Raw genomic sequence first — 55,601 nt, forward strand, 5'->3', positions numbered from 1 at the left:
CGCGAACGCCGGAGGTGGTGCCGTTCCAGGTGAAGACGACGTCACGGTCGAAATCGACTTCGGCAAGGTTCGGCAGCAGACCGTAGTCAGCCTCGAACTTGCGCACGTCCTTCAGCTTCAGCTGCTTGACGACGTCGGTGACCCAGCCGGCGCCGAAGCTTTCCCAGGCGAGCATATCAACGCCGCGTTCACCGAGCAGCGACCAGAGCGCCATTTCAACGGCACCGGTGTCGGACGCGGGAACGATACCGATACGATAATCGGCGGGAACATTGAGAACTTCGCGGGTGAGATCAATGGCCTGCTTCAGCTTGGCTTTGCCAACCTTGGCGCGATGCGAGCGACCGAGCGGCGCATCGGAAAGAGCATCTAGCGACCAACCGGGACGCTTCGAGCAGGGACCAGAGGAAAAATGCGTATTGCCCGGACGGACGTCCGGCTTCACGATATCTGTCATTTGACTATCCTTCCAGATAGGCGCTCCACGTTAGGGTGGAGTGTCCTGACGCCGTTGCTATTCCTGTCGCCGGTTTCAGTCAAGCGGAATATGTGGCTACGCAGAAGAATCTTGGCCCATATGCGTCATGCGCAATACCGCTAAAACGAAAACCGCCCGCACCCGAGGAGGATGCGGACGGCTTGAAGCTATCAGTCAGGCGTGACGTTTATTTATAAACGGCAGGCTGCAGCGGAATATCGGCGGGCGGCATGTATTGCGCGGTGTCGCAACCGTTGAAGACATAACGGCCACCCACGCGCACTTCATGCGAATAGAGGCCCTTGTCTCGGCCCGGACCACCATTGTTCTCGTAACCGAACATGTCGCCCTTGTTGATGTGGCGGAAACGGTAGCCGACATCAGCCTTCAAATTACAGGTAATATCGATGGAGGCACCGGCCATCAGGGCGTAGGCGAAGCGCCACTTGCCCTTGCCGCCGTGTTCCGTGGTCGGGTCGCAGCCGAGGCCATTGGTGCTGCACGAGGTATTGCGCAGTTTGTCCCACTTGACATAGGAGCCGCCGATACCACCACCGACATAAGGCGTGACACGGCCATAGGTGCCAAGATCGACATAGGCATTCGCCATCAGCGTATAGGCTCTCAGCGAACTCAGATCAGTCGAAACGCAAGGACCGGGAACGGAGCCGCAGCCACCGATCGTGGAGCCGCGGAAATCGGACTTGCCCATATAGTCGAAGGTCACGTCGCTACGGAAATAGTTGTTGAACTGATAACCGACACCTGCACCAATGATATAGCTATCCTTGATCGTCGCCGTATCAAAATCCTGCAGATAACCACCCGGTCCGCCCTGATAATAATGGGCGCCGCGCAGCTTGTTGAAGGAATAACCGACGTCGCCGCGCAGATACCAGCCGCTCGACTGGGTGATCTGAACTTCGGGTGCCTCGACATAGGCCGGTGCGGGTTCGGCTTGGTAAAGATCGGCGCCGACGGCGCTTGTGCCGGTCAGCAGAACGGCCAGAAATCCAGCCAGGGCGTTTTTCATGACTTCCACTCCAGAAGAGGCACGTGCGTTGCGGCAGCTGCCAGTGAACGGTTCAGTCACGGAGATTGGCGTAAAATGGTTAAGTCCCGATTAACCACGATCATTCACTATATTTATTAGCAAACACTCAAAGAAAAAGCCGGCGCGAAGGCCGGCTTTTTGTTACTACTGGAAACTGAATTATGCGGCAGAACGAGCGTTCGAGATAACGCCAACGAGATCGTTGACGATCTGCTCCACCTGCGCGCTATCGTCGCCTTCAGCCATGACGCGGATCAACGGCTCCGTGCCCGAAGGGCGAATGACGAGGCGGCCATTATTGGCCAATGCGCTTTCCGCATCCGCAATCGCCTGCTGCACGACGGGATTTTCCAGCGGCTTGCCACCCGAAATACGCACATTCTTCAAAAGTTGCGGTACAGGCTCGAACTTGCGGCAAACTTCGCTGACGGTGCGCCCCGAGCGCTTGACGCGGGCAAGAACCTGCAAGGCGGCCACGAGGCCATCACCCGTCGTGCCGTAATCCGAGAGCACGATATGACCCGACTGCTCGCCGCCAATGTTGAAATTGTGGTTGCGCATGTGCTCAACCACATAACGGTCACCCACCTTGGTACGCGCAAGGGTGAGGCCCTTGTCACCGAGGAAGCGCTCCAGACCGAGGTTGGACATGACGGTGGCGACGATGCCGCCGCCGCGCAGCGTCTTGTCGTCAGCCCAGCTATCGGCAATCACAGCCATCAGCTGGTCGCCATCAACGATCTCGCCGCGTTCGTCGACGATGATGACGCGGTCCGCATCACCATCGAGCGCGATGCCGATATCGGCCCGCACTTCATGCACCTTCTTCTGCAGGGCTTCGGGATGAGTGGAGCCGCATTCGAGATTAATGTTGATGCCGTTCGGCTCATTACCGATGGTGACGACTTCAGCGCCGAGTTCCCAGAGCGCTGCTGGCGCCACCTTGTAGGCCGCACCGTTGGCGCAGTCGATGGCGATCCGAAGTCCGCTCAGCGTCACATCACGCGGCAGGGTACGTTTGACGAATTCGATATAACGGTAGATATCGCCATCCACGCGCTTGGCGCGGCCGATCTCGCTCGGCTTCGCCAGCTGGGCATAGATATCCTTGTCGAGAAGATCTTCGATCTCCAGCTCCAGCTCGTCGGAAAGCTTGTATCCGTCAGGGCCGAACAGCTTGATGCCATTATCGGAAAACGGGTTGTGCGAGGCCGAGATCATCACTCCGATATCGGCACGCAACGACCGGGTCAGCATCGCAACCGCCGGCGTCGGAATGGGGCCAAGCAGGAAGACGTCGAGACCGGCGGCGGTAAAACCGGCGACCAACGCGTTTTCCAGCATATAACCGGAAAGCCGCGTATCCTTGCCGATGACGACCCGATGGCGATGATGGCCTCGGCGGAAGATCGTTCCGACCGCAATACCCACACGCATCGCCAGATCCGGCGTCATCGGGAAGACGTTCGATTGTCCGCGGATACCATCGGTTCCGAAATAACGGCGTGCCATTTGAACTCCAAATCTTTTCCAGCATTCCGGCAAAAGGTGAAAACAGCCGGAAGCGCTTTTTGGCTAGATGCCACAAACCACGATAAACAGCACGTAAATTACCGCAAAAATGGCTTATATCTTGTTACCAAACTGAAAAGGCCACCCGGAAAACCGGATGGCCTTTTACAATCAATCATCTTTGGAAAGCGATCAATGCGGCTGCGGCTCCATGCCGCCTTCGGCCTCACCGTCACCCTTGGCTTCGCCGTCACCCTTGACTTCACTCGGGCCGTCCTTCTTGGTGCCGGCTTTCGGCACCGCCGAACCACGGCTGCCCGGAGAATCGTCACCCAGGTCACGCGCAGGCTTCTCGCCCTTCAGCAGTGCCCTGATCTCGTCACCCGTCAGGGTTTCGTATTCGAGAAGACCCTCGGCAATGGCAACGAAGCCATCGTGGTTATCCGTCAGGATGCGCCGCGCCTCGGTATAGGCTTCGTCGATCAGGCGGCGAACTTCGGTGTCGATCGTCTGGGCCGTCGCCTCGGAGACGTTCTTGGACTGCGAGACGGAATGGCCAAGGAACACTTCCTGCTGGTTTTCACCGTAGGAAACCTGGCCGAGAGCATCGGAGAAGCCCCATTGCGTCACCATGGCACGGGCAAGCTTGGTGGCCTGCTCGATATCCGAGGACGCGCCGGAGGTGATATTTTCCTTGCCGAAGGTCAGTTCCTCGGCAACGCGGCCGCCCATCATGATGACGAGACGCGACACCATCCACTTATAGCTCATGGAGTAGCGGTCGCCTTCGGGCAACTGCATCACCATGCCGAGTGCACGGCCGCGCGGGATGATCGTCGCCTTGTGCAACGGATCAGCCACCGCAACCTTCAGCGCGGTAATCGCATGGCCGGCTTCATGGTAAGCGGTCAGCTTCTTCTCGGCTTCGGTCATGGCAGAGGAGCGACGCTCCGCACCCATCATGATCTTGTCCTTGGCGTCCTCGAATTCCTGCATAGTGACCACACGCTTGTTACGGCGGGCGGCCATCAGGGCGGCTTCGTTGACGAGGTTCATCAGATCCGCACCCGAAAAACCGGGCGTGCCACGGGCCAGAACCTTGAGATCGACATTCGGCGCCAGCGGCACGTTGCGAACATGCACCTTGAGGATGCGCTCGCGGCCGACGATATCCGGGTTCGGTACAACGACCTGACGGTCGAAACGGCCTGGACGCAGAAGTGCGGGGTCAAGAACATCAGGACGGTTGGTGGCGGCGATGAGGATAATGCCCTCATTCGCTTCAAAGCCGTCCATCTCAACCAGCAGCTGGTTCAGCGTCTGTTCGCGCTCGTCGTTACCGCCGCCAAGACCGGCGCCACGATGGCGACCGACGGCGTCGATTTCGTCGATGAAGATGATGCAGGGTGCGTTCTTCTTGGCCTGCTCGAACATGTCACGCACGCGGCTTGCGCCAACGCCGACGAACATTTCCACGAAGTCCGAACCGGAAATGGTGAAGAACGGAACGTTCGCTTCACCGGCAACGGAACGCGCCAGAAGCGTCTTACCCGTACCCGGAGGGCCGACAAGCAGCACGCCGCGTGGGATTTTGCCGCCGAGACGCTGGAATTTCTGCGGATCGCGCAGGAATTCAACAATTTCCTCAAGGTCCTGCTTGGCTTCGTCCACGCCTGCAACGTCGTCAAACGTCACACGGCCGTGCGCTTCCGTCAGGAGCTTGGCCTTGGACTTGCCAAAGCCCATCGCGCCACGCGAGCCGCCCTGCATCTGCCGCATGAAGAACAGCCAGACGCCGAGAATGAGGAACATCGGCAGAAGCGTGCCGAGATAGCTCAGAAAACCGGAGGAGCCGTCGCTCTCGGGACGAGCCACAATGGTGACGTTCTTGCTCTGCAAGCGCTCCATCAGGCTGTCGTCGATAACGGGGGAATAGGTCTGAAAGGCCGTGCCGTTTTCGGTATAGGTTCCAAGAACCCGGTTACCCGTCACGGTCACGTCGCGAACTCGCCCGGAATCCACATCGCGAATAAACTGGGAATACGGAATTTCCCGCGAACCCGTTTGTGTCGGCGAAGTCTGGAACATGCTGAACAACGCGATCAGCAACAGGGCGATCACGGCCCACAAGGCGAAATTTCTGAAATTTGGGTTCATCGAACTCCCCGAACTCACACGGGCATGTTTGCTGCCCGCTCTTACGTGCCCCTAACATAAGGACGACATCTGCCGTTGCCAAGGCGAAGGGCGTTATCTGATGCGTTTTGGTGTAAAAAGTATTCCAAGGCAATTCACGAAAAAGAGGCCGGATTTAAACCGGGGGCTGTGGATATGCCGCCCGTCCGAATAAATTGGCGATTGCATTCGCCAACTCCAGGTCGAAGCGCGGCAGGAAAAGATCAAAAGGTGCAAGCCTCGGCGTAATGATGATGGCATCTGATAACGAACCCGGCCCATCCGTCGCTGCGACGATTTGCGGCAGACCCGCCATTGCCGGCTTCGCCACCCCAGCCGGTACCGACGAAAAAAGCGCGGCCGCTTGCGCAGCGTCACCGGTCCTGCGCGCTTTGACATGGACTGGAAAAGCCGATCCGTTCTTCACAAGGAAACGATCGTCCCACAGCCCCTGTTGATACGCGCCTACTGGAAGCTCCGGCAGGTTTCGCTGCTCGCGAAACATATAAAGCCCGTCCCTCCGACGATCGAGCAGGACGCGCCCAACCGTCAGTCGCCCGTTTTCACCCGTTTTGAGAAACCGCAAAACGCGCTCCATGCTGTTTGCGGCGGGAAAATATGCCCTTCCGCCCAGTGTGGCGACCAGCGCCGCCAGCCCATGCCGGAACTCGGGAAGATCGGGATCGATGCCATCGCCGGCCAATCTGGCCAGCGCGGCGTGAAAGACCTCTGTGTGACCGCGCAGGAAAATGGCTGTTTTTTTGGAAAGCGCCTGTCTTTTGAGAGAAGCCTCCACATCGATACGGACAGGGGAAGGGGCAAGCGCCTGCCGCACCCGCACTCTCTCATATCGGATATTCTCATTGCTCGGATCGTCAAACCAGCTGCGTGAGCAGGACGAGACGTAGTCGCGGATCGCCTGCCTCTCGCACACCAGAAACGGCCTCAGGATCCAGTGACGGCCATCGTATAAGACTGCGTCCGCCATGCCGGAGAGACCGGGATTGTCAGAGCCGCCGCCGCGGGCGGCGCGCATCGCCACGGTTTCGCGCTGGTCGCCGACGGTATGTCCGGTCACGACAAGATCGGCGCCGATCTCACAGGCAACCTCGGCAATCAGGCGGTAACGGGCAAGCCGGGAGGCTTCGGAAAGGCCCGAGGCCGGTTTGGCATCGTCCCATCGGCGAATGACGTGGGAGATGCCAAGCTCCGCACAAAGCATGCCGACCTTGAGCGCCTCATCGGCGGATTCCGCTCTCAGCGCATGGTCGACCGTAACGGCGGAAAGTCGCAAACGGTCCTGACCCCATTCCGCTGCTGCCTCATGCAATGCCAGCAACAGGCCGGTGGAATCACTGCCGCCGGAGATTGCGACAAGGATATGGGCGGGTTTGCGAAGATTTTCGACAAACGATCTTGCCGCCGCAAGCGGCGCAATTGTCCTTTGGCTCAGAATGCGGGCATCAACCGGCATGGAAAAACCGCCGCCATGGCAGGGGAAAAATCAGCAGCTCAGCCGCTTCTGTTCGCTGGCAACCTTGTTCAGCACGGTCTTCGAAGCACTGGGATAACGCTTCGGCACCTCGCGCAGCGTTGCGCAGGCGGTCTCGGTATTGTCCAGAGCGGCGAGCGACATGCCGAGCTTCATCAACATTTCCGGCGCCTTGGGAGATTTGCCGTAGGTCTGATGACCGTTCAGGAAGGTTTTTGCAGCCTCGTTGAACTTGCCCTGCGAATATAGCGCCTCGCCCAGCCAGAAGCTGGCATCCGCAGCCTTCGTGCCTTTGGGATAACCCTGGAGATATTGCTGGAACCCCTGCTCCGCCAGCTTGTAGTCGCCGGAAAGAACATGGCCGTAAGCAGCCTGATAGATATCGCTCTCGCTGGTCAGCGCCGCCGTATTGACCGGATCGGTCTTGCGCGGGCTATTGCCGGTGGTCACACCGGGAAGACTGCCTGACGAGTTGTTGGCGCCCTGATTGAGCGTACCGCCAATCGGCATTCCCTTGGAATCAAGCTCGATGGAGCCAAGCGTCGTCTCTCCCGGCGCGCTGCTCGGCGCATTTGACGGGGCAGACGGCGAAACGGAAGCGCCACCCTCGGGTGGCGTTTCGATGATCGTTGCAACATCGTCGGTCGGTGGTGTGGCCGGACTTACCGGACTGGCCTCCGCCTTCTTTTTCGGCGTTGCGGGACTTGCGGCCTTGCCGCCGGCATTGCCGCTTTCCAGTTCCTGGAAGCGGAATTCATTGTCTTCCTGCGCCTTGCGGATCGTTTCCTGCATCTGCAGAAGCTGGAAGCTCATTTCCTCGATACGGCCGTTGAGCTGCCGGATCTGTTCTTCAAGCTGCTGAACCCTGTAGGCTTCATTGGCCTGAACCCGGACGACCGGGGGCTGCTGAGAGTTGATCGTGCCGAAGCTACCCCCCGCACCGAACAGCGGACCCGAAACGGCTGTGCCGCTCAGGCCGGTGCAGGCTGCAAGCCCCAGCATTCCCGCCACGACAAGTTTCTTCATCTCATTCGTCCTGCCTTAACTGATTTGCACCGGAATGGCGCAAGCCGGATTTTTTCCATATCAACCAAAAAAGCAACTTAACTTCGGCCAAACTATGAAAAAAACGAAAGGCGGCCCGAAGACCGCCTCCCATTCGATATCACAATAACGTCAGGCAATCACATGCCCGCGCCACCGAGAACTGTCACGGCGCGGCGGTTCTGCGACCAGCAGGAGATGTCGTCGCAAACAGCGACCGGCTTTTCCTTGCCGTAGGAGATCGTCTTCATGCGGTTGGCCGGAACGCCCTGGGAAGCCAGGAAGTCGCGGGTTGCAGCAGCACGACGGGCGCCGAGTGCAAGGTTGTATTCGCGCGTACCGCGTTCGTCGGCATGGCCTTCGACCGTGATGGCGTAGTTCGGGTAACGGGCGAGCCACTGTGCCTGGCGCTGCAGGGTCTGCTGTGCATCGGCGCGGATCGAGGTCGAGTCCGTGTCGAAGAAGATGCGGTCGCCGACATTGACCGTGAAGTCCTGCTGGGAGCCCGGCGTTGCGGAACCCGCGCCACCAAGGCCGAGTTCACCGGCGCTGTTCGGCATGTTCTTCTTGTTCGCGCAGCCTGCGAGAGCAAGCGCGAGCGTCATGGCGATGACAGCCGGGTTACGGGCCAGTTTCTGCATCGGGCTGAGTGCCGAAATGTGTGTACGGCTCATCGCCGGTCTCTCCTTGGAATTTCAATAACGTTGCCAGACACTAACTGATCGCGGTTAATAGCCGGCAAACGCTTATGGTTAACAGAAAGGAAATGTCCCACTTTTTTGCTCCCTCACAACAGTTTGCGGCAAGAAAGAGGCGCATTCCCGCATGGCATGCATAAAACATGACGGCGCCGGATATTCCGGCGCCGTCATGACAGTCATATCAGTCCAGAAGCGGCGACCATGCCGGGTCCGAAGCAAAGGTCGGCGTCTTGATGAGCTGTTCGTTATAGCCCGTCAGGTCGATCGAATAGAGCTGCGGACCGCCGGCACCGGCGTTCTGACGGAAAAACATCAGCACCCGGCCATTCGGCGCCCAGGTCGGACCTTCATTGTGGAAGCCGCTGGTCAGAATGCGCTCGCCCGAACCGTCGGTCTTCATCACGCCGATCGAGAACTTGCCGCCCGACTGCTTGGTGAAGGCGATCAGATCGCCGCGCGGCGACCATACCGGCGTGGAATAGGAGCCGTCACCGAAGGAAAGGCGCTGCTGGCCGGAGCCATCGGCATTCATTACGTAGATCTGCTGACGGCCGCCGCGGTCGCTTTCAAAGGCGACACGCTGTCCATCCGGGGAGAATGATGGCGCCGTATCAATCGCGGACGTGTTCGTCAGCCGCGTCGTGGTGCGCGAGCGCAGATCCATGGTGTAGATATTGGCGTTGCCGTCCTGCTGGAGGCTCATGATCACCTTCTGGCCATCCGGCGAGAAGCGCGGCGAGAAGGTCATGCCGGGGAAGTTGCCGACCACTTCGCGCTGGCCGGTTTCCAGCTGCAGCAGGTAAACGCGCGGCTGCTGTCCCTCGAAGGACATATAGGTCACTTCCTGACGGTTCGGCGAGAAACGCGGCGTCAGGACGATGTCATTGGAATTGGTGAGGTTACGGACGTTGAAACCGTCCTGATCCATGATCGACAGCTGGCGCTTGCGGGCCGTCTTCGGGCCGCTTTCGGAGACGAAGACAACGCGTGTGTCGAAGTAACCCTTTTCACCGGTGATGCGCTCATAGATGGCATCCGCGATGATATGGGCGACACGACGCCAGTTTTCCGGCTGGGTGAAGAACTGCTGGCCGGTCATCTGCTGGCCTGCGAAAGTATCCCACAGGCGGAACTCGGCGCGCAGGCGGCCATCGCTTTCGCGTGTCACGCGGCCGGTCACAAGCGCCTGGGCGTTGATGACCTTCCAGTCTTCAAAACGCGGCTGCTGATCCGGGCTGGTAATCTTTTCGATGAAGGCGCTCTTGTTGACCGGCGCGAAAAGACCGGAGCGCTGCAGATCGGCGGCGATGACGGCCGAGACCTGTGCACCGATGCCGTCACCCGACATGAAGTCGGTGATGGCGATGGGCAAGGGCTCGACGTTACCCTTGTTGATGTTGATTTCCACCCGCGCAAAAGCCGGTGCGGAGAAAACCGACATGAGGGCCGCGACAGCGAGCACCAGCCGGATCGGCGAAAATATTTTCATGTTGCCAGGCCTTTCAGCATTCATAGCAATTCACTGGGATCGAAGTTCACAACGACTTCGTTCCATGCGTCATATTTGTCGGCAGGAAGGTTGGTGAACGGAGCAGAACGCATGATGGCGCGATAGGCTCCGCCGGAAAGAGCACGGCGCGTTCCTTCGGAACCACCCGTTGCCTCGATCTCGGGACGGCCGATGATGGTTCCATCACGGTCGAGCTTCATGGTGACCCGAACGCGAACGCCCGAGGCATCCGCCATGCCGGGAATGATCTGCCAGTTCTTCTGGATCGCGCCACGCAGCGCATCCATTTCCGTCTGGCTGAGCGTCGAACCGCCCGTCGTTTTCTTGCCGCCAAGCGAAGCGGTTTGCGTCGACCGCTTCGCGCCGCCACCGGAGGGCGCCTGCTTGTTCAACAGGGCGGCAACATCGTCGGCGTTGAAATCGCTTTCCTTGGACGAAGCGGATTTCGCCGTCTCCTGCTTCTTCTCGCCCGGCTTCTTGTCGGAAGGCTTGTCGGTGGACTTTGCCTGATCGGGCTTGGTCTCCGCCGGTTTTTCAGCGGGCTTCTGCTCGGCAGGCTTGGTTTCAGCCTGCTTCGGCTCTTCCGGCTTCGGCGGTTCGGGGCGGGAGTTCGGGCGCGGCACGTTCTGCGGCACGGGGATTTCGGCCGGCTCCTGCGCGGCCGGCGGCGGTTCTTCCGCCTTGGTTTCCTGCGGCGGCGGCTCCGTCTTCGGCTGCGGCGCAATTTCAGGCTTGGTTTGCGGCAAGGCAGCCATTTCCTGCGGTTTGGGAGCCGAGGTCTCTTCCTTGACGATTTCCTTCACCTCGTTCGCCTTGGTGTCGACGACCGGTTGCGGCTTTTCCTGCTTTGGCGGGGCGGCGGCGCTGATATTGTCGTTGGGCTTGGTGGTCGGCGTCGGCGGCGCGTCAAGATCGGCCGTGTTGTTGCCGACATTCTGGGCGTTCTCGACGATATCCGGACGCGTGGTCGGAACAGGTGCCGACTTCTCCGCTTTCGGAGCGTTCTTATCGCCCTGCTGAATCTGGCTCAGTTCCTCAATGGGCACCAGTTCCACCGGCAAGGCCTCGGCCTGCGACACGTCGAGCGGTTCCGGCGAGCCCAGGGAAACGAGGGCGAAAGCCAGAAGCGACGCATGCACGATCGCGGATGTGGTGATGCTGCCCTTCATCGTTCTACGTCAATTGTCCTGTTTCTGCTGGGTCACAAGGCCGATATTCTTGAAGCCCGCCGCCTGGATACGCGCCATCACATCAGCAACGACGCCGTATGCGGCAACGGAATCCGCGCGCACGAAGATACGTTCGTTATAACCAGTCGTGGCAATTGCCTGCAGCTTGTCGGCAACCTCAGCCGCCTGGATTTCCGTTTCCTGCAAATGGATCTGGCCATTGGCATTGACGGAGATCGTGATCGGCTGCGTGTCCGAATTCAGAGCATTGGCGGATGTCTGCGGCAGATCGATCGGCACGCCGACCGTCATCATAGGAGCTGCCACCATGAAGATGATGAGCAGCACGAGCATGACGTCGACCAGCGGCGTCACGTTGATCTCGCTGATCGCACCGCCTTTGCGCCGTCCGCCGCGCCCACCCCGGCGTCCACCGGAACCACCGCCGCTGCCACCTGCTGACATACCCATATCATTTACTCCATTTTGCCTTGCGGCAAATTACTGCACGGCATGTAATTTGGGGCCGCTTACTGGGCGGCCTGCCGTGTCTGAAGTTTTTCATCGATCTGGCGCGACAGGATCGCGGAGAACTCGTCGGCGAAACCTTCCATACGAGCGGAAAGCTTGTGCGCGTCGGCCGTGAACTTGTTGTAGGCAATAACCGCCGGAATAGCCGCAACAAGGCCGATAGCCGTTGCCAGAAGCGCTTCGGCGATACCCGGAGCCACGACCGCGAGGTTGGTGGACTTCGAACCGGCAATCGCCTGGAACGAGGTCATGATACCGACAACCGTACCGAAAAGACCGATAAAGGGACCGGCCGAACCGATGGTGGCGAGCGATCCGAGACGAGCCTCGTATTGTTCGCCTTCACGCGCGATCGTCACATCCATCGCCCGGTCGATACGCATCTGCAGACCGATGGGCGAACGCGCGCCGCGTTCGAAAGATTTCTTCCATTCCCGCATGGCGGAAACGAAAATTGCTGCCAGACCGCCATTCTGGCGTTCCGCCAGCGTGCGATAAAGCTCCTCGAGCGACTGGCCCGACCAGAAGACCTGTTCGAACTGGTCGAACTGGCGCTTTGCCTTGCCGAAGCTCACATATTTGTCAAAGACGATCGCCCACGTCCAGACCGAGGCGGCGATAAGTCCGATCATCACGAGCTTCACGATGAGGCCCGCCTGCATAAACAGTGCCCAGAGACTTACATCGTGCGTCGCCGCTGCCAAACCTGCCTGTTCCATAAATATCCAATCCCCGAATCCAAACGCCCGGTACGGGACCGGGCGATTCAAACGCGTGTTAACGCTCGAAGTCATGCGGCAACAGCCGATAACCCCTTTGCCATACCCCGATACTTGCCAGTAAGCCTTACTTGCCAATAAATTTGGTGAAAGGAAGGCGTGCGCCGCACAAATGCCAGTTGCTAAAGTAAGACACCATTATGGTTAAAGGAGTGTTACAACCGCGCCACGCTTGACGGATTTACTGGACCGGGCCGTCAATTACTTCAGGAATTTTTCCGCAACCGTCTCCGGAAGGCGCCTTGGCCGGCCACTGGCATTGATGACGGCGATGATGACCTTGGCGGCAACCAGCAGCGTTTCACCGCGCCGGATTTCCTGATTAAGCACCATTTTCGCACCGCCGGCCTTTTCGGTCACGGTGGTGATCGTCAACACATCATCCATCCGCGCCGGGGTCTTGAAATCGATCTCCATGCGATGAACGACGAAGACAAGACCCTCCTCGTCGGCGGTCAGAAGCGCGCTTTGTTCGCAGCCGAGGCAACGCAGGTAATCGGTGCGCCCGCGCTCAAGAAAATGCAGATACCTTGCGTGATAAACCAGGCCGGAAAAATCCGTGTCCTCATAATACACGCGTTGCGTCAGGCGGTGCCCATGTTCGATGAGTTCGCCTGAAAGCGAAACCAAAAGCTCGCTCATACTGTCTCCTTGGAAAGTTCGGCCGCACCTGAACGACCTTCACGGACGATAAGATGCTCGTGGCGCTGAGGCAGCGTCGCTACGCGCTCCGCAATGAAACGGGGCCTTAGATCATGCTCCAGCAGGGCGGAGGGTTGCGCAGGCAGCCAGCGGAACTCCACCTCGACGCCATCCAGCACCCGATGCACGATATCGCTTTCATGGAAGGGGAAAGGCTGGCGAAGCGAAACCAGATAATAAAACGCCAGCTCATGGGCGGCATATCCGTCATAGGCGAAAAAATTCTCGGCCGACCAGAGAAGACGCTCGACGGTGCAATCCCGGTCAAGCTCCTCGCCGATCTCGCGGATGATGGTTTGCTGCGAGCTTTCGCCGATTTCCGCTCGTCCACCCGGCAAGGCCCAATAGATGTCCTGCGTGCCGCGCTGGACGAGAACATGATCGTTCTGAAAAATCAGCGCGGCCACACGCATGCTGAAAAGCTGCGGTTTCCGGTCAAGCCGGATCATGTGACGGTCAGGGGCAGAAGTCATTTATCGTCCAGGTCGCCATCATACCAGACGAGATGTCTTGTGGTCTGCGGCAGGTGCTCTATTTCGTCGGCGATGAAATAGGGCGGAATATCGAGTTCCGTCAATGCCTGCCGGGTCGCGGCGACCCAGCGGAACTCCAGTTCGTTGTCACCATCCTGAACGCGGTGGATGATGTCCGTCGGATGAAAGGCGAATGTCTCCGGCAAATCCATCAGGTAATAGAAACCGAGTTCGTGCCAGTCCTTGCCCTCGTAATGGAAAAAATTCTCGACCGCCCATAAAAGCCGCCCGACCCTGGCCTCAACGCCAAGCTCTTCCACCATCTCGCGGGCCAGCGTTTCTTCGGAGCGTTCGCCCATTTCGGCGCGACCACCAGGAAATGTCCAGAATTTCTCATGCGATGCCCGGTGCACCAGCACGTGGCCATCACGAAACGCCAGCCCCGCAACGCGCATCTGGAAAATGCGCTTCGGCTTGAACTTCATGCGGATGCGGGTGTCCTGCGTCTTGCTATCGTGCGTCATTGTCTGGACCTGCGGGCTGGAAACATCAAATCGGTTTCCGTCCACCCTAGCGCATCCATCTCTTCTTTTCTTGCATTTGCGTCATCACCCACGATGAATTCATCCAGTTGCGGCGGCTTGATCGTGGCGCCGGACAACATGGCATGCGCCTGCCCGCGATGATGCGTCTGGTGCTGGAAGAGATGGGTGAGAATATCGTCGCAGCGATCCTGCTGGATGCGCGTGCCGCGATGGATATTGACGGTTGCGGCAAGGCCGTCTTCCTCTAGCCCGTCGACAAATGCGATCAGCACCTCGTCAAGTTCCGCCTGGGCGCGCCGCAACTCCGCCATGGTCTCCAAAGGCTCCTCTTTCGCAAAGGCGGCAAGCCCGAGCGTTCCGCCCTTGACGGCATCGATATAAAAACGATCGACGGTATAGATGTGGTTCAGCGTCGCCCGAATGGTGGGAAAAAAGCTGACCCGAGAGGCGACGAATTCCTCCTGCGAAAGCTGGAGACAGGCATGATGCAGCCGGAAATTGGCGAGCCGGTTGTTGCGTGCGAGTTTGCGAAAGACCCGTAGCGGATCGTAAGACATCGTGATCCTCCATAGACGCCGAAGGCCGGCGTCGTTCAATCGGTGAACTTTCGCGCCGTCTTCCTCAGGCCGATGCTCCAAGATCAACGACCACGATTTCCGGCGGAACGCCAAAGCGGACGGGCGCAATGGAGCAACCAAGGCCACCCGAGATAATCAGGTTGCGATCGTCCTCTACCACATGTCCGTAGGCATAACGATTGCCATAGCGCGACGGTACCACGGGCGAACGTCCAAAAAGCCGTATTTGTCCGCCATGGGTATGCCCGGACAACGTCAAGGCCACGCGGGGAGGCACCTTGGGAAAGACATCCGGTTCATGCGCAATAAGGATCACTGGCGCTTCGTCCGTCACCTGCGCGAGCGTGCCGTCGAGATCGTCCAGTCCGCGCATACTTCGGCGATCCCATTTTTTCCCCGGCAACAATGCAAGCTGGTCCTCCAGTCCGGCAATCCAGAAGCCTTGGCCATTCTTCTCCAGCCGCAAGACACGATTGGCGTAGACGGCAATGCCGACATCGGCAAGCGCCTTGTGACCGAACGTTTCACCGCCACCGGCCTTCTGTGCGGACCGGTCTTCCCACCAGTCATGATTACCCATGATCGCGTGAACACCGAGGGGTGCTTTCAATACCGCAAGAGCTTTCGACCAATCTTTTGAATGGACATAACTCGTCACGAGATTCATACCAGCGGCATAGTCACCGAGCAGCAGCATTACGTCGCCGTCGAGACTGTTGGCATGATTGCAAATCGTGGCAATCCGGGCGGCAGACATCCACGGCTCGCAGGCGTGAATATCGGCAAGCACCACCAACCGCAATTTGAGACGCGGCGGCCAGCCGGGCGGCGTCAGCGCATAACGGGTCACGTTAAGCCGTACAAGCGGTTCAAAGCCGAAAGCATAAGAACCGAGCGCCATGGCGCCAACAAACCCTCCCCCAAGGACCTTCAGAAAGGCGCGGCGAGAAATCAATCAATCTTCCTCCAGCGTCAGCCGGAACTGCGCCGCCTCGAGATCCTTCGGCGGCTGCATGCCCAGGTGCTTCCAGGCCGTGCCGGTCAGAATGCGGCCGCGTGGCGTGCGCTGGATGAAACCCTGCTGGATCATATAGGGTTCGATAATGTCCTCAATCGCGTCACGCGGCTCCGACAGGCCGGCGGCGATGGTTTCTATCCCGACCGGACCACCGCCGAAATTGACCGCGATCATAGTCAGATAGCGCATGTCCAGCTGGTCGAGACCCATTTTGTCGACCAGCAGCCGCGTCAAAGCCTCATCGGCGATCTCGCGCGTGACGGCTTCGGCCCGCGCCACCTCGGCGAAATCGCGCACACGGCGCAAAAGCCGTCCGGCGATACGCGGCGTGCCGCGTGCGCGCCGTGCCACCTCGCGCGCGCCCTCGTCGGTCATGTTGAGCCCCATCAGCCGCGCGCCGCGCCGGACGATGAGCTCCAGCTCATCGACAGTGTAGAAGGCCAGCCGGACGGGAATTCCGAAACGGTCGCGCAGCGGCGTCGTCAACAGGCCAAGACGCGTGGTCGCAGCAACGAGGGTGAATTTGGAGAGATCGATCTTCACCGAGCGGGCCGCCGGCCCCTCACCGATGATGAGATCAAGCTGGAAATCCTCCATCGCCGGGTAGAGAATTTCCTCCACCGCCGGGTTGAGACGGTGGATTTCATCGATGAAGAGGACGTCGCGCTCTTCGAGATTGGTAAGGAGTGCCGCGAGATCGCCCGCCTTGGCGATGACCGGTCCTGAGGTGGACTTGAAGTTGACGCCGAGCTCCTTTGCCATGATCTGGGCCAGCGTGGTCTTGCCGAGACCGGGCGGCCCCACGAACAGCACATGGTCGAGCGCCTCGCCACGGTTCTTGGCCGCCTCGATAAACACCTTGAGATTGGCGCGCGCCTCCGCCTGGCCGGTGAAATCGTCCAGCGACTGCGGACGCATGGTGGTGTCGACATCTTCACCGCGCTTTTCGGGGGTGATCAGCCTTGCCGCATCGCTCATGTCAGAAGTTCCATTCCGGGCAGCTTGCGAGCAGCTTTTTTGTCAAACGTATATGTCGCCACGCAGCCATTGACCCTGTTGCTTTCCGATACAATCGCGTCGGAAAAATCCGCATTTGTATTCCGGCATATGTCGATGGCATTGCCAATCGCCTCATAGTCCGGAATTTCCAGTTCCCGCCGCTCGAGCATAAGCTGGAAAAACTCCAGAACAGCGCTTTTGGGATAACCGTAAAACTGACCAAGAACCCACGCCGTCTCCAAAATCACAGCAAGGTTTACAAGCAGGGTTTCACCATCCTCAAGCCGTGCAAGAAGACGCTTCACCGTTTCTTTTTGTTCAGCATCGTCATCTACCACGATACGCAGCAGAATATTCGTGTCTATTCCGAAACGGCTGGTCATTCCTCTTCCGTCTTACCCGTGGAACGCTTGTATCGCGCAACGGCTCCCTCACCAATCGCATCATTCATCTGCTCGACGGTAAGTTTTTTGCCATTCGGAGGTTTACCGAGAATTCCAGCCAGATCGGCAAGAGATTTATTGCGAGGGATAACGATCATTTCCCCGTTACGAACCCAGGCGTAACATTTGTCGCCAGGCTTGATTTTCAATTGTTCGCGCACGTTCTTAGGAACTGTCATTTGCCCTTTGGAGGTGATTGTCACCTGAAAGCCCATGCTGCTGTCCTTTCTTACTTTTCACCTATCGTAAGGAATCTAGCATTAAGCGCATCAACGTGAAAGCTCCTTCAGGCCGAGACGGATGAGCTTGGCGCTGTCGCCACCCTCCCCGCCATTCTTCAGCGCGGCGGCAACCGCATTGGCGGCCTGGTCGCGTGAATAGCCGAGATTGGTGAGTGCGGAAACGGCATCGGCCACCGGCGCAGAAGCGACGCCTTCGCCAAGTTCCTGCTTGAGACCGATTGACGAGGAAGCCTCCCCGGCGAAGGCCGGTGCCTTGTTGCGAAGCTCGGTGACGATACGCACCGCCACTTTCGGCCCCACGCCCGGCGCACGCGCGATCGATACCTTGTCCTGCAGTGCTATCGCATTGGCGAGCTCGGAGGGCGACAGGGTTGACAGCATTGCCAGCGCCACTTTCGAACCCACACCCTGCACGCTCTGCAGCAGATTGAACCATTCCCGCTCAAGCGCCGACAAAAAGCCGAAGAGCTTAAGCTGGTCCTCACGCACATAGGTTTCGATGAAGAGCACCACCGCTTCTCCGGCGGAGCCGATTTTCGAAAGCGTGCGCGCCGAGCAATAGGCGACGTAACAAACGCCGTGCACATCCACCAGCACGTAATCCGCACCGATTTCTTCGATGCTGCCTTTAAGTTTTCCGATCATGATGCCGCCCGCTCAATGAGACTTCAAATATTCAACCAGCCGCCAAAAGCCGCGCCATTCTGTCGCCACCGCGATTATGGGCGTGGCAGATGGCGATTGCGAGCGCGTCCGCCGCATCGTTACCCTTGAATTCGGCCTTCGGCATCAGGATTTTCAGCATCATGTGAATTTGCTGCTTTTCGCCGTGCCCGACGCCGATGACGGCTTTCTTGACCGCATTCGGCGCATATTCGAAAACAGGCAATCCTGCCCGCGCCGGAACCAGCATGGCGATGCCGCGGGCCTGGCCGAGTTTCAGCGTGGCGACCGCGTCCTTGTTGACAAAGGTCTGCTCCACCGCTGCCTCGTCGGGCTGATGGCTGTGCACGATATCGGCCAGCCCGTCATGCAGCTGGCACAGGCGGGAGGCGAGATCCATATCGCCATCCGATGTCACCGTGCCGGAGGCGACAAATCGAAGGTTGTTGCCGAGGGTTTCGATGACACCCCAACCGGTGCGCCGCAATCCGGGGTCGATACCGATGATTCGAATCGTCTTTTGCATGAGTTACCTTATCTTTCCGGCTGCGACCCTGCCAGCGATAAGTGAACAAAACGACAACATTCATCAAATTTGCGGTGCAGCATTTACCTCTGCTTAAACCGCGTACCGCATTGTTCCCGCACAAAATCAAAAAAGGGGAGCTGCGGGCATGATGATCCGCAGCATAATATTCAAGCCATATCAGCCATCCGGTGGCGCCATTCATGCGTGGCGTGGGAACTGATCCGGCATTGGGGGCTGCAACGGCCATGCTGAACCGTTTTCATTCCATATCCACCAAAGTGCTGGTGATTTTCCTTGCGCTGATGGCGATCTCGACCGGGGCTCTGACACTTCTTGGCTATCAAAGCAGCAGCGGCGTTCTCGAAGAGCAGGCGTCGAAATCCATGGAGAGCATTCTCGTCTTCCGTGGAGACATGCTTCAGGAACGTCTTGAACAGCTGAAGACACAGGCGGATTCCATCGCCAAGATCGAATCCCTGCAAATGGCAGTCGTTTCCATGCGCAGCGGCTGGGGCACCGTCCAGAAGAGCTCCGGCGACGCCAAGGCGGAGCTGCAGCGCGTCTTCGTCAAGGAGAACCCCTTCACCGACAGGGAAAAGCTGATCAAGCCCGAAAATCCGAGCGGCTTTTATTATTCTACCCACGAGAAAACCCAGACGGATATCGGCGGTTATCTGCAGGGAACGCCCTTCAGCGATGTTCTCTTTATCGATCCAGCCGGCACGGTCTATTACTCCTATCTGAAAGGACCGGCCTTCGGGGAAACCGTCACGGGCGGCGCCTGGGCGGAAAGTGGACTTGGCGCTGCATTTACCCGCGGAGCTGCCAACGCCGAAAAAGCCGTGAACGACGTGGCGCAGACGAGTTTCTCCGGTCTGCGGATCGACGCAGCAACGAACGAGGCCGGCATTTATTATGGCATTCCGGTTGTCAAATTCGGCGCGTTCAAGGGCATCCTCCTCTTCCGGGTCAAGCAGGAGGTCTTCAGCCAGATACTCGCGAAAGGCGTCGCCGCCGGTAGTTCAGAGCAATCCGCAATCATCTCTGCCGATGGCAAGGTGATCGGCGTGGAAGGCGACAGGCTCATCAGCCTCGATCCGGCAATCTACGGCTTCCATGGACAGGCATCGAATGCGGCCGGCATGACGATTGCCAAGATCGACCGCCCGGATGGCGAGGCCAATGCCTATGCCCGCCCCTTCTCGTTTGCCGGAGAACAATATCTCGCCGTCGAAAGCATGTTGCGCAGCGAGTTGAATGCGGGCTCCATCTCGATTGCCGGCACGCTAGCCGTGATCGGCCTTGGCGTTCTGGCTGCCATGTGCGCGGCGACAGCCTTTTTCGCGCGGCGCCTGTTCGCACCGCTGGAAAAGCTTGCCGGGCTGACCGGCGAAGTGGCGGCTGGCAGGCTGGATGCCGAGATCGGCAATCAGAACCGCAACGACGAGATTGGCCGCATGGCGCAGGCACTCGGCAGTTTCCGCGAAAAGCTCATCCTGCAGCGGGAGATGGAGGAGACCGCATCGCGCACGCGGGAGGAAGCCGAAACGGCGCGACGCGCGCATCTTGCGGAGCGCGAAGCCGAGGCCGGCACGCTGCAAATGGTCGTGCGGTCTCTGGATGAGGGTCTGGACCGGCTGGCGAACGGCAATCTCGCCTATCGCATAGACACAGCCTTCCCGGAGGATCTCGAAAGCCTGCGCCATAATTTCAATACGGCGCTCGCCCGGCTCAGCGAAACGATGCAGGCAATCGGCGGCAATTCCGCCGCCGTTCGCGGTGGCTCGGAAGAAATGCGGGTGGGAGCGGACCAGCTGGCGGAACGCACGGAACGTCAGGCTGCCTCCATCACCGAGACGGCAAGCGCCATCAAGGCAATCACCGAAGCAGTCCGCGACCAGATCGACCGCGCCGAACAGGCGACAAGGATCGCCCACGACGCCAGCACCGAGGCGACGGCCTCGAGCCGCGTGATGGAACAGACCATCGCCGCCATGGAGGCGATCCAGACCTCGTCGCGCCAGATCAACCAGATCATCGGCGTCATCGACGAAATCGCCTTCCAAACGAACCTGCTTGCCTTGAATGCGGGTGTCGAGGCCGCCCGTGCGGGCGACGCCGGCAGGGGCTTTGCCGTCGTGGCGCAGGAGGTGCGCGAACTGGCGCAGCGCTCGGCCGCGGCCGCAAAAGAAATCACCAGCCTGCTGAAGCGCTCGACCGACGAGGTTTCCGCTGGCGTGGTGCTGGTCGAAAAGGCGGGCACTTCGCTGACCGGCATCGGCAAGCACGTGCAGACCATCAGCTCCCGCATCGAGGAGATCATGGAATCCACCCGCGATGAGGCGCACACGCTTGCGGAAATCAACAGTACCGTCACCAGCCTCGATACCATGACCCAGCAGAACGCCGCCATGGTGGAGGAAACGACGGCCGCCATCCACAATCTCGCCTCCGAAGCGGGCGAAATGGATGGCAGGCTCGGACAATTCGTGCTGGCGCCTGAGGCGCGCGCGGGGGAGTACCGTGAAACCCGGCAATTCCGGCGGGCGGGCTGAGAAAGTGAAACGGGGCCTCTTCGGAGGCCCCAATTTTTTTGAACCATGCATCAATTCTGTGCGACTTCACTGGTAAATCGGGACACGCGCCTTACATCCGCAACAAAGATTATATTTCTGCAGGAGCGTCGGATGATCCCCTTTTCCATTCTCGACCTTTCGCCCATTGGCGAAGGCGAGAGCGTCAGTGAGGCGCTTGAAAATTCCCGCCGCATGGCGATCAAGGCTGAAGACCATGGCTATAACCGCATCTGGCTGGCGGAACATCATGGCATGCCGGGCATTGCCAGCGCCGCAACCTCGCTCGTCATCGCCCATGTGGGTGCGGCGACGAAACATATCCGGGTCGGCTCGGGCGGCATCATGCTGCCCAACCATTCCCCGCTTGTCATTGCCGAGCAGTTCGGCACGCTTGCGGCACTGCTGCCGGGTCGTGTCGATCTCGGTCTTGGCCGCGCGCCGGGAACCGACATGCGAACGGCAAGGGCGCTGCGACGCAACCTGGACGCCGGTGCGGAAAACTTTCCGCAGGATATTATCGAACTGCAGCGTTACCTCGGTCCGCCGCAGCAGGATCAGGCGATCCTGGCCGTGCCCGGCATGAATTCGAATGTGCCTCTCTGGCTGCTCGGCTCCAGCACCTACAGCGCGCATCTGGCGGCAGCGCTCGGCCTGCCCTATTCCTTCGCCTCGCATTTTGCCCCCGATATGCTGATGGAGGCGATCCATATCTATCGTGAGCGTTTCCAGCCCTCCGAGGTGCTCGACAAGCCCTATGTGATGGTGGGAGTGATGGGCGTCGGTGCCGAAACGGACGAAGAGGCGCAACACCTGTTCACCTCGTCGCAGCAGCAATTCGTCAATCTGCGCCGTAATGTTCGCACCCCGTTCCCGAAGCCGGTGCACAGCATGGACGGTTACTGGAATGAAATGGAGCGTTTCTCGGTGGAACATACGTTGCGTTTCGCGGCCGTCGGCTCGCCTGAAACGATCAGCCGCCATCTCGACGGCTTCCTCGCCGAAACCCAGGCGGACGAACTGATCGTCTCCATGCCGATCCACGACATTGAAAAGCGACTGCGTTCCGTGGAGATTTTCGCCGATGTGCGGACCTCCATAAGGAAAGCCGCCTGAAGGAAAAAAGCCCCGGAGCGACGACGCTGCCGGGGCTTTTTTGAAAGATCGGAAACTTCAGGCGGAAAGCTTGGCGAGAATTTCTTCGGAAACCTCGAAGTTGGAATAGACGCTCTGCACATCGTCATCGTCTTCGAGATTGTCGATGAGCTTCATTAGCGACTGCGCCTTTTCTTCATCCACCGGCACCGTGTTCTGTGGCTTCCAGATGGCCTTGACGCTTTCGGCCTCGCCAAGCACGCCTTCCAGCGCCTTGGAAACCTCGTTCATCGCTTCGAAACCGCAGATGATGGTGTGGCCGTCTTCGGAGGATTCGACATCGTCAGCGCCCGCTTCGATGGCCGCTTCCATGACCTTGTCGGCATCGCCCACTTCCGCCTTGTAGGTGATTTCGCCAACGCGGTCGAAGGAAAAGGAGACGGAGCCGGTTTCGCCGAGTGCGCCACCAGCCTTGGTGAAGATGGAGCGTACGTTGGAGGCGGTGCGGTTACGGTTGTCGGTCAGGGCCTCGACGACGACGGCGACGCCACCCGGGCCGTAACCCTCATAACGGACCTCATCGTAGTTTTCACTGTCAGCACCGGAAGCTTTCTTGATCGCGCGCTCGATATTGTCCTTCGGCATGGACTGGGCCTTGGCGTTCTGGATCGCCAGACGCAGGCGCGCGTTCATGTTCGGGTCGGGCATGCCCGCCTTTGCCGCAACGGTGATTTCACGCGCAAGCTTGGAAAACATTTTGGACCGTACGGAGTCCTGCTTGCCCTTGCGGTGCATGATGTTCTTGAACTGTGAATGACCAGCCATGGAAAACCTGATTGTCTTAATTTGGAGATTGCGGGCCTTATAAGTGCGATGGGCCCTTCGTTCAAGCCCGCAAGCGCTTTCTCTTGCCCGCAAGAATATAAGGAACTGATTTATCCGCTTTTCGTTTTGACAATGAACGCGGAAGAGCCGGACATTTTTACCCTCCCGGTCGCCGCAGCAAACCCGAAGGAGGAAACACATGGTCAGCCTGACTGAAGCAAGAGAAGCCCCTGCCCGCCAGCTGTGGGACGAGGTCAATTCGGTCCATGCCGGCATGCTTGGCCTCGAGGGTCTGCATAATCACATGCAGCCAATGGCACCGCACGCCGACCCCAAGACAAATACGATCTGGTTTTTCTCCAAGAAAGACACCGATCTGGTCAAAACGCTGAAGCCGGGTTCGCGGGCGCACTTCTGCCTCGTCGGCAAGGACCATGACTATCACGCCTGCCTTTCGGGTGTGCTTGAAGCGCGTGACGACAAGGCAAAGATTGAGGAATACTGGAACTCCGTTACCGCCGCCTGGTACGAACACGGAAAGTCCGATCCGCAATTGACGATGCTGGCGCTTCACGTCGACGACGCGGAAATCTGGGCCTCGACCGACAGCACGCTTAAATTCGGCTGGGAAATCGCCAAGGCCAATATGTCCGACGAAAAGACGCCGGATGTCGGTGTGCGTCAGCATCTCGCCTTCGCCTGACAAACGGGCTCCCCCCCGGCCTTCCTCTCGCCGGTCGCTGTACTACATGCCTTTCGGCACCAGTATCTGCGGCTGGCGGGGGAGGTTTCTCATCGAGACCCGGATGATTGAATCGTTTGCATAGGCGATCTTGAAACTTTCTCCGAACATCGTCAGAAACTGCTCCAGCGGCGCGCCGGTGCGGTGCATCGGCAAGATCAGCGCGGAACGCAGGCGCTTGACCACGCGGCTCATGCTGTCGGCGCCCATCGTCAACCCGCCATCCACCGGCACCATCAGCACGTCCAGACGGCCAATTTCGGCATAATGCGTATCCGTCAGCTCATGATGCAGATGACCGAGATGACCGATACACAGCCCTGCGACCTCGAAGATGAAAATGGAATTGCCGTTTTCCTGAAACGACTCGTAATCACCCCAGCGGTTGCGGATGTCGGTCGCGACATTGCGGATATAGACATCGCCCACCAGAACCTTGTGTTCGGCCTTTTCCCCCGGCGTATCGCTCCAGCCGTGCAGCACATATTGAATGGCCGGGTCCGGACTAAGCGTGAAATGCGTTGAGTGCGCCCGGTTCATCGTCACGACAGTCGGCGTGACGGGCGGACGATAAACGCCGTTGTAATCGGTGGCGATCGTCACGCCGCCGGGGCTTTCGATGAGATAGGTGGAATGGCCGATGAAGCTGATCTTCACCTCTTCCCTCGCCGTCGCCTGCGCCAGCTGGACACTTGGCCGATTAAAGGGCGGTTCGAAGCTGGCGAACATGACGCCGGGAATGTTGCGGGCGATCGCCTGGCACTGGCTGACCGGAGGGCGGCTTTCCGTTTGGGCAAGGGCCGCTCCCGCACAGGTGAGCAGACCCGTTATTGCAAGCATAAGCACACGCAGCATCATGCCACTCCCCTGAACTTGCGAAGGTTGAGAGGATGAGACAGGTTTTGCCGGGCGTCCAGTTTCAAGAACGGGGGAGACGCTCACAATCTCGTCATTATGAACGTCTCACGGACAAGCGAAAAGCTTACGCCCAGAAGGATGGAAGGGTTTCGGCAAGTCTCGGGCCAATGCGCAGCGGTGCGATCTTTTCCGCAAGGCCGGTGCGGTCCGAAATCTCGACGCCCACGCCGCAGATCGTCGCAGGCCCACTGGCCGCCTCGAAACGGCCCTTCGGCATCTTGGAAATGAAGCGGTTGATCGGCTCTTCCTTCTCCATGCCAAGCGAACTGTCATAATCGCCGCACATGCCGGCATCCGACATATAGGCGGTTCCGCCGTTCAATATCTGCGCGTCGGCGGTCGGAACATGGGTATGAGTGCCGACAACGAAGCTTGCGCGCCCATCGACGAAATGGCCGAAACACTGTTTTTCGCTGGTCGCCTCGGCATGGAAGTCGAAGATGATGGCGTCGGCCTGCTCTTTCAGCGGGCAGGCGGCGAGAATGGTCTCCGCCGACTTGAAGGGATCGTCCAGTTCAGGATGCATGAACACGCGGCCCATGATGTTGGCGACGAGCACGCGCGCGCCGTTGCGGGCGTAAAAGATGCCCGAGCCCTTGCCCGGCGTACCATCGGGATAATTGGCGGGCCGCAGGAACTGATCGTGGCGCTCGCAGAAGGAAACCGCCTCCTTCTGATCCCAGACGTGGTTGCCTGTCGTCACCACGTCGGCGCCGGCATTGATGGTCTCGAGGTAGATATCCTCGGTGATGCCGAAACCGCCGGCGGCGTTTTCACCGTTGACGATAACAAAATCAAGCTTCAGATCGGAAATCAGCCCCGGCAACCTGTCCCAGACAGCCGTGCGTCCGGTCTTGCCAACCATATCTCCGAGAAAAAGAAGCCTCATTCACCCGCCCCGATCTTGCGCATGTTCCTAGATTTCGTCCCCTCTAACGGGTAATCCGTTTTTTAAAAAGTGCTAAAGCACCTTTTTCCCACCTGGCAGCAACGGCTGCGCGGAAAACCAGCGCAGGCCGCTCTCCGTCAGAACGGCATGAAGCGGCACATCATGCGGCTCCGCCGGCACCGACGGCACTTCCTGACAATCGAATGCGACGCCGATGAGAATGGGAACCCGACCCTTGCCGTGCAATCTTGCAATCGCGCGGTCATAGTGACCCGCGCCATAGCCGATACGCTGACCGTGCCCGTCGAAGACGGAAAGAGGAACCAGCAGAATATCCGGATCGAGAACCTGCGCATCCTCCCCCGGTCCGGTCGTACCGAAGCCGGTCCTCACCAGCGGCGCATCCACCTCGAAGGCACGAAAGATGATGGTTTCACGGTCCAGCACAACGGGGAGAACGAGACGCGCGCCCCGTGTCCGCAGCGCTTCCATCAGCGGCCGGATATCGGCCTCCGAGCGGATCGGCATGAAACCGGAAACAACCGCGCCCGGCGTGAGCGGAATGACGGATGCGCCACGTTCCGTCATCGCCCGGCTTTTCTGCTGCCGCTCGGCTTGTGCCAGCGCGTCGCGCGCGGCGAGCCTTTCGCCGCGCAGTCTCGCTTTTTCGGCGATGTCGCCAGACATCAGGCGGCCCGGCTCACAAGCACCTTGTCAATGCGGTGCCCGTCGAGATCGATAACCTCGAAACGCCAGCCGTTGCGGGTGATGTGTTCGCCCAGTTCCGGCAGGCGGCGGAATTCGTCCAGAACCAGACCGGCAACGGTTTCGAACTCCGCATCCTCGTCGATCTGGAAGCCCATGCGATAAGCGAACTCATCGGCAGGCATCCAGCCGGCGACGAGGAACGAACCGTCCTCGCGCTCGACCATGGCAGGCTCTTCGTCATTATCCTCCTGGAAGGCACCAGTGATGGCCTCCAGAACGTCGCCGGAACTGACGATACCTTCGAAGTGACCGTATTCGTCATAGACCAGCACCATATGCACCGTGGAACGGCGCAGCGACTGGATGACGTCCACGGCGCTCGTCAGATCCGAGACCACGGGAACTTCACGCAGAAGCTCGCGGACATTCAGTTCCTTTCCGGATGCCAGCGCATCGAAAGCGTCCTTGGCGAAAAGCACGCCGAGAATTTCATCGGACGCGCCGTTGCGCACGGGCAGACGCGAACGCTGTGTCTCGCGAAGCTGAACGCGGATTTCTTCCGCGGTGTCTTCGATATCGACCACTTCCACATCGCGGCGCGGCGTCATCAGGCCGCGCGCATTGCGGTCGGCGAGGCGCATGACGCTGGTGATCATCGCCGATTCCTCGGTTTCGATCACGCCGGCACTATGGGCTTCTGCCAGAACCGTGCGAATTTCGTCGTCGGTGACGGACGCGTTGGACTCGCCGCTATGGCCGAGAAGGGCAAGAACCGTCTTGCCGGATTTGTCGAGCAGCCACACCAGCGGTGCGCCGACCCTCGAAAGCAGCATCATGGTGGGCGCGACGCGGGCCGCAACCTTTTCCGGATCGCGCAGCGCGATCTGCTTGGGCACAAGCTCGCCGACGATCAGCGACAGATAGGTGATGGCGACGACCACCGAGCCGACGCCAAGCGCATCGGCGGCGCGGTCGGGAATGCCCTGCTCCAGAAGCCATGCGGTGAAACGGGCGCCGAGTGTAGCGCCGGAGAAAGCACCGGAGAGAACACCGACCAGCGTGATGCCGATCTGCACCGTTGAAAGGAAGCGTCCGGGATTTTCGGAAAGGCTGAGCGCCATCGTGGCGCCCTTGCTGCCTTGCGCGGCAAGCACCTTGAGCCTCGCCGGTCTGGAGGAGACAACGGCAAGCTCGGACATGGCAAGCACACCGTTCAATACGGTGAGCAGGACCACGATCATAATTTCAGTAAACAAGTTTAGCTCTTTGGGCTGTTGAACGGCACGTCGCGGTTTTGGCCGCAGCGCCCTTTATTTAAAAGGGCATGACAGACATACCAATCGGGATAATAGGGAATTGTTCCGCCAATGCAATGATGACGGGATAAAAAAGCCGCGCCCGGCAGCAATGAAAATGACTGTCGACTATATAAGGGTCAGAGGAAGAACCGGGGTGACCCGGAACTTCAAGCGCGATCCACGGCGACCGATGGAGATTTACGATCCTGGGTGCCTACAAAAGTAGGTGGGCACCGTGTGTCCAGCCCCACGGGACTGGCCAGGGACAGCTCCCTTTGGATCGAGTATGGCCCCAGGGATTGTGGTTCCTGTCGGGAAGCGCAGAACGCCTTACAGATATAGGACGTATCGAACCAAACCACCAGAGGGCGAGAAGCGAAATTTTGCCGGCGTAGAGCTTCTCGGGCGATCAATGTGCTGCGGGCTTCGGCCGCGCCAGCAATTTTTCGGTAATGCCGTTCAGGCGGTCGGCAAGATCGCCAATGGCAACCGCCACCATCTCGTCCGATTTCGCCTTGTGCTCGGCCATGCCGTCGCGGTTTCGCGACAGGGAGGTGACCTCCCCTTCCAGCTTCTCGAGCTTGCGATTGATCTCGGAAAGCTCGTCCATCACCATGATGCCAGCCATGACGGTGAGGCGCAGATCGCCGATTTCGCCGAACTGGCTCTTGAGGTGCCCGACGTAACGATCGAAGCGGGTGGCAAGATCGGTCAGATGGTCTTCCTGTCCCGCCTCGCACGCCATGCGATAGGCCTTGCCGTCGATCATAACAGTGACTTGCGCCATGAAACCGCTCCCTATCGATCCAGCACCGCGCGGATCGTCTCCATCGCTGTCACCAGACGGCGGGAAACCTCGCGGTTGACTTCCTCAAGACGGTTGGCGCGAAACTCGGCCTGATCCAGCTCGTGCGCGAGCCTGGCGCGGTCGACATGGACCCGCTTGACCTCGTTATCGATCTCGCCCGTCTCCCTTTGCCGTTCGATACGCATATCGATGGCATTTTCGAGATTTGTGATGGCAGCACTCAGCTCCGTCAGCGCAGATTGTACGGTCTTCTCAGCCGACATCGTTTTTTCCAACTTGCAAGCAACCGGCCGAATCGTCCGGTTTCAGGCCTTTTCAACAATCACGAGGTTATTACCCGATTTATCATCCAGTCAATCAAACCAGTGCATTGAGGCGTTTTGCTCTGTGGATGAACGAAGACGACCCGGCGCCTCTCGCACGGATTTTGTCGCGATGCCCGATTTTCTAAACGATTTTTTCTCCCCGACAGAACCGCAAACGCCCGTGGATTTATTGACTTGCCTGCCTCACCTGCTATGGATCAACCCGCTTTTTGGATAGTTGCGTAAAACTATCTCCTTTCACCCGGAAACAGACGGAAAAGCCATGATTTCTCGCGACAAACACAACCGGATGGCCAATGCGATCCGCTTTCTTGCCATGGATGCAGTGGAGAAGGCCAATTCCGGCCATCCCGGTCTGCCGATGGGCGCAGCTGATGTCGCCACCGTTCTCTTCACCCGTTACCTGAAATTCGATCCCAAGGCTCCGCTCTGGGCGGATCGCGACCGCTTCGTGCTGTCGGCAGGCCATGGTTCGATGCTTCTTTACTCGCTGCTCTATTTGACGGGCTACGAGGACATGACGATCGACGAGATCAAGCGTTTCCGTCAGTTCGGTTCCAAGACCGCCGGCCATCCCGAATATGGCCATGCGACCGGCATCGAAACGACGACCGGCCCGCTCGGCCAGGGCATCGCCAACGCCGTCGGCATGGCAATTGCCGAGCGCAAGCTGGAAGAGGAATTCGGCTCCGACCTGCAGAGCCACTTCACCTATGTGCTGTGCGGCGACGGCTGCCTCATGGAAGGCATCAGCCACGAAGCCATCGCGCTTGCCGGCCACCTGAAGCTCAACAAGCTCGTTCTGTTCTGGGATGACAACAACATCACCATCGACGGTGAAGTCGGCCTTTCCGACAGCACCGACCAGATCGCCCGCTTCCAGGCCGTTCACTGGAACACCATCCGCGTCGACGGCCATGATCCGGACGCGATTGCAGCCGCCATCGAAGCCGCGCAGAAATCCGACCGCCCGACCTTCATCGCCTGCAAGACCGTGATCGGTTTCGGCGCACCCAACAAGCAGGGCACCCACAAGGTTCACGGCAACCCGCTCGGCGCTGAAGAAATCGCCGCTGCCCGCAAGAGCCTCAACTGGGAAGCCGAAGCTTTCGTCATTCCGGAAGACGTGCTCGATGCATGGCGCCTCGCCGGCCTGCGCTCCACCAAGACCCGCCAGGACTGGGAAGCCCGCCTCGAAGCGACCGAAGCCGGCAAGAAGGCCGAGTTCAAGCGCCGCTTTGCCGGTGACCTGCCCGGCAACTTCGACAGCTCCATCGATGCCTTCAAGAAGAAGATCATCGAGAACAATCCGACCGTCGCCACCCGCAAGGCCTCGGAAGACGCGCTTGAAGTCATCAACGGCATCCTGCCTGAAATGGTTGGCGGTTCGGCCGACCTGACGCCGTCCAACAACACCAAGACCAGCCAGATGAAGTCCATCACGCCGACGGATTTCTCCGGCCGTTACCTGCATTACGGCATCCGCGAGCACGGCATGGCGGCAGCGATGAACGGCATTGCGCTCCATGGCGGCCTCATCCCCTATGCCGGCGGCTTCCTGATCTTCTCGGACTATTGCCGTCCGTCGATCCGCCTTGCTGCACTCATGGGCATCCGCGTCGTTCACGTCCTGACGCATGATTCCATCGGCGTTGGCGAAGACGGCCCGACCCACCAGCCGGTGGAGCAGATCGCAGCGCTGCGCGCCATTCCGAACCTTCTCCTCTTCCGCCCGGCGGATGAAACCGAAACGGCGGAATGCTGGCAGCTGGCGCTTGAGCAGAAGCATCGCCCGTCTGCGCTGGCGCTCACCCGTCAGAACCTTGCGCCCTCGCGCAAGGAATATGAAGAGAAGAACCTTTCCGCTTACGGCGCTTACGAACTCGTATCGGCAAGCGATGCCAAGGTTTCGATCTTCGCATCCGGTTCTGAAGTCGAAGTCGCCCTCAAGGCCGCAGCGACACTGAAGGACAAGGGCGTTTCCGCCCGCGTCGTTTCCGTTCCCTGCTTCGAACTCTTCAAGGAACAGCCGGAAACCTACCGCAACGCCATCATCGGCAAGGCTCCGGTCAAGATCGCGGTTGAAGCCGCCATCCGCCAGGGCTGGGATTATTTCATCGGCTCGGACGGCGCATTCGTCGGCATGCATTCCTTCGGTGCATCCGCACCGGCGAAGGATCTCTTCAAGCACTTCGGCATCACGGCGGAAGCCGTTGTCGCCGCAGTCGAGGCAAAACTTGCGTGAGGGCTTCCCAAGCCCTCACATTTCCGCAAAGACCAAGCACATATCTTGATCGGGAGACTGTAAATGACTGTAAAAGTTGCCATTAACGGCTTCGGCCGCATCGGCCGCAATGTTCTGCGCGCCATCGTTGAATCCGGCCGCACCGATATCGAAGTCGTTGCCATCAACGACCTCGGCCCGGTTGAAACCAACGCCCACCTGCTGCGTTACGATTCCATCCACGGCAAGTTCCCGGCTGACGTCAAGGTCGAAGGCGACACGATCATCGTTGGCGGCGGCAAGCCGATCAAGGTGACGGCCGTTCGCGATCCGGCAACGCTGCCGCACAAGGAACTCGGCGTCGACATCGCGCTCGAATGCACGGGTATCTTCACAGCCCGCGACAAGGCCGCAGCACATCTGACGGCCGGCGCAAAGCGCGTCATCGTGTCTGCTCCGGCTGACGGCGCTGACCTCACGGTCGTCTTCGGCGTCAATGACGACCAGCTGACGAAGGACCATCTGGTCATTTCCAACGCGTCCTGCACCACCAACTGCCTCGTGCCGGTGGTGAAGGTTCTCGATGACGTCGTTGGCATCGATCATGGTTTCATGACCACGATCCACTCCTACACGGGCGACCAGCCGACGCTGGACACCATGCACAAGGATCTGTACCGCGCCCGCGCCGCAGCCCTGTCCATGATCCCGACCTCGACGGGTGCAGCCAAGGCCGTTGGCCTCGTTCTGCCGCACCTCAAGGGCAAGCTGGACGGCACGTCGATCCGCGTTCCGACCCCGAACGTTTCGGTTGTCGACTTCAAGTTCATCGCCAAGCGCGACACGACGGTTGAGGAAGTCAACGAAGCGATCAAGTCCGCTTCCAACGGAAAGCTGAAGGGCATTCTCGGCTACACCGAAGAGCCGCTCGTCTCCCGCGACTTCAACCATGACAGCCATTCCTCGATCTTCGCGATCGACCAGACGAAGGTCATGGAAGGCAAGTTCGTGCGCGTCCTGTCCTGGTACGACAACGAGTGGGGCTTCTCCAACCGTATGTCGGACACGGCCGTCGCATTCGCGAAGACCATCTAAGACACCACTTCCACAAAGAAACCGGCAGGAGCGATCCTGCCGGTTTTTGTTTGCCTGAAAAATGCCGGCGGGAATGGGGAATCCCGCCGGCATCGATCCAGAAGCAAGGCGGGGCGCTTCGGACCGAAACAATCACCGGAGGCGAGAGGGCCAGCCGTCCGGCATCGACCCCTCACTTTCTGTTATTGATAATGATCGGGTCCCGCGAGCCGGCATTGCTCCAGATCGTATCGAACGTCTGTTGTCTTAATTCGCTTTGCTGCATGGAAAGCTTCATCATGCAGTCGGCAAAATCCCGCGAACCTTCCGGGTAACCAAACGACCGGCAGCGCTCGCGTTGCGCACCCATGTTTGCAGCCGTCTGTTCCGTGCTGGAGCAACCCGAAACAATCGAGCCTGCCGCCAGTACCATTATAAATGCAGTAATAGATTTCCGTTTCATCCGATCGCTCCGGTAATGATGAAAAGCAATTCGGACGAGAGAACTAACGCAGCTGCATTGTCTCTATGTTACGTCGAGACACCGGCAGGCAAATTGTTTCCGCGCAGCATCCACAGCGCTGCGTGCCTTGAACGTTTTCGCCCGCGCGCCGAAAAAATTCCCATTTCCTGCCTTCGTCTGGTCCACTTTGAAACGGACAAGGGAAACAGGGATAACGGTCGTGCGCAATGCACTTCGGCCCTGCCGTATCATTCGATACACCCCGCCTTGCGTCGCCTTTCAACGCCAGCCGAAACAGCGCTGACAGACCGCAACCCGTGGCGCATTGACTGCACACGCGCAGAGCATTCATTGCAGCGGTCAACGCGGTTTGAATGAGGCGGTGAACGTGGAATCATTTTATCTTCTGTTGCTGGTCGCAACTGTTCTGGTTCTCGTCGCCGCGTTTTCGAGCCTTATCGCCTTCCGATTCGGCGCACCTCTCCTGTTACTCTTCCTGATGATCGGCCTTGCGGCGGGTGTGGATGGCCTCGGCATCGAATTCACCAACAATCCGCTGGCCTATATGCTCGGCTCGCTCGTGCTTGCCGTCATTCTTTTCGATTCCGGTTTCGGCACGTCGATACAATCCTTCCGGCTTTCGGCAGCACCCGCCGTCGCTCTCGCGACAGTCGGCGTCATTCTCACATCCGTCTTTTTCGCCGGCGCGGCCGCCCTGCTGCTCGGGCTCTCCTGGCTGGAGGGCCTGTTGCTTGGCGCCATCGTCGCCTCCACGGATGCGGCCGCCGTTTTCTTCCTGCTGCGCATCGGCGGCATTCATATCCGCGATCAGGTGCGCTCCACGCTGGAAGTCGAATCCGGCACCAATGATCCAATGGCGATCTTCCTCACCATCGCCCTGGTCGAAATCATTGCCAAGGGCCAGGGGCTGGCCGGTATAGACAGCGGCTTTCTGCTGCTTTTCTTCGAGCAGATGGGCCTTGGCGTCATTTTCGGCCTGCTTGGCGGCGTCATGATCGCGACTGTCGTCAACCGCTTCGCCGCCGACCGCGGGCTGGCACCGATCTTCGTGCTGGCGCTGGCGCTGCTCGTCTTCTCCTTCACCGGCACCATTGGCGGCAGCGGTTTTCTGGCGGTCTATGTGGCGGGCATTGTTGCCGGCAACCGCCGTATTTTCGCCAAGGAAACCATCCGCCGTTTCCATGAAGGGCTGACCTGGCTTGCCCAGATCATCATGTTCCTCATGCTCGGCCTTCTCGCCACACCGTCGCAATTTCCGGCGATCGCCATCCCCGCCGTCCTGCTGGCGCTGTTTCTGATCTTCGTCGCCCGTCCGCTTGCGGTGTGGCTGAGCCTGATGCCCTTCAACTATACCCAGCAGGAAACATCCTTCGTGGCCTGGGTCGGTCTGCGCGGCGCAGTATCGATCCTTCTTGCCATCATGCCCATTCTCGGCGGGCTCAACGATGCGCAGGTCTATTTCAACGCCGCCTTCATCATCGTGCTGGTGTCGCTTCTGCTCCAGGGCTGGACGATCAAACCAGTGGCCACAAGGCTGGGGTTGATCGTGCCGCCGCGCATGGGCGATGTCGACAAGCTGGAAGTGGACCTTCCCGGCACCGCCAATCATGAGTTGATTTCCTATCGCGTCGCCAAAGGCAGCGCCATCATGCAGGGCGAGCGCATTCCGCGCTGGGCGATGCCCTCTCTGGTCGTGCGCGACGGCAAATCGATCCGCTACCAATATGCCGGGCGGCTGCGTGAAAACGATCTCGTCTATCTTTTCATCGCACCCGGTTATTCCCGCCTGATCGACCGGCTGTTCGCCAGCGCCCTGCCCGTCGCCGATGACGATGCGGATTTCTTCGGCATTTTCGCGATCTCACCCGCACGCCCTGCCAAGGACCTTGATGCAGCCTACGGCCCGGGCCTCATTTCGCCCGCCGAACAGGCGATGAGCATTGCGGAACTCATCGAGGCGCGGCTCTCCGGAAAGGCGGATTATGCCGATCGGGTGCGCCTCGGTTCCATCGTTCTGATCGTTCGGGCGCTGGACGAACATGAGGCGATCACCGGTATCGGCATTTCGCTTGAACCGGTCGAGCCGGCCACCAGCCTGCCGATCTTTATAAGCCTTTCGGAGATTCTCAGCCGCGTGCGGCGGTATCTGGCGCAGCGGCGTCAGTCACGCTCCGGTGATGGCAACGAGGGCATTTCCGCGCCTCCGTCCGAGGTGAGAGAAAATGAGGCGTGACCGGCTTGCGTCGGCAATCAGGCATAGTATGGTCCGTCCCGAACTCGCAACAAATCAGGATCGACCTATGCCCGCTTTCAAGACCATCGACGACCTTAACGACATTGCCGGAAAGCGCGTTCTCGTCCGCGTTGATCTCAACGTGCCGGTTGTGGATGGCAAGGTGACGGACGCGACCCGTATTGAACGGGTTGCGCCGACCATTCTCGAACTCTCCGGAAAAGGCGCGAAAGTCATCCTGCTTGCCCATTTCGGCCGCCCGAAGGGTGAACCCGTCGCCGACATGTCGCTTTCCCAGATCGTAGCTACCGTTGAGGAAGTTTTGGATCACCCTGTGTCTTTCGCAGTCGATAGCATCGGCGCGCCGGCAGCGGACGCAGTCGCGAAAATGAACGATGGCGATATCCTTCTTCTGGAAAACACCCGCTTTCACAAGGGCGAGGAAAAGAACGATCCGGCATTTGTCGAGGCTCTGGCAGCCAACGGCGATATCTATGTGAACGACGCCTTCTCCGCAGCCCACCGCGCCCACGCTTCGACAGAAGGTCTGGCGCGTCACCTGCCCGCTTATGCCGGCCGCACCATGCAGGCCGAGCTTGAGGCGCTGGAAAAGGGCCTCGGCCAGCCGGTCCGTCCGGTCGTCGCCATCGTCGGCGGCGCGAAGGTTTCGAGCAAGATCGATCTCCTGATGAACCTCGTCAAGAAGGTCGATGCCCTCGTCATCGGCGGCGGCATGGCTAACACCTTCCTTGCCGCACGCGGCGCACAAGTCGGCAAATCCCTCTGCGAACACGATCTGGCCGAAACCGCAAAACAGATCATGATCGAAGCGGCCACATCCGGCTGCGCCATCGTTCTGCCGGAAGACGGCGTGGTCGCCCGCGAATTCAAGGCCGGTGCGGCGAACGAAACCGTCGATATCAACGCCATTCCCGCCGATGCCATGGTTCTCGATGTCGGCCCGAAATCGGTCGAGAGCATCAAGGCCTGGATTTCCCGCGCGGAAACGCTGGTCTGGAACGGGCCACTCGGCGCCTTCGAAATCGAACCCTTCGATGCCGCAACAGTGGCTGCGGCAAAACATGCCGCCGAATGCACGAAAGCGGGCAAGCTCGTCTCCGTCGCCGGTGGTGGCGACACGGTCGCGGCACTGAACCACGCCGGCGTCTCCGACGATTTCACCTATATCTCGACGGCAGGCGGCGCCTTCCTCGAATGGATGGAAGGCAAGGAATTGCCGGGCGTTGCCATCCTGACCGCTGCCAAGTAAACTTATCCTACTTGCCTGACACGAGGCCGGACAAGCAATGCTTGCCCGGCCTTGTTTTTTGGTAAGTACGCACGGGAGGAAAAGTTTCAAACGATTGAAATCATTTCAATCGTTTCAATGAGTTAGCCTGCCATTTCCCTGCCCTGGAACTTCTGTTATCGGGAATTTATTGTGCCTTGGGAGAATAGCAAATGACCGAACGTCTCGAAGACATTGCCATCAAAATGGTTGCCGACGGTAAAGGCCTGCTCGCAGCCGACGAATCCACTGGAACGATCAAGAAGCGTTTCGACAGCATCAATCTGGAGTCCACCGAGACCGCCCGCCGCGACTATCGCGAAATGCTGTTCCGCTCCGACGACGCCATGAAGAAATACATCTCCGGCGTCATCCTTTACGAAGAAACCCTGTTCCAGAAGGCAGCCGACGGCACGCCTTTTGTTGATATCATCAAGGCGGCCGGCAGCCTGCCGGGCATCAAGGTGGATATCGGCGCAAAGCCGATGGCCTTCCACCCGCATGAATTCATCACCGAAGGTCTCGACGGTCTTTACGAGCGCCTGCGCAAGTACCATGAGGCCGGTGCCCGTTTCGCCAAGTGGCGCGGCGTCATCACCATCGGTGATCAGCGCCCGAGCTGGGGTTCGATCAAGGCAAACTCCCAGTCGCTCGCTCGTTACGCCGCTCTCTGCCAGCAGGCGGATATCGTGCCGATCGTGGAGCCGGAAGTGCTGATGGACGGCGAGCCCGGCACGCACGACATCGATCGCTGTGCGGAAGTCACGCAATGGGTTCTCCAGACCGTCTTTGCGGATCTGTTCGACGCCCGCGTCAACCTTGAAGGCATGATCCTCAAGCCGAACATGATCATCGACGGCAAGAAAGCCCGCAAGGCCTCCGTCGAGGAAGTGGCGGAAAAGACCGTGAAGGTTCTGAAGGCGACCGTGCCCTCTGCCGTTCCGGGCATCGCCTTCCTTTCCGGCGGCCAGTCCTCCGAAGAGGCGACGGCACATCTCTCCGCCATGAATGCCGGTTACGACCTGCCCTGGTCACTAACCTACTCCTACGGCCGCGCGCTTCAGGATACGGCCCTCAAGACATGGGGCGGCAAGCAGGAGAATGTCGCCGCCGGCCAGCGCGCCTTCACCCACCGCGCCGCCATGAACAGCCTTGCTGCCAAGGGCAACTGGAAGCTGGAACTCGAAAAGGCCGCGTAAGGCCAGGCCGACAGGCACGCCGAAAAATCAAAGCCGCCCCATGGGCGGCTTTTTTCTTTACGGGCGCAGGAGAAGCGTGGCCGACCAGATGACAAAGGCGGCAATCGCTATCTTCCAGCAATCGCCCCTTTTTTTAAGGCCCGGCAAGCCGAGCGGCCGGATGATCTGGACCACCATGGCCAGCAGTAAAAAAAGGCCGATCGCCTTTGTCATTTGTTGAGCCTTTTCTTTATTTCTGCATCGTCACAGGCTGGACATTTTTAGCGTTCACCAGAAGAGTGCAACTCATTCGGGTAATCCCGTTCTATGGCCTGTCCGACCGTCCGTCCGAACGCATGAGAGTGTCTTCATGAGCAGAAATCTTCTACCCGTATTCGCTCTTTTATCCAGCACTCTGTTTCTTTTTCTCGGTAACGGCCTCCAGGGCCTGGTGCTGCCAGTGCGTGGTTCGGCCGAAGGCTATTCCAATGAAATTCTGGGCTTTCTCGGCACCTCCTGGGCGGCCGGCTTCGTCATCGGCTGCTTTGTGGCACCCGCGATCGTGCGCCGCGCCGGGCATGTGCGGGCGTTCGCCTCCTTCGTCGCGCTGGTCTGCCTGACCGTGCTGATGACGGGTCTTATCATTGACGACGTCTGGTGGATCACCATGCGCGCGCTCACCGGCTTCTGCACGGCCGGCACGTCCATGATCATCGAAAGCTGGCTGAACGAACGCGCGACCAATGAGAGCCGCGGCATGATCTTCTCGCTTTATATAGCCATCACCCTGCTTGGCGTCGTGGCGGGGCAGATGATCGTGCCGATGGGCGACATCAGCAACAACTCGCTGTTCATGATCTGCGGCATCATCTATTGCATTGCGATTCTGCCAGCCACGCTTTCGAAGGCCGACAGTCCGCAGCCCTTGCAGAAGGTCAAGCTGGATTTACCGGCTCTATACCGCAACTCGCCGGTTTCCTTCGTCGGTATCCTGATGATCGGCATCGCCAACGGTGCTTACGGCACGCTCGGCGCCGTTTTTGGCGCACGGGCGGGTCTTGATCCGACCATGATCGCCATCATGGTGTCCGTCACGATCTTCGTCGGCGCGCTCGCGCAATTTCCGGCCGGCCGCCTTTCGGACCGCATAGACCGCCGTTATGTGCTCGCCGGACTGGCAGGTCTTGGCGCAGTCGCGGGTCTGGCCGTTGCGGCCGTGCAGCCGCACAATGTCTACGTCCTTATCCCCATGATCGCCATTTACGGCGCCGCCGCCAACGCGCTTTATCCCATCGCCGTGGCCCATGCCAACGACTACGCGGCATCGGAAGACTTCGTCAAGGTTTCGGGCGGGCTGCTGCTGCTTTACGGCATCGGCACCATCATCGGCCCGACACTCGGCGGCGCGGTCATGACCTATTCCGGCCCCTATGCGCTCTTCTTCGTGACGGCCGTGGCCCACGTGCTGATAACGGCCTATGCCATCATCAGAAGCCGTCAACGCGCCGCACTTTCGACCGACGAAAAGGACAATTTCTCGACCATGATGCCGACGACGCCCTCGCCGCTCGTCACGCCGGAAAGCATTGCACTTGATCCGCGCGCGCCGCAATATCCCGAGGACGATGGCGACTATGTTGAAAAAGGAGCAGGCATATGAGCCTCTTTGACGATGACCGTCCGCAAAAACCGCTGGCGCATGAGATCGGCAGCGATCTCAGCCTTCTTTCCGTGGACGAACTCAGCAACCGTATCGACCTCCTGCAAACGGAAATCACCCGGCTGGAAGAGGAGCGGACAAGGAAATCGGCGGGCCGGCTGGCGGCGGAGAACCTCTTCCGCTCCTGACGAAGGCCCGCAGAAACGCCTGGGAGGAAACCTACAAACCGCAAGCTGCGGCCGGAATGGTGCACGGGCGTAAATATTCTGGCGCAGTCTTTCGTTTACCATTAACCAAAAATTAAGCTTTCTGAGAGATTACTATACATGTCCAGTTCTTCTGGACCTCAGGCATCTTCTCCATTCGGCGAATTGGTCTGATTTTTCTCCCTGTTTTACCTTGAGAGCCGCTTTCGCGGCTCTTTTTTTGCCGGTATCCGGATTTCGTAAAACTGTGGGTATTAACCCTTCTTTAATAATTGCCTTGCGCATTTCAGGTAAAGATATCATCCTGAAAACACTAAAGGCCGGAACAAAATATCCCGGTCGTCGTTGCCTGACAGTGTGGTGCGTGAGCAGGGATTTAAAGAAAATGTCGGAACAGGTTTTAAATACCATAAGCTTTGCGGGTCGCGCGGCTGCTTCCAACCAGTTCAAAACCCTCTATACCGAAGGCATGACCTTGGTTGAGGAAACGGCTAGCTACCTTGATGGCGCTGGTCGCGCTGCTTCCAAGGTTCTGCCGCGCATGGCTTCCGTTCTTTATGCAGCGGAATCGATGCGCCTCACCACCCGCCTGATGCAGATGGCCTCCTGGCTGCTTCTGCAGCGCGCCGTCAACAATGGCGAGATGACGCGCGATCAGGTTCTGAGCGAGAAGAACAAGGTGCGTCTCGACAGCTTCAATGTCGACCGTAACGCGCCCGGCTGGAACGATCTGCCGGAATCCTTCCGCGACCTCATCGAACGGTCGCTGCGCCTCCAGAACCGCATCGCCCTTCTCGACCGCGAAATCTATCGCCCGTCCGAAGCCACCAAGGTGCCGGACAATGAAAACAGCGTACAGGCACAGCTTAATCTCCTGCGCACGGCTTTCTCCATCAATTGAGAAAAGACGATCTTATCCGGACAATTTGAAAAGCAGGCTGGCAAGCCTGCTTTTTTGTTTTGGGCTATACGTGCCCACCCATCATCATTGGAAAAGGCAACAAAAAAGCCCGGTAAAAACCGGGCTTTTTTAAACGATCCGTCCGCAAGTGGATCAGAGGCCGAGGCCGCCGAAACGCTTGTTGAACTTGGAAACGCGACCACCACGGTCCATAAGCTGCTGGTTGCCGCCCGTCCATGCCGGATGGGACTTGGGGTCGATTTCAAGGTTCATGACGGCGCCTTCCGAACCCCAGGTGGAGCGGGTTTCGTATTCGGTGCCATCGGTCATGACCACCTTGATCGTGTGATAATCGGGATGGATATCAGCCTTCATGACAATCTTCCTGGTTAAGTGACGTGCGGTCCATTTGCCGCAATTGCGTCAACTGAGCCATTTCAATAAATGAAGCCATAGACCAGATGGGCCATGGCTTCCCAATTCGATGCGGAGCCTATACATGAAGGTCGCCCAGATAACAAGAGCCTGCTATCCCCTTGTGAAAGGAGATGGCCGCAGGGGCAGGAATTTTACCGCGGGCCGGAAATCCGGCCCCAAAAGACCGAAAAACGGCGCGGAACGAGGAGCATAAAGGACGTGGCAGACATTGAAGCGCAGAAAGCGGCGAAACAGAGAAGCCTGAAGCCGCTTCTTGGCCTTTTCCCATATCTCAGGCGTTATCGCGGCCTGATGGCGGCTGCCATTTTCGCACTTGTCCTTTCCTCCGCCACGACACTCGCCTTGCCGCTTGCCGTTCGCCGCATCATCGACCACGGTTTCCAGACGCCGGATGGCGGCATGATCAACAGCTATTTCGCCATGCTTCTGGCGATCGCCGTCCTCCTCGCGCTCGCCAGCGCCATGCGTTATTATTACGTCATGACCATTGGCGAAAGGGTCGTCGCCGATCTGCGCCGCGATGTCTTTGCCCATCTCACCACCCTGTCGCAGCAGTTTTTCGATACCAACCGATCCGGCGAACTGACCTCGCGGCTGACGGCCGACACGGTGCAGATCCGTTCCGCCTTCGGCTCATCCGCCTCCGTGGCGTTGCGCAACATCATCATGTGTTGCGGCGCTGTCGCCATGATGATCTATACCAGCCCCGGCCTTTCCGGCCTTGCGCTGCTTGCCATTCCCTTCATTGTTTTTCCGCTGATTGCCTTCGGCCGTTCTGTCCGTGCCCGCTCGCGCACCACGCAGGACACATTGGCCAATTCCGCCGCCTATGCTTCCGAGACGATCGCGGCGAGCCGCACCGTGCAGTCCTTCAATGCCGAGACCCTTGCGAACGCCCGTTACGGCGCCTCCGTGGAAGCCGCCTATCAGGGCGCGCGCGCGGCGATCGGTGCACGCTCCATCCTAACCGCCGTCGCTATTGCACTGGTCTTCGGCAGCGTCGTCGGCATTCTCTGGTATGGCGCGCAAAGCGTCTTGTCCGGCAGCATGACTGCGGGCACGCTCGGCCAATTCGTACTTTACTCCGTCATCGCCGCAAGCGGCCTTGGCCAGCTTTCGGAAGTATGGGGTGAACTGGCGCAGGCGGGCGGCGCGGCCGGACGGCTTTCCGAACTGCTGGACGAGCGCTCACCCGTCATCGAGCCGACGACGCCCGTTGCCATGGTGCAGCCACCGCGCGGCGAGGCGGCATTTGAAGACGTCAATTTTATCTACCCGCTCGCGACCGGCCGGCCGATCATCTCCGGCCTCTCCTTCAAGGTCAGCGCCGGCGAAACCGTTGCCATTGTCGGCCCTTCAGGCGCGGGCAAGAGCACGGTCTTTTCGCTGCTGATGCGGTTTTACGACCCGCAGCAGGGTCGTATCACCGTCGATGGCACCGATATCCGCGATGTCAGCCTGGCAGACCTGCGCGCGCACCTGTCAATCGTCCCGCAGGACGTGGCGATATTCGCCTCCTCCATCCATGATAATATCGCCTTCGGCCGGCCGGATGCGACACGCGAAGAAGTCCGCGCCGCCGCCACCGCCGCACAGGCGGACAGCTTCATCACGCGACTGACCGATGGTTATGACACGCAGGTGGGTGAACGGGGCGTTACGCTTTCCGGCGGCCAGCGACAGCGCATCGCGATTGCCCGCGCCATCCTGCGCAACGCGCCGATCCTGCTACTCGACGAAGCGACATCCGCGCTTGATGCGGAAAGCGAAATGCTGGTGCAAAAGGCTCTGGATGAGTTGATGAAGGCCCGCACCACAATCGTCATTGCCCATCGCCTTGCCACCGTGCTGAAGGCGGACCGCATTCTGGTGATGGATGAAGGCCGCATCATCGAGGAAGGCACGCACCAGAGCCTCATTCGCCAGAACGGCCTTTACGCAAAACTTGCCCGGCTGCAATTCCAGACGGGGCCGGACGAATTGCGCGCCCAGGCGTAATCACGCCAGCACTTTGCGCCCCGCAACACGGCCGGAAAACAGGCAGCCGCCGAGGAATGTGCCCTCAAGCGCATTATAGCCGTGCATGCCGCCACCGCCGAAACCGGCCACCTCACCGGCAGCATAAAGGCCCGGCACCGGCGCACCGGCGGCATCCAGCACGCGCGCCTCAAGGTCCGTATGCAGGCCGCCCAGCGTCTTTCGCGTCAATACATGCAGACGCACGGCGATTAAAGGTCCCATCGCCGGATCGAGCACCCGATGCGGTTTTGCGGTGCGCATCAGCCTGTCGCCGAGATAACGCCGCGCGCCATGGATTGCCGTTACCTGCGCATCCTTGCAGAAACCGTTCTCGATCTCACGGTCCCGCGCCTCTATCTGGTCGCGGATATGGCCTATATCCAAACGGTCATCGCCGCTGATCGCGTTCATTGCCGGGACAAGCTCTTCCAACGTATCGCGGACGGCGAAATCCTCACCATGCTCCATGAAGGCCTTCACCGGCCCGGGCGGTTCTTTGCCCAGCCGTTTGAGCAGCAGCCGCATATTCTTGCCCGTCAGATCAGGGTTTTGCTCCGAACCTGAAAGCGCAAACTCCTTCTTGATGATCGCCTTGGTCAAGATGAACCAGCTATGGCCGCTGCCGCGCTCGCCCAGCATTTTAAGCGTGCCGAGCGTATCGAAGCCCGGCATCGCCGGCGCTGAAAGCCGGTTTCCATCGGCATCGCACCAGAAGGACGAGGGGCCGGGCAGGATGCGGATGCCATGGTCCGGCCAGATCGGATCGTGGTTTTTCACACCTTCGGTATAGTGCCACATCCGGTCGCGATTGATGACTGTTCCACCCACCATTTCCGTAATGGCAAGCATGCGACCATCCACATGAGCGGGTACGCCGCAGACCATGCCTGCGGGAGGCATACCCAGCCGCTCTACCGGCCAGTTGCGCCGCACCAGCTCCCGATTGCCGCCGATGCCGCCGGAACTGACGATGACGGCCGAGGCTGCAATGGTGAAATCCCCCGTTACGTCCCGGCTGCTCTGTTGTCCGCGCAACACCGGATCCGTTGCAAGAACAGCGCCGGAAATGCCAGTCACCCGGCCGTCGGTGATATCCAGCCGATCGACGCGGTGGCGAAACCGGAGGGCAAGGCGGCCGTCCGCAGCCATGGGTTTTGTCTTTTCAATGAAGGGTGCCAGCACGCCAGGACCGGTGCCCCATGTGACATGGAAACGCGGAACGGAATTGCCGTGACCATGGGCAAAGGCACCACCTCGTTCGGCCCAGCCGACCACGGGAAACCAGCGCATGCCAAGCCGATGCAGCCATTCGCGTTTTTCACCGGCGGCGAAATTGAGATAGGCTTCGGCCCACCGTTGCGGCCAATGGTCCTCGGAACGATCGAAACCTGCCGAGCCGAACCAGTCCTGCCGGGCAAGATCAAGACTGTCGCGCACCCGCATCAGGCGCTGCTCGGGGCTGTCGATGAAAAACAGACCACCAAGCGACCAGAAAGCCTGCCCGCCAAGGTTTTGCTTTCCCTCCTGATCCACTAGGCAAACGCTGAGGCCGCGCTCGACAGCCTCCGTTGCCGCGACCAGTCCGGCCAGCCCCGCACCGACGACAATCACATCATATCGTTCCATCAGCCCCTCCCAGATATGACGGAATTACTTTTACGCGAACGTAAATTCACTTGCCGCCCAAGGCAACCGTCCTAATGCGGCCCGCTGTTTCAGCGCTCGGTGAGTTTGAGCTCGATACGGCGGTTCTGCTGACGCGCTTCCGGCGTGTCGCCTTCTGCAATCGGCTGATATTCGCCGAAACCGGCCGCGACCAGCCGGTTTGACGGAACGCCCTTGGAGATCAGGAATTTCACCACCGAGGTGGCGCGGGCAGAGGAAAGTTCCCAATTGTCGCGGTAACGGCCGGAGCCGGAAAGTTGCACATTGTCCGTATGGCCGTCGACGCGCAGGACCCAGTTGATCTCCGCCGGGATTTCCTTGGCAAGATCAATCAAAGCGACAGCCAGCTTCTCCATCTCCGCCTGCCCTTGCGGATTGAGCTCGTTGCCACCGGAAGGAAACAGCACTTCGGACTGGAAGACGAAACGGTCGCCGACGATACGGATGTTTTCGCGGTCCGAAAGAATTTCGCGCAGGCGTCCGAAGAAATCAGACCGGTAGCGGTTCAGTTCCTGTACTCTCTGCGCCAGCGCCACATTGAGACGGCGGCCGAGATCGGCGATCTTAACCTGAGACGAGGCGTCCTTGGACTCCGACGCCTGCAGCGCGGCTTCCACGGAAGCAATCTGCGCCCTGAGCGCTGCAATCTGCTGGTTGAGCAATTCTATCTGTGCGGAGGCGCGGGAATTGGCCTGCTTCTGGTCATCCAGTTCGCCGGTCAGGCTGCCAATACGGGCATTGGCGCTTGCGCTGTTGCCCGATCCCGCATCGAGAAGCGACTGCAGGCGCGAACGCTCGCTTTCGGATGCGGCAAGCGTGGATTGCAGGCTCGCCAATGCGTCCTCGATATCCTGCTTGTTGCCCTTTTCCATGGCCAGAAGTTCGGTCAGTTCCGCTATCTGGCTGTTGAGGCGCGTCAGCACCTCGTCCTTGCCGGTGATTTCTCGCGACAGCACGAATTGCGCCAGCACGAAAACCGTGAGCAGAAACATGATGGCCATGAGCAGCGTCGAGAGCGCATCGACGAAACCCGGCCAATAATCCACACCCCTGTCGCGGCGGCGGTTGCGCGCTAGCGCCATGGCTACTCGCTCCCGTTATCGTGCCGGGTGCGTCCGGAAGATTTCGTCTCGCCATCGATACGCGTCGAAAGCCGGTCGAGTGTGCGGCGAAGCGATCGTGATTCCTCCTGCTGCGCCTCGATCCAGTCGCGCAACATCTGCTGCTCGCTGCGCATATTCTTGACCAGGCCCTGAATGCCCTCGGCAAGGCTGGTCATGGCCGCAAGCGAACGCTCGGTGCTGACAACCGCGCCGGCTTCAGCCTTGAACTCCCTCGGCATTTCCACCGAGGTATCCGTAACGGAAGACAGCCAGTTTTCAAGCTGGGTGTAAAAACGGTTCTGGGCGCGGCCGGCCTGAAGATCGAGAAATCCGAGGATCAGCGAGCCCGAAAGACCGAGAAGCGACGAGGAAAACGCCGTTCCCATGCCCGCCAGCGGCGCAGTCAGGCCGGCCTTGAGGGAGCCGAGAATATCGTTGCTATCACCAGCACTTGGATCAAGCGACTGGATGACGTTGCTGATGGCGCCGATGGTGCCGATGAGGCCCCAGAAGGTGCCGAGCAGGCCAAGGAAAACCAGAAGGCCAACGAGATAACGCGAGGTATCACGCGTCTCATCAAGGCGAGTCGCAATGGAATCGAGGATCGTCCGCTGCGTAACGGCTGAGAGCCGAACCTCTCCGCGCTTGCCGATCAGCGTGCTCATTGGGGCAAGCAGTTTTGGCGCACGGCCAACCTTCTCAACGCTGCCGGCGGCGCGGAAGGCATTGAACCAGCGCACTTCCGAGCGCAGGCTCATGGTCTGCGTGAACACCAGAATGATGCCGATGGCGAGAACGCCGAGAATGAAACCGTTGAGGCCCGGGTTCGTCATGAAGGCGGTGTGCGCCTGCCGGTAAAGAATGGCCGCCAGAAAGCCGACGAGGATCAGAAACAGAACCATCGTCCACAGAAACGGTGTGGGGCTGGACAGCTTGTGGCTGTATTGCCGTGTGGTCACCGGTTTCTCGACGCCGAGATCAAGCAACTCCGAATCCGCCATAACGTTCGCATTCCCTTCGGTCAGGTATCCTGCGGAAGCTATTTGAAAATTGCGACGATTTGAAGCGAAAAGCCGGTCTTTCGTCATACGCATTTTGCAAAGACGGATGGGACCGCCGCTCAGAAAAACAAAAACGCCCGGCAAGGGTTCGCCGGGCGCTTAAAAACTTGCATTAAACGGCAGGTTTTCTGCCGAAATCGATCAGCGGCCCGGTATCGGGCGGTTGGCGACTTCCACAAGCGACTTGTGGATATATTCATTTCCAGCCGCAACAGTACCGCTGCCGAAGATGTCCGTGCCGCCCTTGATATCAGAGGCGAAGCCACCGGCTTCGCGAATCAGCACCAGACCGGCCGCCATGTCCCAGGGCGAAAGATCCGCCTCCCAGAAACCGTCGAGACGGCCCGCAGCAACATAGGCAAGGTCGAGCGCTGCCGCACCCATGCGGCGGATGCCGGCCGCCTCACCCATGACGTGACGAAGCTCGACGAGGAACTTGCCGTGATTGCCACGGCCGAGATGCGGCACGCCGCAGCCGATGACGCAATCGGTCAGCGCCTTACGCGCAGCAACGCGAATACGGCGATCGTTGAGGAAAGCGCCGCCGCCACGCTCGGCGGTGTAGAGTTCGTCGGTGGCCGGATTGAAGATCACACCGGCGACGATTTCGCCGTTGCGCTCCAGCGCGATGGAAACGGCGAAATGCGGAATGCCGTGCAGGAAGTTGGTCGTGCCATCAAGCGGATCGACGATCCAGCGATGCGCGCCGTCACTGCCTTTTTCCTCGCCGCCTTCCTCACCCAGAAAGTCGTAGGTGGGGCGGGCCTTCATCAATTCATCGCGCACGATCTTCTCGGCCTTGAGGTCTGCCTGCGATACGAAGTCACTCGGTCCCTTGACCGAAACCTGAAGGTTCTGCACTTCACCGAAGTCACGCGACAAAGACTTACCCGCCTTGATGGCGGCCTGAACCATGACATTGAGAAGGGCTGAACGGGCCATCGAGTTTGTTTCCTGGAAAGCTTGCGAACCGCCCGAAAGCTTGCCGGGCAGGCACGTCATTATTTTCTTGAATTGAAAGTTTGCGGTTCAAGACCACAAAACGCGCGGAAATTCAAGGCAAAAAGCCCGGGGGCGAACGCCGGCAGCGGTTGAGCCGCCCTGCATCACACCGGGCGGAACCGATTTGCGGCCTCGATCGCCTTTTTCTGCTGCTCGTCGGTGATGCCGAGATAAAAATCCTCGAGAGCCGGATCCTTGAGCCCTGCACGCCGGGAAAGCACATACCATTTGGCCGCTTCCACCGGGTCGGGTCGGGTGCCCAGTGCCTGAATATAGAGGTGCGCCACCTTGTTCTGGGCCACGACATTGCCGCGCTGTGCGGCGCCATAAAGCCAGCGGAAGCCCTCATCCAGATTTCGCTCGCCGCCAAAACCATTGACCAGCCAGATGCCGAGATCGACCTGCGCGGTATCGTAGCCCGCCTTCGCGGCCCGCATCAGCCAGTCCCTTGCCTTGGCTTTCTTTTCGGCAGGCACATCCTTGAGCGACCAGTAAATCTGCGACACCGCATATTGCGCATCGGCAATGCCCTGTTCGGCGGATTTTTCATAAAACGGCATGGCCATCAGCAATCCCTTGGCACCGGGATTTTCCGAAACCAGTATCTGCCCCCAGTTGAACTGGGCCGAGGCATTGCCGGCTTCCGCAGCACGACGCATGTAATCGTCGGCCTTCGCCTTGTCGCGGGTAACAAATTTGCCTTCCATCAGGATCAGGGCGAATTTGAACATGGCGACCGCATCGCCACCCTGCGCCGCCTGCTGGTACCAGAAAGCCGCGGTCTTCTCGTCACGGGCAATGCCGAGCCCGCGCGACATCATTTCCGCCACCAGCGTCTGGGCGGCGGCATCGCCGTTCTGCGCGCGGTTCAACGCTTTGTCGAGCGCCTGCACATATTCACCGCGCTGGAAATGGCCGTAGGCCTCGTCCACCCTGCCCTTGAACTCCTTTTCAGGCGGCAGAGCAGGCAGTTCGGCACCCATGCGCTGATAAACGTTGACGCCCTGCGAAGGCTGCAAATCCTTCTGCTCTTCCGATTGCACCCTGCCCTGACGGGAAGGCTGCGCCTCATCCTCCATCTGCCGGGAAAGCGCATTGCTTTCGCTCTGCGGTCCGGACTGGGCAAAAGCGACGCCCGCCGACGCGCCAAAAATCAGCGTCATCAGCGAAACGGAAAGGCAGAAGGGAACCGAGCGCATGAACATCGCCTGTATCAACCGCCAAACCGTGGCGCTTTTTCGTCAAGCAACGCGTTGATTTCAGAAACGGCCTGGGCGGGGCCGGTAGCATTGTCGAAAACGCCGCTGCGCATCGCCACAAATTCCACGCCGGTTTCAGCAACCGCGACCACCGATGACGGATCCGTACCGCCCATGACGATTGCCGGGATTTCGATCATCGAAGCCCACCACTCGCCAAGCGCCAGATTTTTGGGATGCGCTTCCGGCTTGATGTCGCCTTCGAGCTTGCCGAAAAAGACGTAGTCCGGATTGGACTCGCCCTGTTCCAGAGCCTTGTGACGATCATCCGCATTGCCGCCGCCGACGATCATCTTGGGCGTGAAATTTTCAACGGCTTCGGCAAGCGCCTCGGCATTGCCCGCCACATGCAGGCCATCCGCCTTCACCCTGCCCGCAACCCGGCTGTCGCCTGCAATGAGCGCAGCCGCACCCGCCTTCTGGACGAGAGGCACGATCAGTTCGGCACGCTTCTGGAAAGAGGCGTCATCCAGACCGTATTGCGGAATGATGACCGAGGCCACATCGCCGCCCCGCAGTGCTTCTTCCACATCTGTCGCCTGCTTTTGCGCATCGTCCGATTGCGGGACGATCAGAACAAGGCGGCAACGGTCTTCAACTATGGTCATTGGTTCGTCCATTTCAGGCAGAAGACACTTCCGGCGCGATCTGCACTCGTTTTGATATGATAAATCCGATAAACCGGACCGGAGAAAGGATCAACCATCCATCCATGCTGACCGATTTTCATTTTTTCCTCGTCGCCATCCCCGCAGTCGTGCTTGTCGGCCTTTCCAAGGGTGGTTTGGGCGGCGCGCTGGCGCTGATGGGCGTGCCGCTGATGGCGCTTGCAATCCCGCCGGTACAGGCGGCGGCGATCTTCCTGCCGATCCTGATCGTGATGGATCTCGTGGCGCTTTGGGCCTGGCGACACCACAACCATCGGCAGACGCTCCTCATCATGCTGCCCGGCGCAATCGCCGGCATTGCACTTGGCTGGGCCACCTCAAGCCTCATATCCGCGGATGCCATGCGGCTCGTCGTCGCCTCTGTGACCATCCTCTTTGTGCTGCGCTATTTCCACGAGAGCTTCAAAAGCCGCAACGGGCAGCAAATCCCGGCTAGACCGCAACGACCGGCCGCAGCAACGCTCTGGTCCAGCCTGTCGGGTTATGCGAGTTTCGTCGCCCATGCGGGCGGCCCGCCCTTCCAGATCTATGTTCTGCCGCTGAAGCTCGATCCCAAGACCTATACCGGCATGAGCGTGCGTTTCTTCGCCATCATGAATGCGATCAAGCTCATCCCCTATTTTGCGCTGGGGGCGCTGGACGCCACCAACCTCAAGACCTCGGCCAGCCTCTTGCCGGTCGCGATGCTGGCGACGCTCGCCGGTGCAAGGGTGGTGAAATATCTGAAACCATCCGTGTTTTACCCGCTGATGTATGCCATGGCGTTGATCGCAGCCCTGAAACTGCTCTGGGACGGACTGCCCCTCTAGGTTTCACAGCCACTAAAAAGCCCTGGCAACACCGCAGGTGCCGCCAGGGCCGAAAAGGAACCGTCAGTCCTTCATCGAAGGCTGCGGCATGGCATCATTTAATGCCTTGTGGAGGCTTTAAGCCTCTGCAGTTCATCCTTCAGGCGCAGTTTTCGACGTTTGAGGTCAGCGATCTCTGTGTCGTCCGAAGACGGGGAAGCAAGAATACTTTCGAGCTCTTCCTCCAGAGCACCGTGTTTCTTTTCGAGCGATGCAATATGAGCCTGAATGGTCATGCGGCACGTCCTTCCATTTTTAAGCCTACCTCCAGCTCTCCATCGCTGGAGTTTCAGGTTTGCGACGACAATGTGACATGGATTAATCGTATTGTCGAAGGCGAAATGAAGGCAATAAGTGGGCAATTTGGTCGCAACGGATAACTTCCCGTTACCGCGATTTGATGATAGAGGCTCGGAACAGACGACATACGCGCCGGAGGCTATCCGGCTGGCATAAAATGGGGATGACAAGATGCCCGATCAGGACCAGGCGGACATCAGGCTCACGCTGGCGCGGCTGCGCCAGGAGCATGAAGACTATGACGCGGCGATCAACGCGATGATCCAGACCAGTTGCGATGCGCTGAGGATACAGCGCATGAAAAAGAAGAAGCTGGCCGTCAAGGACAAGATGACCCAGCTCGAAGACCAGGTCATTCCCGATATCATCGCCTGAGCCGGAGAAATTACGTGACAGCAGAAACGCCCCCCGTCGCCATCATCATGGGCAGCCAGTCCGACTGGGAAACCATGAAGAACGCCGCCGATACGCTGGATGCGCTGGATGTGGAATATGAAGCCCGCATCATTTCCGCCCACCGCACGCCTGATCGACTTTATGATTTCGCCAATGGCGCAAAGGATGAGGGCTTCAAGGTCATCATCGCCGGTGCGGGCGGCGCTGCACATCTGCCGGGTATGACCGCGGCCATGACCCCGCTTCCGGTCTTCGGTGTTCCGGTGCAGTCCAAGACGATGTCCGGACAGGACAGCCTTTATTCCATCGTCCAGATGCCTGCCGGCATTCCCGTCGGAACGCTTGCCATCGGCAAGGCCGGTGCGATCAATGCGGCACTTCTGGCGGCAGCGGTTCTGGCACTCGGCGACGAGGATCTGGCTGACCGGCTCGATGCGTGGCGCGCGCGCCAGTCGGCGGCCGTGGCCGAATATCCCATGGACAACGCCCAGTGACGGCATCCGGGACAGCTGACGCGACGATGGGCACCAATAATCTGACCAAGGGCAACCTCACCATCGGCATTATCGGCGGCGGACAGCTCGGCCGCATGCTGGCAATGGCCGCAGCCCGCCTCAACCACCGCACCATCGTGCTGGAGCCCCAGGCCGATTGTCCGGCGGCACAGGTCTGCAACGATCAGATCGTCGCGGATTATGACGATGAAACCGCGCTGGCCGAACTCGCCCGCCTCTGCGATGTCGTGACCTACGAATTCGAGAACGTGCCCGTGGCGGCAGCCGAGACGCTCGCCGCCTCCGTTCCTGTCTATCCGCCGCCGCAGGCGCTCAGCGCCTCGCAGGACCGGCTGACGGAGAAGCGCTTCCTCAACGGTTGCGGCATTCCGACCGCCGATTTTCGCGCCGTGGACAGCCAGGAAGAACTGGAGGCAGCACTGGCCGCCTTTGGTGGCAAGGGCGTGCTGAAGACGCGCCGCATGGGCTATGACGGCAAGGGCCAGCGTCTTTTCCGGGGTGGCGAGGACACGACGGGCGCTTTCGAGGCGCTTGGCGGCGTGCCGCTCATCCTCGAAAGCTTCGTCGCTTTCGAGCGGGAGATATCGATCATCGCCGCCCGGTTCAGGAACGGCACGGTCACCTGCTACGATCCCGCCGAGAACGTTCACCTGAACGGCATTCTGCATACTTCGACAGTGCCGGCAGCGCTTTCCGATAGGGCGAAAGATGTTGCCGTGCAATCAGCAGAAAAGCTTCTGGCGGCGCTCGATTATGTCGGCGTGATCGGCATCGAATTCTTCGTCCTGCCCGACGGTTCGCTGGTCGCCAATGAAATGGCGCCGCGTGTTCACAATACCGGGCACTGGACGGAAGCCGCCTGCGTGATCTCGCAATTCGAACAGCATATGCGCGCGGTGTCGGGTCTTGCGCCCGGCAGCACGGCCCGCCATTCGGATTGCGTCATGACCAACCTCATCGGCGACGACATCAACGATGTGCCAGCGTGGCTGTCGAAAAAAGACTGTCTCGTGCATCTCTACGGCAAGACGCAAGCGCGGCCCGGACGCAAGATGGGCCATGTGACCGAGCTTTTGCACACAGGAAAACCCTCAGTCTTTTAAGGCAAAGACACCGGCAAGTGTTGACAGGCAGGGGTCAAACGGGTATTTGCCTGCCAACCGAAAAGAGCGCGCCCCGTTGCGCGCTTTTGATTGTTTGAATAAGCACGGTAAAAGCCGTGCAAAACTGCGGACCAGTAAAATGAAAATCAAGAATTCGCTTAAAGCGCTTAAGGCCCGTCATCGCGATAACCGCCTGGTTCGCCGCAAGGGCCGCGTCTACATCATCAACAAGCAGAACCCGCGCTTCAAGGCTCGTCAGGGCTGATTGACTGCGACTGCGGTTCGCGATCAGATCGCGGATCACTTTGTTGACAGAGTAGAACTTTGCATTTGATATTGGGCGCAGTCGGGTTAAGCTTTGACCCATGCGCCCAAATCGTTTTTGCATGGCTATCATCGTCACACAGGGTTTCCTGTTTTCGGCCCTTCCGTTTCCGGGAGTGGCTGCCATTGGCCATGCGGCGGATGCAACGGTTCCCGCAGCGGCGGAACCTGCGCTTTCACCTGCCAAAACCGTCGACACTCTTTTTGCATCCCTGAAGAAAGAGCGAAACGCCGTCAAGGCGCGCAGCATCGCCAACCAGATTGCTTCCGAATGGAATGATTCCGGCAGTGCGACGATCAATCTTCTGATGCAATGGGCAGGCGAAGCTTCAGACGAGAAGCGCAATGCCGCCGCTTACGATTTTCTCGACCAGATCATCCTGCTCGATCCCGACTATGTGCAGGCGCCCTATCGCCGCGCCATGGTGCATTTTGCCGATGGCGACACCCGCAAGGCGATGGCGGATATCAATCTGACGCTGGAAAAGGAGCCACGCTATTTTCCCGCACTGGCAAGCCTCGCCAACATCCTCGAAGCCTCAGGCCGCGACGAGTTGGCTCTGAAGGCCTGGGAACGCTATCTGGCTCTCTATCCCGCGGACAAAGATGCCCGCAAACAGGCGGTCGACCTTTCGGAAAAGCTGGCGGGCACACGCGGCTGAGTTTCGCGAAAGGCCCAAATAAAAATCGCCGCAAAAGCGGCGATTTTTCATTAACCGACTATCAGCCGATCATTCCATGCCGAGCGCAGCCATATAGGTCTGCAGGATAGTTTCTTCCTCGATACGCTCGTTGGCGTCCTTCTTGCGCAGGCGGATGATGGTGCGGATCGCCTTGGTATCGTAACCACGACCTTTCGCCTCACCCATGACATCCTTGATGTCGCCCTGGATGGCGGCCTTTTCTTCTTCGAGACGCTCGACGCGCTCGATGAATTGACGCAGTTCGGCGGCGGCGACGGTTTCAGTGGTGCTGGTTTCGTCCATCATATCATCCTTCATTGGCGGCTCGTCTGAGCCTTGTTCATTTGATCCGGCTGGAAGCTCCCGCCGGTCGCCGCCACCCGGGCGGCACAAATTCAGGCCTGTGAACTGCCCATTGCCGGGCCTCACGTCAAGTCGTTTCCGTCGATCGGGGGCTATTCGCTGGGACGGTTTTGCTCGAAGGCGGCTTTCTGGGCATCGCTCGCCTCCGCCTGGTATCTTTCCTTCCAGTCCTCATAGGGCATGCCGTAGACGATTTCCCGGGACTCATCCTTGCTGAGCGGAACACCGGCATCCTCAGCCGCTTCCCGATACCAGTTGGAAAGACAGTTGCGGCAAAAGCCAGCGAGATTCATCATATCGATGTTCTGCACATCGTGGCGCTCACGAAGATGCTGGATCAAACGGCGGAAGGCGGCGGCCTCGAACTCGATCTGCTGTTTGTCGTTCTGTGTCGTCATGGGGCAACTCCAGGCTCAATAGGGGCCGGTGCGAGAGGCGAACAGCTGGTATTCATGCAGGACGGGATCGTCGTTCATTGCGGCAAAAATGGGAGCGAGCCGGTCCGACCAGTCGGCAATCCCCTCCTCATCCGCGATCAGATCCTGCCGAACCTCAAGAAGCGCATGCGGTATGCCCTTCATCATGCAATGGCGGTACATGGTGTCACCCTTCAGCGCTCCGTCATAGGGTTCGTTGTCGCCGACGAGAATGTCGCCGGTCGCGCGCAGATGCGCCAGAAGCGGATCGACCACACGATTATCCGTGTCCCACAAAACAGCCGCATGCCAGGGCCGCGGCGTTTCCTTCCAGAACGGCGTGTAGGAATGCAGCGACAGAACGAGAGGCGCCTCCCCGGACGACTGCGCAACACCGTTGAGCACGCGATCAACGGCATCGTGATAAGGCCGGTGAAAAATCTCGATCCTCTTTTGCCACTCCTCATCCGAAATCGGATGGTTGCCGGGAATGATCGCGCCGTCCGAAATCTTCATGATGAGAGTGGGATCGTCTTCGCCGCGATTCGGATCGATCAGCAGCCGCGAAAAACGACCCAGCACAGCCGGCACGCCGAGACGGGCGGCCAGCGAGCGCGTCAAACCTTCTATGCCGATATCAAATGCGATATGGCGATGAAAAGCGGTTTGCGGAAGGCCAAGTTTGCCGTAGTGTGCCGGCAGGAGGTTCATGGCATGGTCCGCCAGAAGAACCATGCCTTTGTCATAATCGCCTTCTATGATTTCATAGGGTATGAAGTCGTTCATCGATGATTTTCTGGGGCAGGATTGAGGAGAAAAGCTTGATGGCATGGCTTGAGGCCGGGCGCAAGTTTCGGCGAAAGAACAGCCATCTACCTTACCGCACTCACGATCCCACGAACAATATAATCGATTAAACTCGCGTTGACTTTCTTTGGCGGCCACGCCAAGAAGTGTGTTCATTATAACCATGGAATCCGGATGGAAGCCGTGACTCAGTCATCTCTCGCTCTTCCTCGCCTTTTTCGGCATATCACCCGTCTTTTTTCCGCAGCGGCATTGTTTCTGACCCCGTTTGTGTTCGTGGAGACCGCACATGCGGATTTCCGCGTCTGCAACAGCACGCAAAACCTCGTGGGGGTCGCAATCGGCTACCGGGCACAAAACGGCTGGGTCAGCGAAGGGTGGTGGCAGGTCCCCTCCTCTACCTGCGCAACGCTGATAGAGGGTGAGTTGCAGTCGCGTTATTATTATCTTTACGCCGAGGATGCCGCCCATGGCGGCCGCTGGACCGGTGACGTCAACATGTGTGTGGCGGAAAACGAGTTCAAGATCGACGGTGTAGACGATTGTTATGCCCGCAGCTTCCAG

At 59.3% G+C, this 55,601-nt stretch carries 60 protein-coding genes and 1 other RNA gene (2 of these 61 cut by a window edge); 19 read left to right on the forward strand and 42 right to left on the reverse strand.

Annotation, left to right across the window (positions count from 1 at the left end):
- The 21 genes from OK142_RS09190 to ruvC form a co-directional block, all read right to left on the reverse strand.
- A protein-coding gene (locus OK142_RS09190; protein ID WP_137039185.1) for a phosphoserine transaminase crosses the window boundary here: on the reverse strand, window positions 1–457 show its 5' portion. Its footprint begins 722 nt before the window's first position; only the first 457 of its 1,179 coding nucleotides appear in the window; the start codon lies at window positions 455–457; its stop codon lies beyond the left edge, outside the window.
- A gap of 208 nt (window positions 458–665) precedes the next feature.
- On the reverse strand, window positions 666–1,511 hold the full coding sequence (locus OK142_RS09195; protein ID WP_498682311.1) for an outer membrane protein: 846 nt from the start codon (window positions 1,509–1,511) through the stop codon (window positions 666–668).
- Between the two features lie 180 nt (window positions 1,512–1,691).
- Window positions 1,692–3,044, reverse strand: coding sequence for a phosphoglucosamine mutase (glmM, locus tag OK142_RS09200; RefSeq protein WP_137039186.1), 1,353 nt, complete (start codon window positions 3,042–3,044; stop codon window positions 1,692–1,694).
- A gap of 192 nt (window positions 3,045–3,236) precedes the next feature.
- A complete protein-coding gene (gene ftsH, locus OK142_RS09205; RefSeq protein ID WP_082185361.1) occupies window positions 3,237–5,201 on the reverse strand; it encodes an ATP-dependent zinc metalloprotease FtsH in 1,965 nt (654 codons plus the stop codon).
- Between the two features lie 154 nt (window positions 5,202–5,355).
- Entirely contained in the window at window positions 5,356–6,693 is a 1,338-nt protein-coding gene (gene tilS, locus OK142_RS09210) for a tRNA lysidine(34) synthetase TilS (RefSeq protein WP_498682312.1), read from the reverse strand.
- 30 nt (window positions 6,694–6,723) lie between these two features.
- Window positions 6,724–7,737 (reverse strand): tol-pal system protein YbgF, encoded by a 1,014-nt coding sequence (gene ybgF, locus OK142_RS09215; RefSeq protein WP_498682313.1) that lies wholly within the window; start codon window positions 7,735–7,737, stop codon window positions 6,724–6,726.
- A gap of 158 nt (window positions 7,738–7,895) precedes the next feature.
- A complete protein-coding gene (gene pal, locus OK142_RS09220; protein ID WP_003506243.1) occupies window positions 7,896–8,429 on the reverse strand; it encodes a peptidoglycan-associated lipoprotein Pal in 534 nt (177 codons plus the stop codon).
- A gap of 208 nt (window positions 8,430–8,637) precedes the next feature.
- Window positions 8,638–9,945 (reverse strand): Tol-Pal system beta propeller repeat protein TolB, encoded by a 1,308-nt coding sequence (gene tolB, locus OK142_RS09225; RefSeq protein WP_035222753.1) that lies wholly within the window; start codon window positions 9,943–9,945, stop codon window positions 8,638–8,640.
- A 20-nt stretch (window positions 9,946–9,965) separates the two neighbouring features.
- The gene (tolA, locus tag OK142_RS09230; RefSeq protein ID WP_498682315.1) at window positions 9,966–11,135 is read right to left on the reverse strand and encodes a cell envelope integrity protein TolA; all 1,170 of its coding nucleotides are present in this window, start codon (window positions 11,133–11,135) and stop codon (window positions 9,966–9,968) included.
- A 9-nt stretch (window positions 11,136–11,144) separates the two neighbouring features.
- The gene (tolR, locus tag OK142_RS09235; RefSeq protein WP_003506238.1) at window positions 11,145–11,606 is read right to left on the reverse strand and encodes a protein TolR; all 462 of its coding nucleotides are present in this window, start codon (window positions 11,604–11,606) and stop codon (window positions 11,145–11,147) included.
- A 59-nt stretch (window positions 11,607–11,665) separates the two neighbouring features.
- Entirely contained in the window at window positions 11,666–12,385 is a 720-nt protein-coding gene (gene tolQ / locus OK142_RS09240) for a protein TolQ (RefSeq protein WP_003497570.1), read from the reverse strand.
- 261 nt (window positions 12,386–12,646) lie between these two features.
- Window positions 12,647–13,087, reverse strand: coding sequence for a tol-pal system-associated acyl-CoA thioesterase (gene ybgC / locus OK142_RS09245; protein WP_082185358.1), 441 nt, complete (start codon window positions 13,085–13,087; stop codon window positions 12,647–12,649).
- Entirely contained in the window at window positions 13,084–13,620 is a 537-nt protein-coding gene (locus OK142_RS09250) for an NUDIX hydrolase (RefSeq protein WP_498682319.1), read from the reverse strand. Before OK142_RS09250 ends, ybgC begins: the two co-directional genes overlap by 4 nt.
- A complete protein-coding gene (locus OK142_RS09255) occupies window positions 13,617–14,144 on the reverse strand; it encodes an NUDIX hydrolase (protein ID WP_035242886.1) in 528 nt (175 codons plus the stop codon). The genes OK142_RS09250 and OK142_RS09255 overlap by 4 nt, the downstream gene beginning before the upstream one ends.
- The gene (locus OK142_RS09260; RefSeq protein ID WP_082185356.1) at window positions 14,141–14,722 is read right to left on the reverse strand and encodes a DinB family protein; all 582 of its coding nucleotides are present in this window, start codon (window positions 14,720–14,722) and stop codon (window positions 14,141–14,143) included. Before OK142_RS09260 ends, OK142_RS09255 begins: the two co-directional genes overlap by 4 nt.
- 64 nt (window positions 14,723–14,786) lie before the next feature.
- On the reverse strand, window positions 14,787–15,698 hold the full coding sequence (locus OK142_RS09265; RefSeq protein ID WP_313611061.1) for a metallophosphoesterase: 912 nt from the start codon (window positions 15,696–15,698) through the stop codon (window positions 14,787–14,789).
- Entirely contained in the window at window positions 15,699–16,739 is a 1,041-nt protein-coding gene (ruvB, locus tag OK142_RS09270; protein ID WP_082185354.1) for a Holliday junction branch migration DNA helicase RuvB, read from the reverse strand.
- Window positions 16,736–17,143 carry a type II toxin-antitoxin system VapC family toxin gene (locus tag OK142_RS09275; protein ID WP_313607557.1) on the reverse strand — a complete coding sequence of 136 codons (408 nt, stop codon included), beginning with the start codon at window positions 17,141–17,143 and terminating at the stop codon, window positions 16,736–16,738. The genes ruvB and OK142_RS09275 overlap by 4 nt, the downstream gene beginning before the upstream one ends.
- A complete protein-coding gene (locus OK142_RS09280) occupies window positions 17,140–17,418 on the reverse strand; it encodes an AbrB/MazE/SpoVT family DNA-binding domain-containing protein (RefSeq protein WP_003497583.1) in 279 nt (92 codons plus the stop codon). Before OK142_RS09280 ends, OK142_RS09275 begins: the two co-directional genes overlap by 4 nt.
- A gap of 54 nt (window positions 17,419–17,472) precedes the next feature.
- On the reverse strand, window positions 17,473–18,090 hold the full coding sequence (gene ruvA, locus OK142_RS09285; RefSeq protein ID WP_137039194.1) for a Holliday junction branch migration protein RuvA: 618 nt from the start codon (window positions 18,088–18,090) through the stop codon (window positions 17,473–17,475).
- A 31-nt stretch (window positions 18,091–18,121) separates the two neighbouring features.
- Window positions 18,122–18,634, reverse strand: a complete 513-nt coding sequence (gene ruvC, locus OK142_RS09290; RefSeq protein WP_082185353.1) for a crossover junction endodeoxyribonuclease RuvC — start codon at window positions 18,632–18,634, stop codon at window positions 18,122–18,124.
- A gap of 248 nt (window positions 18,635–18,882) precedes the next feature.
- Here ruvC and OK142_RS09295 point away from each other — a divergent pair, with 248 nt between their 5' ends.
- Together OK142_RS09295 and OK142_RS09300 are read left to right on the forward strand one after the other, a co-directional pair.
- Window positions 18,883–21,192, forward strand: a complete 2,310-nt coding sequence (locus OK142_RS09295) for a methyl-accepting chemotaxis protein (RefSeq protein WP_498682561.1) — start codon at window positions 18,883–18,885, stop codon at window positions 21,190–21,192.
- Between the two features lie 132 nt (window positions 21,193–21,324).
- Window positions 21,325–22,326 carry an LLM class flavin-dependent oxidoreductase gene (locus tag OK142_RS09300; protein WP_137039195.1) on the forward strand — a complete coding sequence of 334 codons (1,002 nt, stop codon included), beginning with the start codon at window positions 21,325–21,327 and terminating at the stop codon, window positions 22,324–22,326.
- A gap of 57 nt (window positions 22,327–22,383) precedes the next feature.
- Here the strand turns inward: OK142_RS09300 and OK142_RS09305 are convergent, their stop codons facing one another.
- Window positions 22,384–23,130, reverse strand: coding sequence for a YebC/PmpR family DNA-binding transcriptional regulator (locus OK142_RS09305; RefSeq protein WP_003497595.1), 747 nt, complete (start codon window positions 23,128–23,130; stop codon window positions 22,384–22,386).
- A gap of 199 nt (window positions 23,131–23,329) precedes the next feature.
- Here OK142_RS09305 and OK142_RS09310 point away from each other — a divergent pair, with 199 nt between their 5' ends.
- Entirely contained in the window at window positions 23,330–23,833 is a 504-nt protein-coding gene (locus tag OK142_RS09310; protein ID WP_003497596.1) for a pyridoxamine 5'-phosphate oxidase family protein, read from the forward strand.
- Window positions 23,834–23,875: 42 nt separating this feature from the next.
- Here OK142_RS09310 and OK142_RS09315 read toward each other — a convergent pair whose 3' ends face one another.
- The 7 genes from OK142_RS09315 to OK142_RS09345 form a co-directional block, all read right to left on the reverse strand.
- On the reverse strand, window positions 23,876–24,730 hold the full coding sequence (locus OK142_RS09315) for an MBL fold metallo-hydrolase (RefSeq protein ID WP_498682321.1): 855 nt from the start codon (window positions 24,728–24,730) through the stop codon (window positions 23,876–23,878).
- A 124-nt stretch (window positions 24,731–24,854) separates the two neighbouring features.
- Complete coding sequence (locus OK142_RS09320) at window positions 24,855–25,679, reverse strand: TIGR00282 family metallophosphoesterase (protein WP_137039196.1); 825 nt, start codon at window positions 25,677–25,679, stop codon at window positions 24,855–24,857.
- Between the two features lie 72 nt (window positions 25,680–25,751).
- Complete coding sequence (locus tag OK142_RS09325; protein WP_498682323.1) at window positions 25,752–26,366, reverse strand: 5-formyltetrahydrofolate cyclo-ligase; 615 nt, start codon at window positions 26,364–26,366, stop codon at window positions 25,752–25,754.
- A complete protein-coding gene (locus OK142_RS09330) occupies window positions 26,366–27,628 on the reverse strand; it encodes a hemolysin family protein (protein ID WP_216333460.1) in 1,263 nt (420 codons plus the stop codon). Before OK142_RS09330 ends, OK142_RS09325 begins: the two co-directional genes overlap by 1 nt.
- 228 nt (window positions 27,629–27,856) lie before the next feature.
- Window positions 27,857–28,015, reverse strand: a non-coding RNA gene (gene ssrS, locus OK142_RS09335) — 6S RNA.
- A 79-nt stretch (window positions 28,016–28,094) separates the two neighbouring features.
- Window positions 28,095–28,472 carry a cell division protein ZapA gene (locus tag OK142_RS09340; protein WP_035242892.1) on the reverse strand — a complete coding sequence of 126 codons (378 nt, stop codon included), beginning with the start codon at window positions 28,470–28,472 and terminating at the stop codon, window positions 28,095–28,097.
- Window positions 28,473–28,483: 11 nt separating this feature from the next.
- Entirely contained in the window at window positions 28,484–28,756 is a 273-nt protein-coding gene (locus OK142_RS09345; protein ID WP_035222205.1) for a DUF4164 domain-containing protein, read from the reverse strand.
- Between the two features lie 325 nt (window positions 28,757–29,081).
- On the opposite strand from OK142_RS09345, the gene tkt reads away from it, so the two are divergent.
- Both tkt and gap read left to right on the forward strand, forming a co-directional pair.
- A complete protein-coding gene (tkt, locus tag OK142_RS09350; protein ID WP_137039199.1) occupies window positions 29,082–31,064 on the forward strand; it encodes a transketolase in 1,983 nt (660 codons plus the stop codon).
- Window positions 31,065–31,127: 63 nt separating this feature from the next.
- On the forward strand, window positions 31,128–32,138 hold the full coding sequence (gene gap, locus OK142_RS09355; RefSeq protein ID WP_003511409.1) for a type I glyceraldehyde-3-phosphate dehydrogenase: 1,011 nt from the start codon (window positions 31,128–31,130) through the stop codon (window positions 32,136–32,138).
- A gap of 172 nt (window positions 32,139–32,310) precedes the next feature.
- Here gap and OK142_RS09360 read toward each other — a convergent pair whose 3' ends face one another.
- The gene (locus OK142_RS09360; protein WP_035242896.1) at window positions 32,311–32,580 is read right to left on the reverse strand and encodes a hypothetical protein; all 270 of its coding nucleotides are present in this window, start codon (window positions 32,578–32,580) and stop codon (window positions 32,311–32,313) included.
- 388 nt (window positions 32,581–32,968) lie between these two features.
- On the opposite strand from OK142_RS09360, the gene OK142_RS09365 reads away from it, so the two are divergent.
- The 3 genes from OK142_RS09365 to OK142_RS09375 all read left to right on the forward strand — a co-directional run bounded on the left by OK142_RS09365 (window position 32,969) and on the right by OK142_RS09375 (window position 37,321).
- Window positions 32,969–34,834, forward strand: a complete 1,866-nt coding sequence (locus OK142_RS09365) for a potassium/proton antiporter (RefSeq protein WP_498682327.1) — start codon at window positions 32,969–32,971, stop codon at window positions 34,832–34,834.
- A gap of 67 nt (window positions 34,835–34,901) precedes the next feature.
- Window positions 34,902–36,104 (forward strand): phosphoglycerate kinase, encoded by a 1,203-nt coding sequence (locus tag OK142_RS09370; protein ID WP_498682330.1) that lies wholly within the window; start codon window positions 34,902–34,904, stop codon window positions 36,102–36,104.
- A gap of 191 nt (window positions 36,105–36,295) precedes the next feature.
- A complete protein-coding gene (locus OK142_RS09375) occupies window positions 36,296–37,321 on the forward strand; it encodes a class I fructose-bisphosphate aldolase (protein ID WP_003497628.1) in 1,026 nt (341 codons plus the stop codon).
- A 57-nt stretch (window positions 37,322–37,378) separates the two neighbouring features.
- Here the strand turns inward: OK142_RS09375 and OK142_RS09380 are convergent, their stop codons facing one another.
- Window positions 37,379–37,534 (reverse strand): hypothetical protein, encoded by a 156-nt coding sequence (locus tag OK142_RS09380; RefSeq protein WP_498682332.1) that lies wholly within the window; start codon window positions 37,532–37,534, stop codon window positions 37,379–37,381.
- A 136-nt stretch (window positions 37,535–37,670) separates the two neighbouring features.
- On the opposite strand from OK142_RS09380, the gene OK142_RS09385 reads away from it, so the two are divergent.
- The 3 genes from OK142_RS09385 to rcdA all read left to right on the forward strand — a co-directional run bounded on the left by OK142_RS09385 (window position 37,671) and on the right by rcdA (window position 40,067).
- Complete coding sequence (locus tag OK142_RS09385) at window positions 37,671–38,960, forward strand: MFS transporter (protein ID WP_035242897.1); 1,290 nt, start codon at window positions 37,671–37,673, stop codon at window positions 38,958–38,960.
- Complete coding sequence (locus tag OK142_RS09390; RefSeq protein ID WP_003497631.1) at window positions 38,957–39,148, forward strand: DUF1192 domain-containing protein; 192 nt, start codon at window positions 38,957–38,959, stop codon at window positions 39,146–39,148. Before OK142_RS09385 ends, OK142_RS09390 begins: the two co-directional genes overlap by 4 nt.
- Before the next feature lie 403 nt (window positions 39,149–39,551).
- Window positions 39,552–40,067, forward strand: a complete 516-nt coding sequence (rcdA, locus tag OK142_RS09395; RefSeq protein ID WP_035242899.1) for a protease adaptor protein RcdA — start codon at window positions 39,552–39,554, stop codon at window positions 40,065–40,067.
- 153 nt (window positions 40,068–40,220) lie between these two features.
- Here the strand turns inward: rcdA and rpmE are convergent, their stop codons facing one another.
- Window positions 40,221–40,442 carry a 50S ribosomal protein L31 gene (gene rpmE / locus OK142_RS09400; RefSeq protein WP_003497640.1) on the reverse strand — a complete coding sequence of 74 codons (222 nt, stop codon included), beginning with the start codon at window positions 40,440–40,442 and terminating at the stop codon, window positions 40,221–40,223.
- Between the two features lie 261 nt (window positions 40,443–40,703).
- Here rpmE and OK142_RS09405 point away from each other — a divergent pair, with 261 nt between their 5' ends.
- Window positions 40,704–42,503, forward strand: a complete 1,800-nt coding sequence (locus OK142_RS09405; protein WP_498682335.1) for an ABC transporter transmembrane domain-containing protein — start codon at window positions 40,704–40,706, stop codon at window positions 42,501–42,503.
- On the opposite strand, the gene OK142_RS09410 is transcribed toward OK142_RS09405, so the two are convergent.
- From OK142_RS09410 to OK142_RS09435, 6 genes are all read right to left on the reverse strand, one after another.
- Window positions 42,504–44,150: an FAD-binding dehydrogenase gene (locus tag OK142_RS09410; protein ID WP_498682337.1), complete on the reverse strand. Its 1,647-nt coding sequence runs from the start codon at window positions 44,148–44,150 to the stop codon at window positions 42,504–42,506. It lies immediately after the preceding gene.
- Between the two features lie 89 nt (window positions 44,151–44,239).
- Window positions 44,240–45,271: a peptidoglycan -binding protein gene (locus tag OK142_RS09415; protein WP_082185342.1), complete on the reverse strand. Its 1,032-nt coding sequence runs from the start codon at window positions 45,269–45,271 to the stop codon at window positions 44,240–44,242.
- A gap of 2 nt (window positions 45,272–45,273) precedes the next feature.
- The gene (locus tag OK142_RS09420; RefSeq protein WP_035243255.1) at window positions 45,274–46,293 is read right to left on the reverse strand and encodes a hypothetical protein; all 1,020 of its coding nucleotides are present in this window, start codon (window positions 46,291–46,293) and stop codon (window positions 45,274–45,276) included.
- 201 nt (window positions 46,294–46,494) lie between these two features.
- Entirely contained in the window at window positions 46,495–47,295 is an 801-nt protein-coding gene (locus OK142_RS09425) for an inositol monophosphatase family protein (RefSeq protein WP_035243257.1), read from the reverse strand.
- Window positions 47,296–47,459: 164 nt separating this feature from the next.
- Window positions 47,460–48,560 carry a tetratricopeptide repeat protein gene (locus OK142_RS09430; RefSeq protein ID WP_498682341.1) on the reverse strand — a complete coding sequence of 367 codons (1,101 nt, stop codon included), beginning with the start codon at window positions 48,558–48,560 and terminating at the stop codon, window positions 47,460–47,462.
- A gap of 8 nt (window positions 48,561–48,568) precedes the next feature.
- The gene (locus tag OK142_RS09435; protein WP_498682344.1) at window positions 48,569–49,222 is read right to left on the reverse strand and encodes a thiamine phosphate synthase; all 654 of its coding nucleotides are present in this window, start codon (window positions 49,220–49,222) and stop codon (window positions 48,569–48,571) included.
- 104 nt (window positions 49,223–49,326) lie between these two features.
- Here OK142_RS09435 and OK142_RS09440 point away from each other — a divergent pair, with 104 nt between their 5' ends.
- Window positions 49,327–50,091: a sulfite exporter TauE/SafE family protein gene (locus OK142_RS09440; protein ID WP_003497657.1), complete on the forward strand. Its 765-nt coding sequence runs from the start codon at window positions 49,327–49,329 to the stop codon at window positions 50,089–50,091.
- A gap of 98 nt (window positions 50,092–50,189) precedes the next feature.
- Here the strand turns inward: OK142_RS09440 and OK142_RS09445 are convergent, their stop codons facing one another.
- Window positions 50,190–50,366 (reverse strand): YdcH family protein, encoded by a 177-nt coding sequence (locus tag OK142_RS09445; RefSeq protein ID WP_035222179.1) that lies wholly within the window; start codon window positions 50,364–50,366, stop codon window positions 50,190–50,192.
- A 235-nt stretch (window positions 50,367–50,601) separates the two neighbouring features.
- Between OK142_RS09445 and OK142_RS09450 the strand changes: the two genes are divergently transcribed.
- The 5 genes from OK142_RS09450 to OK142_RS09470 all read left to right on the forward strand — a co-directional run bounded on the left by OK142_RS09450 (window position 50,602) and on the right by OK142_RS09470 (window position 53,430).
- The gene (locus OK142_RS09450) at window positions 50,602–50,805 is read left to right on the forward strand and encodes a YdcH family protein (protein WP_003497661.1); all 204 of its coding nucleotides are present in this window, start codon (window positions 50,602–50,604) and stop codon (window positions 50,803–50,805) included.
- Between the two features lie 47 nt (window positions 50,806–50,852).
- Window positions 50,853–51,320, forward strand: coding sequence for a 5-(carboxyamino)imidazole ribonucleotide mutase (purE, locus tag OK142_RS09455; protein ID WP_035243258.1), 468 nt, complete (start codon window positions 50,853–50,855; stop codon window positions 51,318–51,320).
- A 26-nt stretch (window positions 51,321–51,346) separates the two neighbouring features.
- Window positions 51,347–52,444, forward strand: a complete 1,098-nt coding sequence (locus OK142_RS09460) for a 5-(carboxyamino)imidazole ribonucleotide synthase (protein ID WP_498682564.1) — start codon at window positions 51,347–51,349, stop codon at window positions 52,442–52,444.
- A gap of 139 nt (window positions 52,445–52,583) precedes the next feature.
- Window positions 52,584–52,709: a type B 50S ribosomal protein L36 gene (gene ykgO, locus OK142_RS09465; RefSeq protein ID WP_003497670.1), complete on the forward strand. Its 126-nt coding sequence runs from the start codon at window positions 52,584–52,586 to the stop codon at window positions 52,707–52,709.
- Window positions 52,710–52,809: 100 nt separating this feature from the next.
- Window positions 52,810–53,430: a hypothetical protein gene (locus tag OK142_RS09470; protein ID WP_498682346.1), complete on the forward strand. Its 621-nt coding sequence runs from the start codon at window positions 52,810–52,812 to the stop codon at window positions 53,428–53,430.
- 69 nt (window positions 53,431–53,499) lie between these two features.
- Here OK142_RS09470 and OK142_RS09475 read toward each other — a convergent pair whose 3' ends face one another.
- From OK142_RS09475 to OK142_RS09485, 3 genes are all read right to left on the reverse strand, one after another.
- Complete coding sequence (locus OK142_RS09475; RefSeq protein ID WP_006314683.1) at window positions 53,500–53,757, reverse strand: DUF2312 domain-containing protein; 258 nt, start codon at window positions 53,755–53,757, stop codon at window positions 53,500–53,502.
- Between the two features lie 149 nt (window positions 53,758–53,906).
- On the reverse strand, window positions 53,907–54,212 hold the full coding sequence (locus tag OK142_RS09480) for a DUF1244 domain-containing protein (RefSeq protein ID WP_498682348.1): 306 nt from the start codon (window positions 54,210–54,212) through the stop codon (window positions 53,907–53,909).
- Between the two features lie 15 nt (window positions 54,213–54,227).
- Window positions 54,228–55,016: an N-formylglutamate amidohydrolase gene (locus OK142_RS09485; protein WP_035242905.1), complete on the reverse strand. Its 789-nt coding sequence runs from the start codon at window positions 55,014–55,016 to the stop codon at window positions 54,228–54,230.
- A gap of 246 nt (window positions 55,017–55,262) precedes the next feature.
- Here OK142_RS09485 and OK142_RS09490 point away from each other — a divergent pair, with 246 nt between their 5' ends.
- Window positions 55,263–55,601, forward strand: partial view of a DUF1036 domain-containing protein gene (locus OK142_RS09490; RefSeq protein ID WP_374701181.1) — the 5' portion only. Its footprint extends 93 nt past the window's final position; only the first 339 of its 432 coding nucleotides appear in the window; its start codon is at window positions 55,263–55,265; the stop codon falls past the right edge of the window.

Source organism: Agrobacterium sp. BT-220-3 (assembly GCF_025910175.1).
Taxonomy (GTDB): domain Bacteria; phylum Pseudomonadota; class Alphaproteobacteria; order Rhizobiales; family Rhizobiaceae; genus Agrobacterium; species Agrobacterium oryzihabitans.

Coding starts and splice junctions, on each gene's coding strand:
- OK142_RS09195 (WP_498682311.1), bottom strand. CDS start 1,511: ATGAAAAACGCCCTGGCTGGATTTCTGGCCGTTCTGCTGACCGGCACA.
- glmM (WP_137039186.1), bottom strand. CDS start 3,044: ATGGCACGCCGTTATTTCGGAACCGATGGTATCCGCGGACAATCGAAC.
- ftsH (WP_082185361.1), bottom strand. CDS start 5,201: ATGAACCCAAATTTCAGAAATTTCGCCTTGTGGGCCGTGATCGCCCTG.
- tilS (WP_498682312.1), bottom strand. CDS start 6,693: ATGCCGGTTGATGCCCGCATTCTGAGCCAAAGGACAATTGCGCCGCTT.
- ybgF (WP_498682313.1), bottom strand. CDS start 7,737: ATGAAGAAACTTGTCGTGGCGGGAATGCTGGGGCTTGCAGCCTGCACC.
- pal (WP_003506243.1), bottom strand. CDS start 8,429: ATGAGCCGTACACACATTTCGGCACTCAGCCCGATGCAGAAACTGGCC.
- tolB (WP_035222753.1), bottom strand. CDS start 9,945: ATGAAAATATTTTCGCCGATCCGGCTGGTGCTCGCTGTCGCGGCCCTC.
- tolA (WP_498682315.1), bottom strand. CDS start 11,135: ATGAAGGGCAGCATCACCACATCCGCGATCGTGCATGCGTCGCTTCTG.
- tolR (WP_003506238.1), bottom strand. CDS start 11,606: ATGGGTATGTCAGCAGGTGGCAGCGGCGGTGGTTCCGGTGGACGCCGG.
- tolQ (WP_003497570.1), bottom strand. CDS start 12,385: ATGGAACAGGCAGGTTTGGCAGCGGCGACGCACGATGTAAGTCTCTGG.
- ybgC (WP_082185358.1), bottom strand. CDS start 13,087: ATGAGCGAGCTTTTGGTTTCGCTTTCAGGCGAACTCATCGAACATGGG.
- OK142_RS09250 (WP_498682319.1), bottom strand. CDS start 13,620: ATGACTTCTGCCCCTGACCGTCACATGATCCGGCTTGACCGGAAACCG.
- OK142_RS09255 (WP_035242886.1), bottom strand. CDS start 14,144: ATGACGCACGATAGCAAGACGCAGGACACCCGCATCCGCATGAAGTTC.
- OK142_RS09260 (WP_082185356.1), bottom strand. CDS start 14,722: ATGTCTTACGATCCGCTACGGGTCTTTCGCAAACTCGCACGCAACAAC.
- ruvB (WP_082185354.1), bottom strand. CDS start 16,739: ATGAGCGATGCGGCAAGGCTGATCACCCCCGAAAAGCGCGGTGAAGAT.
- OK142_RS09275 (WP_313607557.1), bottom strand. CDS start 17,143: ATGACCAGCCGTTTCGGAATAGACACGAATATTCTGCTGCGTATCGTG.
- OK142_RS09280 (WP_003497583.1), bottom strand. CDS start 17,418: ATGGGCTTTCAGGTGACAATCACCTCCAAAGGGCAAATGACAGTTCCT.
- ruvA (WP_137039194.1), bottom strand. CDS start 18,090: ATGATCGGAAAACTTAAAGGCAGCATCGAAGAAATCGGTGCGGATTAC.
- ruvC (WP_082185353.1), bottom strand. CDS start 18,634: ATGCAAAAGACGATTCGAATCATCGGTATCGACCCCGGATTGCGGCGC.
- OK142_RS09295 (WP_498682561.1), top strand. CDS start 18,883: ATGCTGAACCGTTTTCATTCCATATCCACCAAAGTGCTGGTGATTTTC.
- OK142_RS09300 (WP_137039195.1), top strand. CDS start 21,325: ATGATCCCCTTTTCCATTCTCGACCTTTCGCCCATTGGCGAAGGCGAG.
- OK142_RS09305 (WP_003497595.1), bottom strand. CDS start 23,130: ATGGCTGGTCATTCACAGTTCAAGAACATCATGCACCGCAAGGGCAAG.
- OK142_RS09310 (WP_003497596.1), top strand. CDS start 23,330: ATGGTCAGCCTGACTGAAGCAAGAGAAGCCCCTGCCCGCCAGCTGTGG.
- OK142_RS09315 (WP_498682321.1), bottom strand. CDS start 24,730: ATGATGCTGCGTGTGCTTATGCTTGCAATAACGGGTCTGCTCACCTGT.
- OK142_RS09320 (WP_137039196.1), bottom strand. CDS start 25,679: ATGAGGCTTCTTTTTCTCGGAGATATGGTTGGCAAGACCGGACGCACG.
- OK142_RS09325 (WP_498682323.1), bottom strand. CDS start 26,366: ATGTCTGGCGACATCGCCGAAAAAGCGAGACTGCGCGGCGAAAGGCTC.
- OK142_RS09330 (WP_216333460.1), bottom strand. CDS start 27,628: ATGATCGTGGTCCTGCTCACCGTATTGAACGGTGTGCTTGCCATGTCC.
- OK142_RS09340 (WP_035242892.1), bottom strand. CDS start 28,472: ATGGCGCAAGTCACTGTTATGATCGACGGCAAGGCCTATCGCATGGCG.
- OK142_RS09345 (WP_035222205.1), bottom strand. CDS start 28,756: ATGTCGGCTGAGAAGACCGTACAATCTGCGCTGACGGAGCTGAGTGCT.
- tkt (WP_137039199.1), top strand. CDS start 29,082: ATGATTTCTCGCGACAAACACAACCGGATGGCCAATGCGATCCGCTTT.
- gap (WP_003511409.1), top strand. CDS start 31,128: ATGACTGTAAAAGTTGCCATTAACGGCTTCGGCCGCATCGGCCGCAAT.
- OK142_RS09360 (WP_035242896.1), bottom strand. CDS start 32,580: ATGAAACGGAAATCTATTACTGCATTTATAATGGTACTGGCGGCAGGC.
- OK142_RS09370 (WP_498682330.1), top strand. CDS start 34,902: ATGCCCGCTTTCAAGACCATCGACGACCTTAACGACATTGCCGGAAAG.
- OK142_RS09375 (WP_003497628.1), top strand. CDS start 36,296: ATGACCGAACGTCTCGAAGACATTGCCATCAAAATGGTTGCCGACGGT.
- OK142_RS09380 (WP_498682332.1), bottom strand. CDS start 37,534: ATGACAAAGGCGATCGGCCTTTTTTTACTGCTGGCCATGGTGGTCCAG.
- OK142_RS09385 (WP_035242897.1), top strand. CDS start 37,671: ATGAGCAGAAATCTTCTACCCGTATTCGCTCTTTTATCCAGCACTCTG.
- OK142_RS09390 (WP_003497631.1), top strand. CDS start 38,957: ATGAGCCTCTTTGACGATGACCGTCCGCAAAAACCGCTGGCGCATGAG.
- rcdA (WP_035242899.1), top strand. CDS start 39,552: ATGTCGGAACAGGTTTTAAATACCATAAGCTTTGCGGGTCGCGCGGCT.
- rpmE (WP_003497640.1), bottom strand. CDS start 40,442: ATGAAGGCTGATATCCATCCCGATTATCACACGATCAAGGTGGTCATG.
- OK142_RS09410 (WP_498682337.1), bottom strand. CDS start 44,150: ATGGAACGATATGATGTGATTGTCGTCGGTGCGGGGCTGGCCGGACTG.
- OK142_RS09415 (WP_082185342.1), bottom strand. CDS start 45,271: ATGGCGCTAGCGCGCAACCGCCGCCGCGACAGGGGTGTGGATTATTGG.
- OK142_RS09420 (WP_035243255.1), bottom strand. CDS start 46,293: ATGGCGGATTCGGAGTTGCTTGATCTCGGCGTCGAGAAACCGGTGACC.
- OK142_RS09425 (WP_035243257.1), bottom strand. CDS start 47,295: ATGGCCCGTTCAGCCCTTCTCAATGTCATGGTTCAGGCCGCCATCAAG.
- OK142_RS09430 (WP_498682341.1), bottom strand. CDS start 48,560: ATGTTCATGCGCTCGGTTCCCTTCTGCCTTTCCGTTTCGCTGATGACG.
- OK142_RS09435 (WP_498682344.1), bottom strand. CDS start 49,222: ATGACCATAGTTGAAGACCGTTGCCGCCTTGTTCTGATCGTCCCGCAA.
- OK142_RS09440 (WP_003497657.1), top strand. CDS start 49,327: ATGCTGACCGATTTTCATTTTTTCCTCGTCGCCATCCCCGCAGTCGTG.
- OK142_RS09445 (WP_035222179.1), bottom strand. CDS start 50,366: ATGACCATTCAGGCTCATATTGCATCGCTCGAAAAGAAACACGGTGCT.
- OK142_RS09450 (WP_003497661.1), top strand. CDS start 50,602: ATGCCCGATCAGGACCAGGCGGACATCAGGCTCACGCTGGCGCGGCTG.
- purE (WP_035243258.1), top strand. CDS start 50,853: ATGGGCAGCCAGTCCGACTGGGAAACCATGAAGAACGCCGCCGATACG.
- OK142_RS09460 (WP_498682564.1), top strand. CDS start 51,347: ATGGGCACCAATAATCTGACCAAGGGCAACCTCACCATCGGCATTATC.
- ykgO (WP_003497670.1), top strand. CDS start 52,584: ATGAAAATCAAGAATTCGCTTAAAGCGCTTAAGGCCCGTCATCGCGAT.
- OK142_RS09470 (WP_498682346.1), top strand. CDS start 52,810: ATGCGCCCAAATCGTTTTTGCATGGCTATCATCGTCACACAGGGTTTC.
- OK142_RS09475 (WP_006314683.1), bottom strand. CDS start 53,757: ATGATGGACGAAACCAGCACCACTGAAACCGTCGCCGCCGCCGAACTG.
- OK142_RS09480 (WP_498682348.1), bottom strand. CDS start 54,212: ATGACGACACAGAACGACAAACAGCAGATCGAGTTCGAGGCCGCCGCC.
- OK142_RS09485 (WP_035242905.1), bottom strand. CDS start 55,016: ATGAACGACTTCATACCCTATGAAATCATAGAAGGCGATTATGACAAA.